General features: G+C 66.4%; 50 protein-coding genes and 1 pseudogene (1 of these 51 running past the window's edge). 31 read left to right on the top strand and 20 right to left on the bottom strand.

The window, feature by feature from the left end; translation table 11 throughout:
- The 8 genes from J8847_RS00255 to J8847_RS00220 form a co-directional block, all read left to right on the top strand.
- Positions 1-342, top strand: partial view of an ABC transporter transmembrane domain-containing protein gene (locus J8847_RS00255; RefSeq protein ID WP_211522685.1) — the final stretch only. 1491 nt of this gene lie to the left of the window's left edge; only the last 342 of its 1833 coding nucleotides appear in the window; its start codon lies off the left edge, out of view; the stop codon is at positions 340-342.
- A 198-nt stretch (positions 343-540) separates the two neighbouring features.
- A complete protein-coding gene (locus J8847_RS00250; protein ID WP_211522684.1) occupies positions 541-2568 on the top strand; it encodes a methyl-accepting chemotaxis protein in 2028 nt (675 codons plus the stop codon).
- Positions 2569-2613: 45 nt separating this feature from the next.
- Positions 2614-3705, top strand: a complete 1092-nt coding sequence (locus tag J8847_RS00245; RefSeq protein ID WP_211522683.1) for a low specificity L-threonine aldolase — start codon at positions 2614-2616, stop codon at positions 3703-3705.
- 24 nt (positions 3706-3729) lie between these two features.
- Entirely contained in the window at positions 3730-4524 is a 795-nt protein-coding gene (locus J8847_RS00240) for a thymidylate synthase (RefSeq protein WP_211522682.1), read from the top strand.
- A 126-nt stretch (positions 4525-4650) separates the two neighbouring features.
- A complete protein-coding gene (locus J8847_RS00235; protein WP_211522681.1) occupies positions 4651-5139 on the top strand; it encodes a dihydrofolate reductase in 489 nt (162 codons plus the stop codon).
- Complete coding sequence (locus J8847_RS00230; protein WP_211522680.1) at positions 5140-5778, top strand: DUF4337 domain-containing protein; 639 nt, start codon at positions 5140-5142, stop codon at positions 5776-5778. It abuts the gene before it with no gap.
- A 177-nt stretch (positions 5779-5955) separates the two neighbouring features.
- Positions 5956-8214, top strand: coding sequence for an arginine/lysine/ornithine decarboxylase (locus J8847_RS00225; RefSeq protein WP_211522679.1), 2259 nt, complete (start codon positions 5956-5958; stop codon positions 8212-8214).
- Positions 8215-8462: 248 nt separating this feature from the next.
- Positions 8463-9332: a sigma-70 family RNA polymerase sigma factor gene (locus tag J8847_RS00220; RefSeq protein ID WP_211522678.1), complete on the top strand. Its 870-nt coding sequence runs from the start codon at positions 8463-8465 to the stop codon at positions 9330-9332.
- Here the strand turns inward: J8847_RS00220 and J8847_RS00215 are convergent.
- Together J8847_RS00215 and dcd are read right to left on the bottom strand one after the other, a co-directional pair.
- Positions 9319-9963 carry a cation transporter gene (locus J8847_RS00215; RefSeq protein ID WP_211522677.1) on the bottom strand — a complete coding sequence of 215 codons (645 nt, stop codon included), beginning with the start codon at positions 9961-9963 and terminating at the stop codon, positions 9319-9321. The two genes, J8847_RS00220 and J8847_RS00215, sit on opposite strands and share 14 nt — an antisense overlap.
- Before the next feature lie 51 nt (positions 9964-10014).
- Positions 10015-10581, bottom strand: a complete 567-nt coding sequence (gene dcd / locus J8847_RS00210) for a dCTP deaminase (RefSeq protein ID WP_211522676.1) — start codon at positions 10579-10581, stop codon at positions 10015-10017.
- A 136-nt stretch (positions 10582-10717) separates the two neighbouring features.
- Between dcd and J8847_RS00205 the strand changes: the two genes are divergently transcribed.
- Positions 10718-10966, top strand: a complete 249-nt coding sequence (locus J8847_RS00205) for a hypothetical protein (protein ID WP_211522675.1) — start codon at positions 10718-10720, stop codon at positions 10964-10966.
- Positions 10967-10997: 31 nt separating this feature from the next.
- Here J8847_RS00205 and J8847_RS00200 read toward each other — a convergent pair whose 3' ends face one another.
- From J8847_RS00200 to J8847_RS00190, 3 genes are all read right to left on the bottom strand, one after another.
- Entirely contained in the window at positions 10998-11834 is an 837-nt protein-coding gene (locus J8847_RS00200; protein WP_211522674.1) for an alpha/beta fold hydrolase, read from the bottom strand.
- A 76-nt stretch (positions 11835-11910) separates the two neighbouring features.
- Positions 11911-12762: an intradiol ring-cleavage dioxygenase gene (locus J8847_RS00195; RefSeq protein WP_211522673.1), complete on the bottom strand. Its 852-nt coding sequence runs from the start codon at positions 12760-12762 to the stop codon at positions 11911-11913.
- A 150-nt stretch (positions 12763-12912) separates the two neighbouring features.
- The gene (locus J8847_RS00190) at positions 12913-13065 is read right to left on the bottom strand and encodes a hypothetical protein (RefSeq protein WP_211522672.1); all 153 of its coding nucleotides are present in this window, start codon (positions 13063-13065) and stop codon (positions 12913-12915) included.
- Between the two features lie 134 nt (positions 13066-13199).
- Here J8847_RS00190 and J8847_RS00185 point away from each other — a divergent pair, with 134 nt between their 5' ends.
- The 3 genes and pseudogenes from J8847_RS00185 to J8847_RS00175 all read left to right on the top strand — a co-directional run bounded on the left by J8847_RS00185 (position 13200) and on the right by J8847_RS00175 (position 15991).
- Positions 13200-13886 (top strand): response regulator transcription factor, encoded by a 687-nt coding sequence (locus J8847_RS00185; protein ID WP_211522671.1) that lies wholly within the window; start codon positions 13200-13202, stop codon positions 13884-13886.
- 1 nt (position 13887) lies between these two features.
- Positions 13888-15246: a cell wall metabolism sensor histidine kinase WalK gene (locus J8847_RS00180; protein WP_211522670.1), complete on the top strand. Its 1359-nt coding sequence runs from the start codon at positions 13888-13890 to the stop codon at positions 15244-15246.
- Positions 15247-15308: 62 nt separating this feature from the next.
- Positions 15309-15991: pseudogene (locus J8847_RS00175) on the top strand (response regulator transcription factor).
- Between the two features lie 4 nt (positions 15992-15995).
- On the opposite strand, the gene J8847_RS00170 reads toward J8847_RS00175, so the two are convergent.
- The 9 genes from J8847_RS00170 to J8847_RS00130 all read right to left on the bottom strand — a co-directional run bounded on the left by J8847_RS00170 (position 15996) and on the right by J8847_RS00130 (position 29342).
- Positions 15996-18344 (bottom strand): DNA internalization-related competence protein ComEC/Rec2, encoded by a 2349-nt coding sequence (locus tag J8847_RS00170; protein WP_211522669.1) that lies wholly within the window; start codon positions 18342-18344, stop codon positions 15996-15998.
- 64 nt (positions 18345-18408) lie between these two features.
- Complete coding sequence (locus J8847_RS00165; protein ID WP_211522668.1) at positions 18409-18744, bottom strand: hypothetical protein; 336 nt, start codon at positions 18742-18744, stop codon at positions 18409-18411.
- A gap of 39 nt (positions 18745-18783) precedes the next feature.
- A complete protein-coding gene (locus J8847_RS00160; protein ID WP_211522667.1) occupies positions 18784-20451 on the bottom strand; it encodes a T6SS immunity protein Tli4 family protein in 1668 nt (555 codons plus the stop codon).
- A 53-nt stretch (positions 20452-20504) separates the two neighbouring features.
- Positions 20505-22214 (bottom strand): triacylglycerol lipase, encoded by a 1710-nt coding sequence (locus J8847_RS00155; RefSeq protein WP_211522666.1) that lies wholly within the window; start codon positions 22212-22214, stop codon positions 20505-20507.
- On the bottom strand, positions 22211-25087 hold the full coding sequence (locus tag J8847_RS00150) for a type VI secretion system Vgr family protein (protein WP_211522665.1): 2877 nt from the start codon (positions 25085-25087) through the stop codon (positions 22211-22213). The genes J8847_RS00155 and J8847_RS00150 overlap by 4 nt, the downstream gene beginning before the upstream one ends.
- A 171-nt stretch (positions 25088-25258) precedes the next feature.
- Positions 25259-26062 (bottom strand): TatD family hydrolase, encoded by an 804-nt coding sequence (locus J8847_RS00145; RefSeq protein WP_211522664.1) that lies wholly within the window; start codon positions 26060-26062, stop codon positions 25259-25261.
- A 2-nt stretch (positions 26063-26064) separates the two neighbouring features.
- On the bottom strand, positions 26065-26760 hold the full coding sequence (gene lolD, locus J8847_RS00140) for a lipoprotein-releasing ABC transporter ATP-binding protein LolD (protein ID WP_211522663.1): 696 nt from the start codon (positions 26758-26760) through the stop codon (positions 26065-26067).
- Positions 26753-28018: a lipoprotein-releasing ABC transporter permease subunit gene (locus tag J8847_RS00135; RefSeq protein ID WP_211522662.1), complete on the bottom strand. Its 1266-nt coding sequence runs from the start codon at positions 28016-28018 to the stop codon at positions 26753-26755. The genes lolD and J8847_RS00135 overlap by 8 nt, the downstream gene beginning before the upstream one ends.
- A gap of 43 nt (positions 28019-28061) precedes the next feature.
- Positions 28062-29342, bottom strand: coding sequence for a lipoprotein-releasing ABC transporter permease subunit (locus tag J8847_RS00130; protein WP_211522661.1), 1281 nt, complete (start codon positions 29340-29342; stop codon positions 28062-28064).
- 156 nt (positions 29343-29498) lie between these two features.
- Here J8847_RS00130 and J8847_RS00125 point away from each other — a divergent pair, with 156 nt between their 5' ends.
- From J8847_RS00125 to J8847_RS00115, 3 genes are read left to right on the top strand one after another with little or no spacing between them, the layout of a single operon-like run.
- Complete coding sequence (locus J8847_RS00125; RefSeq protein WP_211522660.1) at positions 29499-30518, top strand: hypothetical protein; 1020 nt, start codon at positions 29499-29501, stop codon at positions 30516-30518.
- On the top strand, positions 30515-32218 hold the full coding sequence (gene recJ, locus J8847_RS00120) for a single-stranded-DNA-specific exonuclease RecJ (protein ID WP_211522659.1): 1704 nt from the start codon (positions 30515-30517) through the stop codon (positions 32216-32218). Before J8847_RS00125 ends, recJ begins: the two co-directional genes overlap by 4 nt.
- Before the next feature lie 4 nt (positions 32219-32222).
- Positions 32223-33332, top strand: coding sequence for a metallophosphoesterase (locus tag J8847_RS00115; protein WP_211522658.1), 1110 nt, complete (start codon positions 32223-32225; stop codon positions 33330-33332).
- Here the strand turns inward: J8847_RS00115 and J8847_RS00110 are convergent.
- Complete coding sequence (locus J8847_RS00110) at positions 33329-34411, bottom strand: MBL fold metallo-hydrolase (protein WP_211522657.1); 1083 nt, start codon at positions 34409-34411, stop codon at positions 33329-33331. The two genes, J8847_RS00115 and J8847_RS00110, sit on opposite strands and share 4 nt — an antisense overlap.
- A 273-nt stretch (positions 34412-34684) precedes the next feature.
- Between J8847_RS00110 and J8847_RS00105 the strand changes: the two genes are divergently transcribed.
- Genes J8847_RS00105 through J8847_RS00090 form a run of 4 tightly spaced genes read left to right on the top strand, consistent with a single transcriptional unit; the run spans position 34685 to position 39425 of the window.
- The gene (locus J8847_RS00105; RefSeq protein WP_211522656.1) at positions 34685-35848 is read left to right on the top strand and encodes an exo-alpha-sialidase; all 1164 of its coding nucleotides are present in this window, start codon (positions 34685-34687) and stop codon (positions 35846-35848) included.
- Complete coding sequence (locus J8847_RS00100; protein WP_211522655.1) at positions 35848-36585, top strand: hypothetical protein; 738 nt, start codon at positions 35848-35850, stop codon at positions 36583-36585. Before J8847_RS00105 ends, J8847_RS00100 begins: the two co-directional genes overlap by 1 nt.
- Positions 36563-37384, top strand: coding sequence for a hypothetical protein (locus tag J8847_RS00095; protein WP_373999798.1), 822 nt, complete (start codon positions 36563-36565; stop codon positions 37382-37384). The genes J8847_RS00100 and J8847_RS00095 overlap by 23 nt, the downstream gene beginning before the upstream one ends.
- Positions 37385-37406: 22 nt before the next feature.
- A complete protein-coding gene (locus J8847_RS00090; protein ID WP_229512426.1) occupies positions 37407-39425 on the top strand; it encodes an LTA synthase family protein in 2019 nt (672 codons plus the stop codon).
- 69 nt (positions 39426-39494) lie between these two features.
- Here the strand turns inward: J8847_RS00090 and J8847_RS00085 are convergent, their stop codons facing one another.
- Positions 39495-39947: a DUF4440 domain-containing protein gene (locus J8847_RS00085; protein ID WP_211522654.1), complete on the bottom strand. Its 453-nt coding sequence runs from the start codon at positions 39945-39947 to the stop codon at positions 39495-39497.
- A 118-nt stretch (positions 39948-40065) separates the two neighbouring features.
- On the opposite strand from J8847_RS00085, the gene J8847_RS00080 reads away from it, so the two are divergent.
- Genes J8847_RS00080 through J8847_RS00070 form a run of 3 tightly spaced genes read left to right on the top strand, consistent with a single transcriptional unit; the run spans position 40066 to position 41514 of the window.
- Positions 40066-40503, top strand: a complete 438-nt coding sequence (locus J8847_RS00080; RefSeq protein WP_211522653.1) for an MbcA/ParS/Xre antitoxin family protein — start codon at positions 40066-40068, stop codon at positions 40501-40503.
- A complete protein-coding gene (locus J8847_RS00075) occupies positions 40504-41190 on the top strand; it encodes an RES family NAD+ phosphorylase (RefSeq protein WP_211522652.1) in 687 nt (228 codons plus the stop codon).
- A 3-nt stretch (positions 41191-41193) separates the two neighbouring features.
- Positions 41194-41514: a DUF2288 domain-containing protein gene (locus tag J8847_RS00070; protein WP_211522651.1), complete on the top strand. Its 321-nt coding sequence runs from the start codon at positions 41194-41196 to the stop codon at positions 41512-41514.
- 154 nt (positions 41515-41668) lie between these two features.
- Here the strand turns inward: J8847_RS00070 and J8847_RS00065 are convergent, their stop codons facing one another.
- Positions 41669-42058, bottom strand: a complete 390-nt coding sequence (locus J8847_RS00065; protein WP_211522650.1) for a sel1 repeat family protein — start codon at positions 42056-42058, stop codon at positions 41669-41671.
- Positions 42055-44067, bottom strand: coding sequence for a bifunctional 2',3'-cyclic-nucleotide 2'-phosphodiesterase/3'-nucleotidase (locus J8847_RS00060; protein ID WP_211522649.1), 2013 nt, complete (start codon positions 44065-44067; stop codon positions 42055-42057). Before J8847_RS00060 ends, J8847_RS00065 begins: the two co-directional genes overlap by 4 nt.
- 343 nt (positions 44068-44410) lie before the next feature.
- On the opposite strand from J8847_RS00060, the gene J8847_RS00055 reads away from it, so the two are divergent.
- From J8847_RS00055 to lysS, 7 genes are all read left to right on the top strand, one after another.
- Complete coding sequence (locus tag J8847_RS00055) at positions 44411-45352, top strand: cohesin domain-containing protein (protein WP_211522648.1); 942 nt, start codon at positions 44411-44413, stop codon at positions 45350-45352.
- A 17-nt stretch (positions 45353-45369) separates the two neighbouring features.
- Complete coding sequence (locus J8847_RS00050) at positions 45370-46827, top strand: triacylglycerol lipase (protein WP_211522647.1); 1458 nt, start codon at positions 45370-45372, stop codon at positions 46825-46827.
- Positions 46828-46838: 11 nt separating this feature from the next.
- Positions 46839-48506, top strand: a complete 1668-nt coding sequence (locus J8847_RS00045; protein ID WP_211522646.1) for a choice-of-anchor X domain-containing protein — start codon at positions 46839-46841, stop codon at positions 48504-48506.
- Positions 48507-48538: 32 nt separating this feature from the next.
- Positions 48539-48844, top strand: a complete 306-nt coding sequence (locus J8847_RS00040) for a hypothetical protein (RefSeq protein WP_211522645.1) — start codon at positions 48539-48541, stop codon at positions 48842-48844.
- Positions 48845-48914: 70 nt separating this feature from the next.
- Positions 48915-50019 (top strand): peptide chain release factor 2 gene (prfB, locus tag J8847_RS00035; protein WP_211522644.1). Its coding sequence is split into 2 segments (ribosomal slippage): positions 48915-48995 and positions 48997-50019, totalling 1104 coding nucleotides; the frame shifts between segments, so codons are not numbered across the junction.
- Position 50020: 1 nt separating this feature from the next.
- A complete protein-coding gene (locus J8847_RS00030; RefSeq protein WP_211522643.1) occupies positions 50021-50692 on the top strand; it encodes an HAD family phosphatase in 672 nt (223 codons plus the stop codon).
- A 16-nt stretch (positions 50693-50708) separates the two neighbouring features.
- A complete protein-coding gene (gene lysS, locus J8847_RS00025; protein WP_211522642.1) occupies positions 50709-52244 on the top strand; it encodes a lysine--tRNA ligase in 1536 nt (511 codons plus the stop codon).
- A 177-nt stretch (positions 52245-52421) separates the two neighbouring features.
- On the opposite strand, the gene ppnN is transcribed toward lysS, so the two are convergent.
- Positions 52422-53792: a nucleotide 5'-monophosphate nucleosidase PpnN gene (gene ppnN / locus J8847_RS00020; RefSeq protein WP_211522641.1), complete on the bottom strand. Its 1371-nt coding sequence runs from the start codon at positions 53790-53792 to the stop codon at positions 52422-52424.
- A gap of 257 nt (positions 53793-54049) precedes the next feature.
- Here ppnN and J8847_RS00015 point away from each other — a divergent pair, with 257 nt between their 5' ends.
- On the top strand, positions 54050-55558 hold the full coding sequence (locus J8847_RS00015) for a peptide MFS transporter (protein WP_211522640.1): 1509 nt from the start codon (positions 54050-54052) through the stop codon (positions 55556-55558).
- A 142-nt stretch (positions 55559-55700) separates the two neighbouring features.
- Here the strand turns inward: J8847_RS00015 and J8847_RS00010 are convergent, their stop codons facing one another.
- A complete protein-coding gene (locus J8847_RS00010; RefSeq protein ID WP_211522639.1) occupies positions 55701-56600 on the bottom strand; it encodes a LysR substrate-binding domain-containing protein in 900 nt (299 codons plus the stop codon).
- Between the two features lie 106 nt (positions 56601-56706).
- Between J8847_RS00010 and J8847_RS00005 the strand changes: the two genes are divergently transcribed.
- A complete protein-coding gene (locus J8847_RS00005; RefSeq protein WP_211522638.1) occupies positions 56707-57630 on the top strand; it encodes an NAD-dependent epimerase/dehydratase family protein in 924 nt (307 codons plus the stop codon).
- The last annotated feature ends 41 nt before the right edge of the window (positions 57631-57671 follow it).

Here is a 57671-nt window from a genome sequence, read left to right as displayed (position 1 = left end):
GAGCGCGGCGTGCGCCTGTCGGGCGGCCAGCGGCAGCGCATCGCGATCGCGCGCGCCCTGCTCAAGAACCCGCCGCTGCTGCTGCTCGACGAAGCCACCAGCGCCCTCGACGCGGAATCCGAACGCCTGGTGCAGCGCGCGCTGGAGGCGGCCATGGTGGGCCGCACCACCATCATCATCGCCCACCGCCTGGCGACGGTGCAGCGCGCCGACCGCATCGTGGTGCTGGACGAGGGCCGGATCGTCGAATCCGGCAGCCATGCCGAACTGGTGGCGCTGGGCGGGGTCTACGCCAACCTGGCGGCGCTGCAGTTCCAGCTGCACGCGCCCGTAGCTGCCTAGTACGCGAAGTCCACAATTGTAAATTCCGGCGCACCGCGGTGCGCCGTTTTTCGTTCTCGTTCAATATCTTATCGAAGCCATATGTGTGTTGTTGCGTGACACAATCCGGCTGCCGGAACGCTGTTTTTAGTTGCCCAGTGACAACTTAGCGCGCTAAGATGAATGGTCACCTTTCTCCCTTGACCAACGCGCCCGCCTATGAAAAACAGCAAATATCATCCTGCCAACTGGAGCGTCGGCACCCGCATCAGCGCCATCAACTTCACCCTCGTCAGTGTCATCATCGCTGTCCTGGTCGGCGCCATCACGGTGTCCACCTCGCGCATGCTGGAAGAGCGCGCGGCGCAGAGCGTCGCCAACGAGCTCAAGGGCGTGACCAGCACCGTCGAACTGTTCAACAAGACCGTCAGCGGCCAGGCGGTGGGCCTCGGCCACATCTTCCGCGCCTCGCTGCCGGGCAGCCTGGAGCTCGACACCGAGAGCACCGGCACCATCGACGGCAAGACCGTGCCGCGCCTCAAGCTCGACGGCAACCCGCTCAACCTCGACTTCAGCGCCCCCGACTCCTTCACCGAGCAGACCGGCGGCAACGCCACCATCTTCGTGCTCGACGGCGAGGATTTCGTGCGCGTCAGCACCTCGGTCAAGAAGGAAAACGGCGCGCGGGCCGTGGGCACCAGCCTGGACCGCGCCAGCCCCGCCTACGCGGCCCTGCGCGAAGGCAAGACCTACATCGGCATGGTCAGCCTGTTCGGCAAGCCGACCATCACCCAGTACGAGCCGGCGCGCGACGCCAGCGGCAAGATCGTCGGCGCGCTCTACGTGGGCGTCGACATCAGCAAGGACATGGCGCTGCTCAAGGAGCGCATCCGCTCGATCAAGATCGGCGACACCGGCTACTTCTACGTGCTGAACGCGGCGCCGGGCAAGCAGTACGGCGAACTGGTGGTGCACCCGGCCAAGGAAGGCCAGAACATCCTCGACAGCCGCGCCGCCGACGGCCGCCCCTTCATCAAGCAGATCCTCGAATCGAAGAACGGCACCATCAACTACGACTGGCAGAATCCGGGCGAAACCAGCCCGCGCGAGAAGTTCGTGGCCTACGCCCATGTGAAGGACTGGAACTGGGTGATCGCCGGCGGCACCTACCGCGACGAGATCGTTGCCGCCGCTTCCGACCTGCGCAAGCGCTTCATCCTGCTGGGACTGGTGTCCCTCGCCATCCTGTCCGGCGTGCTGCACTACGTGATTCGCCGCAGCGTCTCGCGCCCGCTCGCCCAGGCCCGGGAAGTCGCTAGGCGCATCGCCGAGGGCGACCTGACCGCCCAGGCCACCGTCAAGCACCGCGACGAGATCGGCGCCCTCACCCAGGCCATGAACGCCATCGGCGGCCGCCTGTCCAGCGTGGTGGGCCAGGTGCGCGAAGGCGCTGAGCAGATCGCCAACGCCTCGCAGGAAATCTCGGCCGGCAACCTCGACCTGTGCCAGCGCACCGAGGAGCAGGCCGCCAGCCTGGCGACCACGGCCTCGTCGATGGACGACCTGACCGGCACCGTGCGCCAGAACGCCGAGCATGCGAACCAGGCCAACGAGCTGGCGCGCAAGGCCTCCAGCATCGCCCAGAAAGGCGGCGACACCGTGGCCCAGGTGGTCGAGCGCATGGAATCGATCACCCAGGCCTCGCGCAAGATCTCGGACATCACCGGGGTCATCGACGGCATCGCCTTCCAGACCAACATCCTGGCGCTGAATGCCGCGGTGGAAGCCGCGCGCGCCGGAGAGCAAGGACGCGGCTTCGCGGTCGTGGCCAACGAAGTGCGCGGCCTGGCCCAGCGCTGCGCGGCCGCCGCCAAGGAGATCAAGGGCCTGATCGAGGCCTCCAACGGCGAAGTCGACGCCGGCAGCCGCCTGGTGGCCGAAGCCGGCCAGACCATGCAGGAAGTGCTGGCCAGCGTGGGCCGCGTGACCGACATCATGGCCGACATCAGCGCTGCCGGCCACGAGCAGACGCGCGGCATCGAGGACGTCAACCGCGCGATCGGCGAAATGGACGCCGTGACCCAGCAGAACGCGGCCCTGGTCGAAGAAGCCAGCGCCGCCGCCACGGCGATGCACGAGCAGGCCGATGCGCTGGCGCGTTCGGTGCGCCAGTTCCGCCTGGCGGACGACGGCGAGACGGGCAAACCCGCCCTGGCGCCGACGCGCCGGCCCGCACTGGCCCGCTGACCGGGCAAGGTGTAGAGTAGCGGGCTCTTGTCCCAGGAGCCCGCCTTGAACGAATCCGAACTGCTGCGCCGCTGCCACACCATCTTCCCGGGGCACCGCGCGCGCCGTCCCGCCGAACTCTACGCCGACATGGCGGCCTGGTGCGAGCGGCACGATATCGACCACGACGTGTACGGCAGCGGGGCGCTGATCCAGTCCTTCGAGGACAAGATCGCGCGCCTGCTGGGCTTCGAGGCCGCCGTGTTCTGCGTCACCGGCACCATGGCCCAGGTGACCGCCCTGCGCCTCGGCGCGGAAGACCGCGGCAGCCGCCTGGTCGCCCTGCATCCGACTTCCCACATCTTCGTGCACGAGCGCTCGAACTACCAGCTGCTCGGCCACTTCCACGCCCTGCAGGCGGGCGACCGCCATCGTCCCTGGCTTGCCGCCGACCTGGAAGCCATCCCCGACCGCCTGGGCGCCGTGGGCCTGGAGATCCCGATGCGCGAGATCGGCGGCCAGCTCTCGAGTTGGGACGAACTGCAGGCGATCAAGGCGCATTGCCGCGTGCGCGGCGTCCACCTGCACATGGACGGCGCCCGTGTGTGGGAAGCCCAGGCAGGCTACGGCCGCAGCGCCGCCGAGATCGCGGCCGGCTTCGATTCTGTCTACGTGTCCCTGTACAAGGGCATCGGCGGGCTGGGCGGCGCGATGCTGGCCGGCAGCCGCGAATTCGTCGGCCGCGCCGCGGAATGGTTCCGGCGCGAAGGCGGCAATGTCATCCACCGCTCGCCCTATATCGTCGCGGCGGCGATGCAGTTCGACCAGCGCCTGGCGGCCATGCCGGACTACTTCCGCCGCACGCAGTTCCTGGTTGAAGCGCTGCGCGCGCATCCGGAAATCCGCGTCAACCCGGCCGCGCCGCAGGCCAACATGCTGCATCTTCACCTGCCCGTGGGCCGCGGGCGCGCCCTCGCGATCCGCAACGAGTTGGCCGCTGAACACGGCATCTGGATGTACAACCGCGTGGCCCACAACGCGCTGCCCGATACGAGCCTGGTCGAGATCTACGTCGGCGACAACCTCGCGGCCATGGACGACGACAGCCTGCGCGGCGCCCTGGCCCTCTTCGCGGCCAAGCTGTCTGAGTTACAATAGCCGGCTACTGTAGAAAGACCCGCAATGCGCCAATACCTCGAATTCATGCGCCATGTGAAAGAGCATGGCGCCGTCAAGACGGACCGCACCGGCACCGGCACCCTGTCCGTCTTCGGCTACCAGATGCGCTTCGACCTGCAGGAGGGTTTTCCCCTCCTGACGACCAAGAAGGTCCACCTGAAGTCCATCATCCACGAGCTGCTCTGGTTCCTCCAGGGCTCGACCAATATCGCCTACCTGAAGGAACACGGCGTCACGATCTGGGACGAGTGGGCCGACGCCAACGGCAATCTGGGTCCGATCTACGGCTACCAGTGGCGCAGCTGGCCGGCGCCCAACGGCGAGCACATCGACCAGATTGCGCAGGTGATGGACCAGATCAGGCACAATCCGGACTCGCGCCGCATGATTGTCTCGGCCTGGAACGTGGCCGACGTGCCGAACATGAAGCTGCCGCCCTGCCATGCCCTGTTCCAGTTCTACGTTGCCGACGGCAAGCTGTCCTGCCAGCTCTACCAGCGCAGCGCCGACATCTTCCTGGGCGTACCCTTCAACATCGCCTCCTACGCGATCCTGACCCACATGATGGCCCAGCAGGCCGGCCTGGAAGTCGGCGACTTTGTCTGGACCGGCGGCGACTGCCACCTGTATGCGAACCACCTGGAGCAGGTGGAGCTGCAGCTGTCGCGCGAGACCCGCGCTTTGGCGCGCCTGGAGATCAAGCGCAAGCCGGATTCGTTGTTCGACTACCGCTTCGAGGATTTCGAGGTGGTGGGCTACGACCCGCATCCCGGGATCAAGGCGCCCGTTGCGGTCTGACGTGTCTTTACAGCTTGACAGATCGCTTGCAAACAGACAACATTTGCAACTCGGAATTACAATCAACGCGAGGACGGTTACAAGGATGCCTGCCCTTTCACTCGAATCACCTTTGGGAGCAGGCCAATGGCGCAGCTGACTCTCGTGGTTGCGGTCGACGCCCAGAACGGCATCGGCGTCGACAACCAGCTCCCCTGGCACCTGCCCGAAGACCTGGCCCACTTCAAGCGCGTCACCCTGGGCAAGCCCATCATCATGGGCCGCAAGACCTTCGACTCGATCGGCCGTCCGCTGCCCAAGCGGCGCAACATCGTCGTCACCCGCAACCTTGAATGGCACCACGAAGGCGTCGAGACCGCGCCCTCCCTCGAGGCGGCCGTGGCCCTGCTGGCGGGCGAGCCGGCCAGCATCATCGGCGGCGCCCAGATCTTCCGCGAGTCGATGGACATCGCGGACGCGATGATCGTCACCCACATCGACCGCGTCTACCGCTGCGACACCTTCTTCCCGGCCATCGACCCGGAGGTCTGGGTCGAGACCGAGCGCGAGACGCATCACTCCGACGCCGACGGCGTCGACTACGCCTTCGTCACCTACGTCCGCAAGGAGCGCTGAATGGCCGACCAACACATCCTCCCGCCGGGCTCGCGCGGCGGCGACCGTTTCGCCGGCAAGATCGCGGTCCTGATCGCCGTACTGGCGACCATCGGCACCCTGTTCGCCTTCCTCGGCAGCAGCTCGCACAACGACGCCGCCATGTACAAGAGCAACGCGGCGATCGACAAGACCAGCGCGGCCAACGCCTGGAGCCATTACCAGGCCAAGTCGAACAAGCAGAACCTGGCCGAGCTGGCTTCCAACCTGCCGGGCGTGAACCAGCTGCGCTACCGCGACGAGATGGAACGTTACCAGAGCGAGAAGGAAACCATCCGCAAGGAAGCCGAGCGCTGGGAAGCCTCGTCGAGCGAATGGAACCGCCGTGCCGAGGAAGAGCTGCACCGCCAGCGCCAGTGGGCCGCGGCCTCGGTGGCCCAGCAGATCGCGATCACCCTGGCCGCCATCACCTTGCTGGCGCGCCGCACCTGGCTGCTGACCCTCACATGCGCCGTCGCCGCCTTCGGGATCACCCTCGCGGTCTTCGCCGCCCTGCACACCACGCCGACCGCCCTGTCGCCGGTTCCCCTGATGAGCGCGCTCGCTGCGGCGGCCCTGACGGAGGGCTTGCGGCGCGCGGGGCGGCGGCTGGACGGCTAAAGTGCGCCAGTGATCGGGGACTCTGGATAATCTAGCAAAAATAATTGCACCGGAGTCCGCGATTTCTGCGAAAATCCGCTTCTTCTTTTTTTCGGTGCCGTGCGCGGCGGCCGGGCCTGTCCGGGATGACCCGGTGAGGGACCGCCGCCCCCACGGCGCTTCGCATTGGAGCTGTCGATGAAATTTCGTTTCCCCATCGTCATCATTGACGAGGACTTCCGCTCGGAGAACACCTCCGGTCTCGGCATTCGCGCCCTGGCGGCCGCGATGGAACAGGAAGGCATGGAGGTCGTGGGCGTAACCAGCTACGGCGACCTGTCGTCCTTCGCCCAGCAGCAGTCGCGCGCATCCGCTTTCGTGCTGTCGATCGACGACGAGGAATTCGGCGGCGGCTCGCTGGAAGAGACGGATTTCGCCCTGGCCGGCCTGCGCGCCTTCGTCCAGGAGATCCGCCACAAGAACGCGGACATCCCGATCTACATCTACGGCGAGACCCGCACCAGCCGCCATATCCCGAACGACATCCTGAAGGAGCTGCACGGCTTCATCCACATGTTCGAGGACACCCCGGAATTCGTGGCGCGCCACATCATCCGCGAAGCCAAGTCCTACCTCGACAGCCTGGCGCCGCCCTTCTTCCGCGCGCTGGTGAACTATGCCTACGACGGCTCCTACTCGTGGCACTGCCCGGGCCACTCGGGCGGCGTGGCCTTCCTGAAGTCGCCGATCGGCCAGATGTTCCACCAGTTCTTCGGCGAGAACATGCTGCGCGCCGACGTCTGCAACGCGGTCGAGGAACTCGGCCAGCTGCTCGACCACACCGGCCCGGTGGCCAAGTCCGAACGCAACGCAGCGCGCATCTACAACGCCGACCACTGCTACTTCGTGACCAACGGCACCTCGACCTCGAACAAGATGGTCTGGCACTCGACCGTGGCTCCGGGCGACATCGTGGTCGTGGACCGCAACTGCCACAAGTCGATCCTGCACTCGATCATCATGTGCGGCGCGGTGCCGGTGTTCCTGATGCCGACCCGTAACAACCTGGGCATCATCGGCCCGATCCCGCTGGAAGAGTTCACGCCCGAGTCGATCGCCCGCAAGATCGAGGCGAATCCGTTCGCGCGCGAAGCCGTCAACAAGAAGCCGCGCATCCTGACCATCACCCAGTCGACCTACGACGGCGTGGTCTACAACGTCGAGACCCTGCGCGAAATGCTGGACGGGAAGATCGACACCCTGCACTTCGACGAAGCCTGGCTGCCGCACGCCGCCTTCCACGACTTCTACAAGAACATGCACGCGATCGGCAAGGACCGCCCGCGCGCCAAGGAGTCGATGATCTTCTCGACCCAGTCGACCCACAAGCTGCTGGCCGGCCTGTCGCAGGCCTCGCAGGTGCTGGTGCGCGAGTCGGAATCGGTCAAGCTGGACCAGGACGCCTTCAACGAGGCCTACCTGATGCACACCTCGACCTCTCCGCAGTACTCGATCATCGCGTCCTGCGACGTGGCCGCGGCCATGATGGAAGCGCCGGGCGGCACCGCCCTGGTGGAGGAATCGATCCTGGAAGCGCTGGACTTCCGCCGCGCCATGAAGAAGGTGGACGAGGACTTCGGCCAGGACTGGTGGTTCAAGGTCTGGGGCCCGGACGTGCTGTCGGAAGAAGGCATCGGCGAGCAGAAGGACTGGATGATCCACGCCGACGACGACTGGCACGGCTTCGGCAAGCTGGCCGAAGGCTTCAACATGCTGGACCCGATCAAGTCCACCATCGTGACCCCAGGCCTGGGCCTGGACGGCAAGTTTGGCGAGACCGGCATCCCTGCCTCGATCGTGACCAAGTACCTGGCCGAGCATGGCGTGATCATCGAGAAGTGCGGCCTGTACTCGTTCTTCATCATGTTCACCATCGGCATCACCAAGGGCCGCTGGAACACCCTGGTGACGGCGCTGCAGCAGTTCAAGGACGACTACGACAAGAACCAGCCGATGTGGCGCGTGATGCCGCAGTTCGCGAGCGCCAACCCGCGCTACGAAAACCGCGGCCTGCGCGACCTGTGCACCGAGATCCACCAGTTCTACGCGCAGTACGACGTAGCGCGCCTGACCACCGAGATGTACCTGTCGGACATGGTGCCGGCCATGAAGCCGTCGGACGCCTTCGCCAAGATGGCGCACCGCCAGATCGAGCGCGTGGCGATCGACCAGCTGGAGGGCCGGATCACGGCGATCCTGCTAACGCCGTATCCGCCGGGCATTCCGCTCCTGATTCCGGGCGAGCGCTTCAACAAGACCATCGTCGACTATCTGCGCTTCGCGCGTGATTTCAACGAGCGCTTCCCGGGCTTCGAGACGGACGTGCACGGGCTCGTCAAGCGCGTGGTGGACGGCAAGCTGGACTACTTCGTGGATTGCGTCAGACAGGATGCCTGAGCGCATGCTGTAGAGGAGCCCGGCAAAAGCCGGGCTTTTTGCTTGTCGGGCCGCGGTGCGAACTTGGGCTCCCTTGGCGGGGACCCAAGTTCGATGCGCGGCCGCAAAATATGTGCAGCCCATGTCACACGCCGCCTCCCTGAATCGTCCTTGCTGCATCCCCAGCATCCACCAAGGACGACATGCCCGCCACTCCTCTCCAATCCTGTACTAGCGTCCCCGCCACGCCAGGAGTAAGCTCCCAGCGCATGGACCCCATCAACCTTGATCACGCGAGCTTCTTCGCCTCCCGCCGCCGACGGCTGCAGCGCATCGCCTACCGCATGCTCGGTTCCGTTGCCGAAGCCGAGGACGTGGTGCAGGACGCCTACCTGCGCTGGCACAACGCCGACCGCGAAGCCGTGATCGAACCCGAGGCCTACCTGGTCCGCACCGTCACCCGCCTCTGCCTCGACGTGCTGAAATCCGCCCGCGTCCAGCGCGAGCAGTACATCGGCGCCTGGCTGCCCGAACCTTTCATCGACCCCGGCGACGAGACCGACGACATCACCCTGCCCCTGATGCTGGCCATGGAACGCCTGTCGCCACTGGAGCGCGCCGCTTTCCTGCTGCACGATGTGTTCGAGATGGAGTTCAACGAGGTGGCCGACGCCATCGGCCGCGACCCGGCGGCCGCGCGCCAGCTGGCCAGCCGCGCGCGCACCCATGTCGCTGCGGCGCGTCCGCGCTTCCCGGTGCCCGATGAGCAGCGCCGGAAGATCGCCAGCGCCTTCTTCGCCGCGTCGCGCAGCGGGAACCTGGGCCAGCTCAAGCAGTTGCTGGCGGACGATGTGGTGTTCTATGCGGATGGCGGCGGCAAGCGCAACTCGTCGATCAACCCGATCTATGGCCTGGACAAGGTGAGCCGCTTCCTGGCCGCGCTGGCCGGCAAGGGATGGAGCGCAGCCGAAGTGCTGCGCGACGCCTCGATCGACGGCCTGCCGGGCCAGATCACGCTCGAAAACGATGCGCTGCCCCAGACCATCGCGGTGGACATCGACGACGGCAAGATCAAGGCCATCTATGTGACGCGCAATCCGGACAAGCTTGCACGCCTGGGCCCGCTCAGCGGCGCCTGAGCGCGACCACCGAGGCCCCGGCGCGCAGCTCGCCCAGGGCCTGGCCGATCACCGTGCGCGCCGCCGACAAACCGAGCAGCCCCATGACGGTCGCCACCAGCAGGTCGGGCACGCCGCTGCCGGCCTTCCAGACGCCGACGGCTGCCAGCAGCACCGCCAGGTTGCCGATGGCGTCATTGCGGGTGCAGAGCCAGACCGAGCGCATGTTGGCGTCGCCGTTGCGGTAGGCGAACAGCAAGGCGCCGACCAGGCAGTTGGCGGCCAGCGCGGCCACGCCGATGGCGCCCATGGTCTGGGCTTGCGGTACGGTGCCGGAACGGAGGTGCCAGAAGGTCGTCGCCAGGACGAACAGGCCATACAGGCCCATGGTCGCCCCCTTGAGCAGAGCGGTGCGCGAGCGCCACACGGGCGCCAGCGCGAGGACGAACAGGGAAATGCCGTAATTGGCCGCATCGCCCAGGAAGTCGACGGCGTCGGCCAGCAGCGAGACCGAGCCCGCCCGCCAGCCGCCCGCCAGCTCGACAACGAACATCAGGGCGTTCACCCAGAGGGCAATCCAGAGGATGCGGCGGTAGCGCGGATCGACTGGCGGCTTGCCCGTTGAGCAGCCGCCGCTGCAGCAGGCGGACATGTGGACCCCAAAATATGATTCAAATTCGGCAAATACCTGTCGAAAAATGAATCAGGTTTTCGGCAGGGTCACGCCGTGCTGGCCCTGGTACTTGCCGCCGCGGTCCTTGTACGAGGTTTCGCAGACTTCGTCGCTCTCGAAGAACAGCACTTGGGCGCAGCCTTCGCCGGCGTAGATCTTGGCGGGCAGCGGCGTGGTGTTCGAGAACTCCAGGGTCACGTAGCCTTCCCACTCGGGTTCGAACGGGGTGACGTTGACGATGATACCGCAGCGCGCGTAGGTCGACTTGCCCAGGCAGACGGTCAGCACGTTGCGCGGGATGCGGAAGTACTCGATGGTGCGGGCCAGCGCGAAGGAATTCGGCGGGATGATGCAGACATCGCTCTTGACGTCGACAAAGGAGTTGGAATCGAAGTTCTTCGGGTCCACGATGGTGCTGTTGATGTTCGTGAACACCTTGAACTCGTCCGCGCAGCGGATATCGTAGCCGTACGAAGACGTGCCCCACGAAATGATCTTGCGGCCGTCCGACTCGCGCACCTGGCCTGGCGAGAAGGGTTCGATCATGCCGTGTTCTTCCGCCATGCGGCGGATCCATTTGTCGCTCTTGATAGTCATCGTGGTGTTTCCAAAGCAGGAAGAAAATCCTGCAATTTTACGCGAAATAATCCGCCCGGTGCCCTGTTGGCTTGGACAGGATTGTCGAATTGATCATTTGTGCGTAGCATGGGAGTCCCCGACCACGGAGCTTGAGATGCGTCACGCAACGAACGCCCTGCTGTCTGCAGCCCTGCTGGCGCTGGCCGGCTGCGCCGCCCCACCCGTCCCCGAAGAGGTGCCGCCCGCGATGGCGGGACCGGAGATCGCCGGATCCGGCGAACACCAGCGAACCGGCTCGCGCATCCGCAATGCGAAGTCCAACGACCGCCTGGTGCGGGCGGTCGGACAGCAAGGCTACCGCGACGCCATGGATTCCCAGCCCAGGCCGCTCAACGCCGAATAAGGCGCTCCAATCAGCCGCCTGGACAGGCCGCTTAGCCGGCTTGCGCGACCCTTCTGGCCACGGGATCGCGTGCGACCTGGCCCAGCAGGCGCCCGATCATCTCGTGCGTCAGGCGGGCCGTCGCCTCCGGCTTTTCCATCGGGTACAAATGCGTTCCCTGGATCTTGACCAGGTTCTCGCCCACCAGCTTGCGCGTGGGCGCCAGGCTGGCCTGGCGCAGCTCTTCGGAATCGGTGCCCGCGATGAAGCCGACCGGCACCGGGAATGCTTCGCAGAGTATCCCGCCCAGGTGATGCGGCAGGCCGTTGTAGATCGCCGTCTCGACCTCGCGCCGGAAGCGCAGGGTCAGTCCTTCGGGATGCGGCTCCAGGCCATGGTCCAGGTAATCGTCCAGCGCGCCGGGCGCCCAGGCCTGGAACATCGGCTTCGAGGCGAAGTGTTCGTAGGCGGATTGCCGGTCCGGCCACAGGTGGCGGCGCTTTTCCGAGAACTGGGCAGGCGAAAAGCGCGAGCCCAGGCCCAAGCCCTTGACCGCGCGCCACAGCATGGCGCGCCAGCCCGCCACCACAGGCGAATCCAGCATCACCACGCAACGCGCCAGGTCGGGGCGGCGCTTGGCAGCCATCGCGCACAGCATGCCTCCCAGCGAATGGCCGACCAGGATGGCCGGACGGCCGTAGGTTTCCAGGTGGACGATCAGTTCGTCCACCAGGTTGTGCCAGCCGTCGTCCACCGGATAGCGCGGATCGTGCCCATGCATGTCGAGCGTCCGTACGTCGTAGTGCTGGCGCAGGGCCTCCAGCAGGCGGTTGTACGATCCCGCCGGGTAGCTGTTGCCGTGGGCGAAGTGAAGAAGCGGTTTGGACATGGACGCGGGACGATGGTGGAATATGGCGAACCATTCTAATGGCTCGCCGCCTGCACGACCGTCCCGCGGCGCTTGTTTAGAGGGAAACGCCTACTGCCAGGGTCGCCACATACCCTTGCGCCGCGTTGCCGGTGACGCTGGCCATCCGCAGCGCCGTGCCGGCGGCGAACACCATGTCGTTCGCGTAGCTCAGCTGCGCCAGGTTGCGCACGCTGGCGCTGTAGCCGGAGGACGCGTAAGCCTCGTTCAGGACCGCCATCGGGAAAGTGAACTGCGAGGTCTTGATCTTGTTCGCCGCGCTGCCGGCCTTGGCCAGGCTCGGATAGACCTCGCCATGCCCATGCGGCTTGCGTCCGTCATAACACCCGGGGAAGATGGTGGTGAAGCTGACGCCACCCTGGCTGTCGGCCTCCTGCACGCCGCGCAGGTAGTTCTCGCCGGCGATGCCGCTGGAGTACATCGAATAGCCGCCCTCGCGGGTGCAATGCCACAGGTAGACCGCCACGCCGGCCGCCGGCGTGCAGCCGGCGGCCACGTTCACCATCTTCAGGCGGATGGTCAGCGGGATTCCCTCGGCCACGCCGGTCGCGCCGCCGACGCTGGCGCGGATGTCGCTGCGGACGATGCCCGCCAGGGCCAATGCGTTGTCGACGCCGTTGACGTTGCGCTTGCTGCCGTCGTCCGGGTACGGGCCGGCGGTCTCCTCGGGAATTACCGTGCAGGCCACGGTTCCCGTGTCCGTAGCCGCGCCGCTGGTCGTGGTGGAAGTCGTGATGCCGTAGTCGCCGCCGGCACCTCTGCCGCCGTAGCCGGCCAGCGGCAGCGATGCCGCGCCGGCCAGCAGCCAGCGTAGCGACCGGCGCCGGCTGGCCGGCTGGGCGAGCATGTTCTCGAGATCGACGGCGAGGCCCCGGTCGTGGTCGTGCATGACGGGCTCCTTATCGGCGCTCGCGGCGCGGTTGCGGGCGGCGCTCCATTTGCGCACGCTGCTCCGGCGTCAGCGCCGCCATGATCCGGACGTCGACGCGCAGGCGCAGCAGCGGCTCACGCGGTCCTGCTGCGCCTCGCTGAGATCCAGTCACGCCAGGCGCGGATGGCCGCCGGGGCCGTGGCCCTCCATGCGGCCGGGATGGTCCATGCCCTCGAGCGGCATGGATTGCGCCAGGACGGCCGGCGCCGACAGGATGCAGGCGGCGATGGCGGCCGCGAGGCGGAGGGAGTGCTTGTTCATGGTGGTTTCCTCTGGTGGTACGGAGCCGCCATTCTGTTGCGCAGCCATGTAAAACGCCGCCAAGCGGCGTAAAAGAAGGTAAATCTTCCCCGCGCGACAAGTGGGCGGCTGGCGTGGTTTGTTATCCTTGCACCATGAACCACGTACTCCTCATCGACGACGACGTCGAGCTGGTCAGCATGTTCGCGGAATACCTCGAACAGGAGGGCTTCCAGGTCTCCTGCGTCCATAACGGCGAGGACGGCGTGCGCGAAGCGCTGGCGGGCCAGCATGCCATCGTCATCCTCGACGTCATGATGCCCGGCATGAGCGGCATCGACGCCCTGCGCCAGATCCGCGCCGCCAGCCGCATCCCGATCCTGATGCTGACCGCGCGCGGCGACGACGCCGACCGCATCCTGGGCCTGGAACTGGGCGCCGACGACTACGTCGCCAAGCCCTGCACGCCGCGCGAACTTACCGCGCGGGTGCGCGCCATCCTGCGCCGCACCCAGGCGCAAGCCGGCGGTGCACCCGGCGCGGCGCTCACGGTCGGCAAGCTGACCATGCTGCCCGAGCAGCGCCGCGCCACCTGGGACGGCGCCCCGCTCGACCTGACCAGCACCGAATTCAACCTGCTCGAAGTCCTGGCCCGCAACGCCGGCCGCCCCGTCAGCAAGAACGAGCTGTCGGAACAGGGCCTGGGCCGTCCGCTGGCGCGCTTCGACCGCAACATCGACGTCCACCTGAGCAGCCTGCGCCACAAGCTCGGTCCCCTGTCGGACGGCCGCTCCTGCCTGCAGACGATCTACCGCCAGGGCTACCAGCTGATCCGGGAATAGCATGGGCCGCTTGTTCTGGAAGTTCTTTTTCTCGATCCTGCTCGCGCAAGTGGCGGCCACCATCGGCATCGGCGGCGCCTTCTGGCTGCGCGACCAGGCGCGCCAGCACCAGGCGCCCGTGCTCGACACCGGCCCGCCGGCCACCATCGTCCTCGACGCCGCCACCGCCACGCTCAGGCACGGCGGCATTGGCGCCCTGCGCGGCATGCTGGGCGAGCTGAAACGCCCGCAGGTTTTCGTCCTGGACGCCCAGCGCCGGGACCTGCTGGGGCGCGCCGTGCCGGCAGAGCTGATCCAGGAGGCCGAACGCAGCCTGCGCGAAGGCATTCCGGTGCGCGGCGTGCGCCAGCTGCTCGCCCCGGACGGCAGCCGCTACCTGGCCCTGGTCTCGCGCCGCTTCGGCCCGCCGCCCGGCGGCCTGCGCGGCCCGGGCATGGATCCGGGATGGGGCCGGCGCGTCGGCCAGGCGGCCGGCATCATCGCCGCGGTGCTGGCCAGCCTGCTGTTCGCCGCCCTCCTCGCCTGGTACTTCGCCCGCCCGATCCGGGCGCTGCGCAGCGCCTTCGACGCGGCCGCGGCCGGCGACCTGGCGCCGCGCTTCGTGGACAAGCCCACCGGCGGCGACGAACTGAGCGACCTGGGACGCGACTTCGACCGCATGAGCGGCCAGCTGCGCATGCTGATGGATGGCCAGCGCCGCCTGCTGCACGACGTCTCGCACGAACTGCGCTCGCCGCTGGCGCGCCTGCAGGCGGCGGTCGGCCTTGCGCACCAGCGGCCCGAGCGCATCGCCTCCTCGCTGGAACGCATCGAGCGCGAGAGCGTCCGCATGGACAAGCTGGTCGGCGAGCTGCTGACCCTGTCGCGCCTGGAGGCGTCGAACGGAGTCGCCAGGCGCGAATCGGTCGACCTGGCCGAACTGGTCGACGCCATCGTCGAGGATGCCCGCTTCGAAGCGGGCGAGGCCAACCCCGACGACACGCCGCGCATCGCGGTCGAGGCGGAAGGCAGCGTCAGCGTCGACGGCGACCCGGACCTGTTGTGGAGCGCGCTGGAGAACGTGGTCCGCAATGCCGTCAAGCATGGCGCGGCCGGCGGGCTGGTGAAGGTGGTAGTGGGCGCGACGGACGGCATGGCGCGTGTCGAGGTCCTGGACCGCGGTCCCGGCATCGCGCCGGCCGAGCTGGCGCACATCTTCGAGCCCTTCTACCGCGCCAACCCTTCCGGCACGAGCGTGGATGGCCACGGCCTGGGCCTCGCCATCGCCCAGCGCGTGGTGCGGGCGCACGGCGGCGACATCGCGGCGGCCAATCGCGAGGGCGGCGGCTTGCAGCTCAGGATTTCGCTGCCGCGCGTCTGAACGCGCAGGCGAACGCGCCAGCCGTGCATCGCGCGGATGGCGTTTTCGCTATGATTTTTGGAATGAGTCCCGTACTGCTGATCGACGACGACGTCGAGCTCGTTGGCCTGTTCGCCGATTACCTCCGGCGCGAAGGGTTTCCTGTCGGCTACGCCCACGATGGCGAAGCCGGCGCCCGCGCCGCCCTGTCCGGCGATTACGCGATCGCCGTGCTCGATGTCCTCATGCCGGGCATGAACGGCATCGCCCCTTGCGCCGGATTCGCAGCCACAGCAGCATCCCCGTGCTCATGCTCACCGGCTGCGCCGACGATGCCGACCGCATCCTGGGCCTGGAGCTGGGGGCCGACGATTACGTGAGCAAGCCCTGTACGCCCCGCGAACTGACGGCGCGCGTGCGCGCCATCCTGCGCCGCAGCCAGGGGCCGGACGACAGTCCCGGCATCGCGCTCACGCTCGGCAAGCTGGCCGTGTATCCGGAGCAGCGCGGCGCGTACTGGGACGGCCAGCCGCTCGCCCTGACCAGCAGCGAATTCAACCTCCTCGACGTATTGGTCCGCAATCCGGGGCGGCCGGTCAGCAAGCATGAACTCTCGGAACTTGGGCTCGGGCGGCCGCTGGCGCGGAATGACCGCAATGTCGACGTGCACTTGAGCAGCCTGCGCCACAAGCTGGGGCGGATGAATGACGGGCGTTCCTGCCTGCAGACCATGTACCGGCTTGGTTACCAGCTGCTCGCGGAATAGCTGTCTATCGCCCGTGCCAATAGCGCGCGTGTTCGCGCCGGTGCTCGGTCACGGACAGCGCCTGGCCGAAGTGGAGCGTCACCGTGCCGGTTTCGTCGGTACGCAGGCGGCGGATGCCCAGGTCGGCGTAGCGCGCGTAGACCTCGGCTTTTGGATGGCGATAACGATTGCGATAGCCGACCTGGAACACCCCAAGCGTGGGCTTGACCGTCTGCAGGAAGGCCATGGTGGACGAGGTGCCGCTTCCGTGGTGCGGGGCGAGCAGCACGTCGGCGCGCAGGGCCTGCGGCGAGCGGCGTACGAGATCGGCTTCCTGCACGGCTTCAATGTCGGCCGCGAGCAGGATCGCCTTGCCGCCGGCGCTGATGCGCAGTACGCAGCTGCGCGCGTTGGGCTTGAGCGTATGGTCGGCGTAGCTGGCCGTTTCCGGGCCGATCATTTCGAACAGGACGCCATCCCAGCGCCATTGCTGGCCGGCGCCGCAGCGTGTGTGCCGCCGCGCCGCTTCCACCGCCGGATGCGACTGCGGCAGCGAGGAAAGCAGATCGGTCACCGGCAAGGTCGCCAGCATGTCGGCCGCCCCGCCGGAATGGTCGATGTCGCTGTGCGAGACCACCATCGTATCCAGGCTTCCGATGCCTCGGCCACGCAGAAAGGGAAGGATGACGCGGGTTGCGCCGTTGGCGCCCGGCGCGTACTGGGGGCCGGTGTCGTAGAGCAGGCGGTGGCGATGGGTTTCGACCAGCAGCGCCATGCCCTGGCCGACGTCGAAGGCGGTGACGTTGAATTCCCCCGCCGGCGGACTCGATGGCAGCTGGGTCAGCAGCGGCGTCCACGCCGCCAGCCCCGCCCAGCGGTGCGGCCATCCGCGCGGCGCCAGCAACCAAGCGGCGCCGACCAGGGCCAGGACCAGGATCCACGGCGCCGGCGCAGGGGCGCTCCACACGGCGAGACGCGGCGCGGCCAGCCATCCCAGGCATCCCGCCAGCAGCTCCACGGCGCCATGCGCCGCGCCCAGGGCCCATCCAGCCAGGGGGCTGGGCAGCACGCTGCCCAGGAGGGCGAGCGGTGTCACGAACAGGCTGATGACGGGGATCGCGACCGCATTCGCGAGTGGACTTACCAGCGATACCTGCCCGAACAGCAGCAAGGTGAGCGGCACCAGGCCCACGGTCACGGCCCACTGCGTGCGTGCCGCCAGCAGCAGCCCGCCGCGCCATCCGGGCTGTTTCCGCTCCAGGCGGCCGACGCTGGCGTAGAGGATGGCGGCCACGGCGCCATACGAGAGCCAGAAGCCGGGCCACAGCATTGCCCACGGATCGAGCAGCACCACGACGCCCAGCGCCAGGCAAAGGACATGGGAGGCCGCCGTGACGCGCCCCACCCAGAGCGCGACGGCGACGACAGCGAGCATGTAGAAGGTGCGCTGGGCTGGGACGCCGAAGCCGGCCAGCAGCACGTAGAGCAAGGCCGTCGTTGCACCGGCAAGGGCCGCGGCCTTCTGGGCCGGCAAATACAGCGGCAGCTGCGCCGAGGTGAAGAAGGAGCGCCGCCACAGGAAGGACGTCAGCCATGCGGCCAGGCCTGCGAGCATCGTGATGTGCAGGCCGGAGATAGAGACCAGGTGGCTGATGCCGGTGCGGTTGAAAACATCCCAGTCGGATTGCGCGATGCCGCGCTGGTCGCCGATCACCAGGGCGACGATCACGCCGGCGTAGGGTTTGCCGGCCAGCGTTGCGGCGATCCGGTCGCGCAGCAGCGCGCGGGTTCGCTCCACCATGTTGCGCGGACCCGGGACCCAGGCGTCGAGACGACGGTTGCCGCGGCCTGCAGGACGTACATAGCCGGTCGCGCGGATGCCCTGCTCCAGCAGCCAGGCCTCGTAGTCGAAGCCATGGGGATTGGCATTGCCGTGCGGGCGCTGGAGACGCACGGCCAGGCGCCAGCGCTCGCCCGGCCGGACCAGTTGCGGATCGCTCGCCGCCTGGCCGTACCAGGAAAGCGCGACCCGCCCAGGCACGCGCACGCCTGGTGTTTCCACGTGTTCGATAAGGAACTGGAAGCGCGCGCCGCCTTCGAAGCGGTGCGGGAGGCTGTCGACCATGCCGACGATAGCGACGTCGCGGCCTTCGTCGGAACGCGCCAGGCTGCTATCCAGTGTGTGCAACGCAATCGCGCAGGCCCATGTGTAACCTAGCAGGAAACCAATCAGACTACTCCGGGCTTGACCGCGAAGAAGTAGAGCCAAAACTGCTACCAACAAGCAACTTACGAGGACTGTCAGCTCAGGCAGCGTCGGTCTGGTTTGCAGAAACCAGGCGCCGCCCAGGAATGCGAGGATAGCGACGCGCATCTGGTCGCATCAGATCAGCGATCCCGATCCACGGAGATCAGGGGAGTGCAGCTGGAGGTCGCGTTCATGCAAGACTCAGGCCACCGTGCCCATTACGCGCGCTGGAAAGCTCAGCTTCAAATTGACGCACACGCGTTGCAAACTCATCGTCCGTTTCGAGGAAAGAAGTCGGTATGGCATATCCACCCACAAACCCTCGACCCAAACTGAAGCTTGCCTGGGCCGGAATATAGATCAAGTAGCGCCCCACGCATACGACCTTCATCGAACCGGTCATTTGCTCTGCCTGACGGTTGTCCTCGGCGGCCCTCAGCGAACTAAGGAGTCCGAAGCCAAGCATGACGAACGCCACCGAGATTACTTCGATCCAGCGTCGTTGCCGCTTACTAAGCAAGGCCATCCCCCGCTCCATACGCTTCCGCATTCGTTGCAGGCCGCGCTATGAGGCCCGTGGCTTATGTCGACCAGATAGGCCTACCTCTGAACTTGGCGCGCCGCCGTCCGCCGGGGCCTCAGCATGGCGGACCAACTGCCAGGCGCTTCGACGATGAATCAACCCAGGCTGGCCGGCACCATGGCCGTGCACTTGAGTACGGAACGTTGCGGCAGGGAGCAGGCTACCTGCTGCAAACCAGCGTGTCCCGTCGAGTGCATGACCGTCCTCGCAGCACCACCATCCGCTCGCCGGGCAAGCGGCCCCGGTCTTCGCGACGCTACCAATTGGCGCCTCAATGCTGGCGGCAGGGCTGGCACCAGCGGGAACGGCACCTGCTTCCGGCCCTGGCAGAGCTTGCTCAAGTCCGCAAGGTGACGGGACCCGTTTGTTGCTTCGCTTGTCAGCCAATGTCCACGTCGTGCGGTTTGCGCTCTCGTAGCTCGGCTGCATTCCACGCAAGCGCTGCCACAGGGTCGCCGGAGGCAGCAATAGCGCCTGGGGCACGCGCTGCCCTTTTTTGAGGAACTGCCGCTCGCCGCCAAAAACTCCTGTGCCATGCCCACCTTCAGCACATCTCCACCACCCTGTCTCAGGACATACGTCTCCAGCCAGCACGCTGGTCCCGAGTGCGGCCGAAGCTTCGGCCGCGACGGTGGTCCTGCGCGGTTCGGTCGGGCGAATCCGTATGCTGCTCACGACGCGCTCCCAAAGCGCAGTCATCGCGTCTTCCGATAAGGTCGACTGGACTGGCTTACCGCCATTGACGGGGTTAGCGCCGGATACCAGTTCCAGCGCTAACACGGGGGCGTAAATGTCGTCCTGTTTACCGCGCATTTCCCATCTAAAGGAGTAGCCTGTCGTGAAGTTGGGCTCCCGTATGCGAATGCCGACTTCATCACCGTTCAAGCCGTTAACGATTCGCTTTCCTGCACGCAGATCCGTGGATGCCATGCGCACGAACAAAGGTAGCCGTTCGGCGGATCTTGCGTGGCGCTCCAGGAGGCCGGGTGCCGGGTCGGTGCCGGCCATCGATGAGAGCACGATATTTACATCGGGATGGCCGGGCAAACCCGCGAACATGACCACTTTTTCGGTATCCGCGTCGTCGATGGGATCGGACACGATCGCGTGGTCTATACAGAAACCCCTCTCGCGTGGCAGTTCATTTCCATCGAGCGGCCGAATTTGACGCAGTAGCCGGTCCAGTCTTTCTCCGACATCCAAGGCCATGTAATCGGCACTTGCAATAACACTTAGCCCTTCAAAACGTATCAGACCCTGGACACTGACATCTTCAAGCTCCACCACCTTATCGTTGACGAGCGTCTCTCCCCGGCGGCGGTTGTAGACGAATACCTTGCCTTGTGCGCTTCCATTCCTGAAAAATTTCGCCGATTGCAAGTATGGCCTGCCATCTTCACTTCGGGCCGCCGCAAACTCATCTTCAAGATTCTGGATTCTGGCGGCAAAGTCGCCGTCCGACTCTTCACTAACGCTGGACAGGTGAAAACCTCCCGTGTAGCCATGACTGATGTTGACCTGGGCCTCCACTGGGAGATCGACGAGGAAGCGGCCTACACAAATGGTTTTCATCTTTGTACTCATCGTTGCTACCTTCTGCTGATCTTGGAGGATCTGAACCGAATTGGCGAAGCAGGAGACCAGGCCCATCGCAAGGGCTGCCAGACCGCCAATCCATCGAATCCTTCGGCTGCCAAGCCACTTCATTGCATGCCCTGAACAATCTTGACGATCAGGTGCCGTGTCAACAGCAGCATGTCACTATGCGAGTAGCTCTCCTGATGGCGAAATCCCGCTGCCGAGAACACCTGGCGCACATGTGGTTTCGGTCCCGCACCGGACTCCACCGGGACAGTTTCATCCCCGTGACTGTCCTGCGGCCACACCGCGAACCGCAGGCGAAGATCGGTTTCGATAGCGACTTCTCGCATTCCCTCCCGGCTGGCCGCCAGCAACTTAGCCTTCCGGACGTTCGCAGGTGTAATCACCCCGCGGGTGCTGGCCGGAAGGCGCGCCACCCATCGAATGCGAGCATACGTTTTGAGCCCGGCGTCAGCGCCATAGAAAGCGTAGGTATTTGGATGGTAATACGGCGTTCCCGGCTTTGCCGCGTCACGCTCTACGGCAAGGAATCTTGTGTGAAATCTCTCCGCCTGGTCGATCCGCTCCCGAACCAGACGTACGATCCCGCCGGGGCTCTTGGTGTACAGCTTCGCCGGATCGACCAGTCCTGGGTCAATCATGCGAAACCACGATGTCATGTCCCGGTAGAAGTCGTAGGGATTTTCATCCGGGAGGGCAAGCAGATCATGTACTTCATCCTTCTGGTTAACTGCCCGTATTGTTTTAATGTGTAACCAGGGCCTGGGGTACAGATGGTTCGGGAGAAGTTGGAGTATGCCGGGGGCAAGAGCCATCACCGGCGTTGTCTCTGCGGCTGTTTCACCAGCAATCTCAGCAAATGCTGCAGCATTGATGTTGTCCATCAATTGATTGGTGAAGCTTCCGCCTTCAGTGCCGCAGGCGATCCGTCGATACGCAACGGGCGCTCCCAGCGCAGGCATCACCCCGTGAATCACGCCAGCGATGTCCGGGTCTTCGCCGTCGGTCGACTCATGCATTCGCGCGCAGGCGCGTGCTACCAGTCCCCCCATCGAATGGGTTACAAGAATTACCTTTCGACAGTCATGCTTACGCTCGCTCCAAAATTTCTTGATCTGCTCGATCCGCTTCCGGAGCCGCTGGCCGGAGACCTCGCATGATTCGAGCCAGTTATACCCAAAGGCATAAACCGGATACTGGTAAGCCGCGTATTTTTCCAGCTCGGCCTCTGTAATCTTGTCGATGCTGCGGACACCCCAACGATCAGGAGAAACTTGCATGACGCGCTTCCAATACGATCTCACTTCGCGTTTACCGGTCGTGGTGGAGCGTTCATATGTCTTATCGAGGCGCCGCTGGAGCTCGACCAACACAGTCCCATAAGACGCTGCATGTACTTCACCCCAGCCGCGTTCGCGCATCACGTGTTCGTCAAGCAAGGATCCGTGATAGTCAAGGTCACCCTCCGGATCAACTTCCAGAAGACCTGCATTGAGTATGCGCTGTCGCTGAGCGGGATCGCGCTCGGACCAGAGCGTCATTGCGCGATACCCGTCGATCAATCCATTGGGAGGACGCCATGCCGCCTCGCCAGGCTTCACCGTTGACCCTGTCTGCGGTTCCAGGTTTCTGCGAAACCGCAAATTCGACCCCATGATCCCCGGCACAAAGATCACCGGTATCACCTTGCGCGAGCCCACGGTCACCCGCGCCCTTACCTTGAAGGAGGTGGGCGTGGCAACACTGTGCGCCACCAGGCTACCGTCGGATTCGACTCTCGGCTGGTGGAGTGGGCGGGTCGGCTCGCTCATGCCTGACCCGCATCGGGGGGACTGGGGTCGTTCTCCGGGTTGTCGTCCGGTAGAAGGCGGATTTCGACATCGCCCATGGCATAGGTCTGGAGGATGCTGGTGCGTCCTTCGTCGTCCGTCACCCCTTCGATGGTGGTGCCGTTCTCGTGGCGGACGACGTAGCGCCGCCCCTTGGCGGGCATGCCGGTCTGGCGGTCGATCACGATCACCCGCTCGTCGGTCTCGAGTGAGGTCGCCGGCAGCTTCAGCCCGACCGGCGAACCGGCGCCGCCGGTCAGGTAGTCGACCGCTCCCGATTTGATCACGTGTTTGCCACTGCTCTGGTGGGTGATGGTGCCGCCGTCCCAGTCCGTCTGGGTACCTTGCGAGACCACCTTCACCGACGGCGCCTCCAGGTCGATGCCCTTCGCCGCGATCAGGCTGATGCGGCCGGATGACTTGATCTCGATATCGCCCTTGTCGGTCTGCACCACGATGTTGCCGCGCCCCGCGATCAGCCTGAGCCCGAGTTCGTAGGCGAACAGGTTTAATGCCCTGGCGGCGCGCAGGAACAGGCCGCGCCCGGCCGCCACCTCGGTGTCGCCGGCCGAGACCAGGTCGATCTTGTTCCGGGCGCCCAGTGCGATATTGTCTTCACTTGCCAGCATCACGCCGGCCGGCGCCGTCATCGCCGCTATCGGCTGGCCGCCCTTGCCGGTCGTCGCCGGGGCCAGGTTCGAGCCTTCATCCCAGCGCCGCAGCTTGTCGACCAGCTCCGCCAGGCGCGGCCTGGCCTGCTCGTATTCGCCGTGGTCGGCCGCCAGCTTGCCTAGTTCTTCCAGTACGCCCTGCATCACTTCGCCGATACCCACCAGGCCGCTGCGCTCGAGCTGGCCGCCTCCATCCTCGGCCTTGCCGCCGGCGCTGATCAGGACGCCCTCCCCGCCGCGTACCGCCACCGACTTGTCGCTGCGCAGCTCCGCGCCCTCGCCGCGCGGGGCCGCCTGGCCGTTGGCGCGCGGTTCGCCCAGCCAGCCCAGATTCAGCTCGGAGGCCGCATGCTCGCTCGCCAGCTGGACGCCGATCTGGCCGGGCGTGTCGTCGAACATCAGCTGGCCGCCGCGCGTGCCGCGCACTTCCTGGCTGCGCATCCCGGACAGATAGCGGTTGCCGGGCAATTCGCCCAGGCGGCTCAGGGCCGGCGGCTGGGAACGCTGGTTGTAGAGCTGGGACAGGATCACGGGCCGGTCAGGGTCGCCGCCGAGGAAGGCGACCAGCACCTCGCTGCCCACCCGCGGCAGGGCGAGCGTCCCGGATTGCTGCTTGCTGCCCGGACCGCTCCCGGCCCAGTTTGAGGCCACCCGCACCCAGGCCGAGTCGGCCGGCGTGTCGGACGCTCCGGCGCCATGCGCTTGCCGATGGTCTTGCGCACGCATGCCGGGAAAGCGGATTTTCACCCTCCCCAACCCATCGCAATGCACTTCCTCGCCCGGCGGACCGGTGACGATGGCGCTTTGGAGCTGCGGATGCGGCAGGTCGAAGCGCGGGTCGAAGGCGGGGACCAGCGGAATGCCGCGCCGGACGGCGTCGAAACTGACGCGCGCCCGCGAGCTCGCCAAGGGGTCGCCCCGCCCGTCGAGCAGCATCTGCGCCCCAGTGTCGCGATAAGGCCCCATCAGGCGGCGCACGCGCGTGGCCACGTCCCCCGGCAGATTGCTCTCGGCTTCGATGCGCAGCGAGGTCACGACGAAATCGCGCTCGGCCGGCGGATGGGCGTCGATTTCCGGGTGGCCGCTCAGGCTGAAGTATTCGCCCGCGCGCAGGTCGCGTACCGTGCCCTCGCCATGGAAGCACTTGGTCTCGAATTCGTGCCGGTTCATGCGCACCTGGCCCAGCCGCCAGTGGTCTTCGACGTCGTTGCCGGCGTGCGGCATCTCGACCACGTAGTCGTCCAGGCTGGCCGCGAGCTCGTTGCCGCTGCGGCCCTGGTCGGCCATGCTGCGCGCGGAGGAGGTCATGAACTGGGTGCCGAGCGGGTTGCGGTAGTCCCAGCTGTGGCGCGTGGTGCTGCCCGGCTGCAGGCGGCGCGCCGCGCACCAGGAAACGATGGTGTCGCGTTCTTCGGTAGCGTCGTCGCGGTGATAGCGCACGCTGCCGGCGCCGCTGCGGGGCAGCGAGTTGGCGTCGGCAAACAGCACCAGCGTATGCGCCGGCACCGCCGCGCGCTCGGGGTCGATCCCATCTTCCTGCTCGCGGCCGGAACGCCCGCGCCCGGAGCGGGCCAGGCCGGGACGGAAATACCAGGCCACCCCGCGCCGCTTGAGCAGGCGGCGCACGAAGGCGGCGTCGGATTCGTTGTGCTGCATGGTCTGCTCGCGCGCCGGGAACTGCCGCATGTCGAACAACGGGTCGAGTTCGTAGTCGAAGGCGCTGGCCATCACGCCGTTGGAGCGGCTCCATTCCTCGAACAGGACCTGGACGATATCGAGCTCGCTCTGGTAGCGGAACACCCGGCTGTTGATGCGCTTTTCCATGATCGCCAGCGCATCGCGGATCACCAGCTGGTAGACGGCCAGGCCGCCGTCGTAGTCGCCGGCCCTCGCCTCGGCCACGATGCCGCACACGCCGCGCAGCTGGCCGCGGTCGGTCACCAGCTGGACTTCGGCGGGAAGCGCGATCAGTTCCTTGAGCGGGAGGCGCGGCGTCGAGGCGACGCAGGTGACCACGTATTCCAGGCCCCCGCACACCGATTCGCAGCCACTGACTCGCTGCGGCAGCAGGACTTCATCGGCGAGGTGGTCGGCATGCCCGAGCCGCAGGCGGATGGGCCGGTGGGCGGTCGTCAGCGACTTCTCGTGCTGTAGCATGCGCAGGAATTCGCTCGCGCTGTCCAAGTGTCTCTCCTGTTGGGGAAAATGGCCCCGCTGTCGCAGCGGAGTAAACATCTTGGCAGAGCAGCAGGATTTACAACTTGCTTCGGATCATGGCGATCCGGCTGAAATTTTGTGAACTTCCCTGTATTGACGTGGTCGGCGCGCGCCGTTTGAGCCCGTTCCGAATCCGCCTCAGAGGCCGGTCAGCCCCTGGAGCCGGGGGATGGCCGCCAGGGCGTTGCGGTGGGTCGCGCGCCTCACCTCGTCGTCGGACAGGCCGCGCAACCCGCCCAGGGTAGCGCCGATGGCGGGCAGCTGCTCCGGGCTGTTGCGGCCCGGATGCACCCAGGCCGGAGGAATGTCCGGGGCGTCGGTTTCCAGGACGATCGCGTCCAGGGGCAGCTCGGCGGCCAGCCGGCGGATCTGCAGCGCCCGGCTAAAGGTCATGGCGCCGCCGAAGCCCAGGTGGAAGCCCAGGTCGATGAAGTTCTGCGCCTGCTGGAAGCTGCCGTTGAAGGCGTGCGCGATGCCGCCCGGCGGCGTGATCTGGCGCAGGTGCTTGAGCACCTGGTCTTGCGAACGCCGCACATGCATCAGGGCCGGCAGGCCGAAGTCGCGCGCGATGCGCAGCTGCTCGCGAAAATAACGTTCCTGCTTCTCGCGCATCGCCGGTTCGCACAGCATCGGGATGAAGAAATCCAGTCCGATCTCGCCCACGCCCACGAATTTGGGATCACCCATGGCTGCTTCGACCGCCGCGCGCAGCGCGGCCAGGTCCTCGTCCTGCGCCTGCGGCACGAAGATCGGATGAATGCCCAGCGCATAGCAGGCGTTCGGAATGCGCGCCGCCAGGCCGGCCACGGTGGCGAAGTTCCCGCGGTCGACCGCCACCAGCACGATCATCGACACCCCTGCTTCCCCGGCCTGGCGCGCGACCCCGACGGCATCGCCGCCGAATTCATGCGCGTCCAGGTGGCAGTGGGTGTCGATCCACATGTTCAGGCCTCCAGCGGCTGCAGGCCGTGCTCGGTCAGGCGCAGCACGCGGTCGCAGCGGCGCGCCAGCTCCATGTCGTGGGTCACGATCACGAAGGCGGTGCCCAGGGTGCGCGACAACTCAAGCATCAGGTCGAAGATGTTCTGGGCCGTGCTGTGGTCCAGGTTGCCGGTCGGTTCGTCGGCCAGCACGCAGGCCGGCTGGGTCACCAGCGCGCGCGCCAGGGCCACGCGCTGGCGCTCGCCGCCCGACAGCTCGCCGGGACGGTGGATGACGCGCTTGCCCAGTCCCACGCGCTCGAGGATGGCCTGGGCCTTCTGCATGGCGCTGTCGCGCTGCTCGCGCCGGATCAGCAGCGGCATCATGACGTTGTCCAGCGCCGAGAATTCCGGCAGCAGGTGGTGGAACTGGTAGACGAAGCCGAGCGAGGTGTTGCGCAGCTCGCCGCGGCGCGCTTCCGACAGGGTTGCGAAATCCTCGCCATGCAGGGTGACGCTGCCGGTGCTCGGGGTATCGAGGCCGCCCAGCAGGTGCAGCAGGGTCGACTTGCCCGAGCCGGACGCGCCGACGATGGCCACGCGCTCGCCGCGGTGCACGGCGAAGTCGATGCGGTCGAGCACCTGCACGGTGTAGTCGCCCTGTTTGAAGGTCTTGCTTAAGGCCCGGCAGGCCAGGACCGGTGCGGACGTGTTACTCATAGCGCAGCGCCTCCGCAGGTTTCACGCGCGCCGCCGAGCGGCTCGGATAGAGCGTGGCGGCGAAGGCCAGCAGCACCGACACGACGCCGATGCGGGCCACGTCCGGCCAGCGCAGCTCGGACGGAACGGTACTGATCAGGTAGATATCTTTCGACAAGAACTGCACTCCCAGCAGGTTTTCAATAAAGGGGACGATGACGTCGATGTTCAGGGCCACCAGCACGCCCAGCAGCACGCCGGCCACGGTGCCGAGCAGCCCGATCACGGCGCCCTGGATCATGAAGATCTTCTGGATCGATGCGGGCGAGGCGCCGAGCGTGCGCAGGATAGCGATATCGGCCTGCTTGTCGGTCACCGTCATCACCAGGCTCGACACCAGGTTGAAGGCGGCCACCGCGATGATCAGGGTCAGCACGATGAACATCATCTTCTTTTCGGTCTGCACGGCCGCGAACCAGTTGGCGTTGAGCTTGGACCAGTCGCGGATCACCACGCCGGCCGGCAAGGTGGTTTTGAGTTCCTCGGCCACCTGGGGCGCGTCGCGCACCTGGGCTATGCGCAGGCGCAGCCCGGCCGGGGCGCGCAGGCGCTCCATGCGCTGCGCATCCTCGATATGCACGAAGGAGAACGAGGCGTCGAAGTCCGGATGGCCGGACTTGAAGATGCCGACCACGGTGAAGGAACGGGTGCGCGGCAGCATGCCCGCCGGCGTGGTCTGGGCATGCGCCATCAGCATGGTGATCTTGTCGCCCACGCCCACGTTCAGCGCGCGCGCCAGCAGGTCGCCCAGCACGATGTTGAACTGCCCCGGCTGCAGCGCCGCGAAGCTGCCCTGGACCACCTGGCGCGCCACGTCCGACACCTTCTCCTCTTCGCCCGGCAGCACGCCGCGGATGGCTGAAGGCCGCATGGCGCCGTCGCGCAGCAGCATGCCCTGGGTCTCGACGAAGGGCGCGGCGCCGCGTACGGCCGGGTGCTGCCCCGCCTTCTGCGCGGCGGCGCGCCAGTCCGGCATGCCGCCTTCCTCGTTGAAGACCTCGACGTGGGCGAGCACCGACAGCATGCGGTCGGTGACGTCCTTCTGGAAGCCGTTCATCACCGACAGCACGATGATCAGGGCCGCGACGCCGAGCGCGATGCCGGTGACCGAAATCAGCGAAATGAAGGAGATGAAGCTGTTGCGCCCGCTGCGCTTGCCGGCGCGCGTATAGCGCAGGCCGACCAGCCATTCGTAGGGCAGTGTCTGGATAAAGCTCATGGTTTCCTGAATATTTGTTGCAGAGCGCAGTTTGCCATAGGCCTCACTCGTAGCGCAGCGCTTCGGCCGGCTTCACGCGCGAGGCCGACCAGCTCGGATAGATCGTCGCCAGGAAGGACAGCAGCACCGCCACCCCGCCGATCCAGCTCACGTCTCCCCAGCGCAGCTCGGACGGAATCGAGTCGATCAGGTAGACCTCCTGCGACAGGAAGCGTACGTTGAAGAGCTGTTCGATGCTTGAAACGATCGCGCCAACGTTGAGCGCCAGCAGGATGCCGGACACCACGCCCAGCGCCGCGCCCAGCAGGCCCACCAGGGTGCCCTGCACCATGAAGATTTTCATGATCGAACCCGGCGAGGCGCCCAGGGTGCGCAGGATGGCGATGTCGGCCTGCTTGTCGCGCACCGTCATGACCAGGGTCGACACCAGGTTGAAGGCGGCCACGGCCACGATCATGGTCAGGATGATGAACATCATGCGCTTTTGCGACTCGACCGCCGCGAACCAGATGTAGTTGACCTTGGTCCAGTCTCGCAGCACCAGGTCGCCCGACATGCTGCGGTGCAGTTCCTCGGCCACCTGCGGGGCCTGGTGCAGGTCCTTCAGGCGCAGGCGGATGCCGGTCGGGGCCGGCGCATCCAGCGCGCCCTCGGCGTCGTTCAGGTGCATGAAGCCGAGCGAGGAATCGAATTCGAAGTGTCCGGCCTCGAAGATCCCGGCCACCACCAGCGCGCGGGTGCGCGGCAGCGCATCGGATGCGGCGCCCGGCATCCCCGGCACACCGTTCGAGGCCAGCAGCAGGGTCACGCGATCGCCCACGCCCACATCCAGCGCCTTCGCCAGCGCGCTGCCCAGCACCACCTTGTAGCTGCCCGGCTGCAGGGCATCGAAGCTGCCCTGGCGCATATGGCGGCTCACGTCCGACACCCTGGCCTCGTCCTGCGGCAGCACGCCGCGCAGCAGCACCGGCTTCATGACTTCGCCGCTCAGCAGCATGGCCTGGGCGTCGAGGAAAGGCGCGGCGGCCGCGACCGCCGGGTTGCGCAGCGCTTCCCGGGTGGAGCTACGCCAGCCGCTCATGGCGCCGTGGACGTCGTAGACCTCGACATGGGACACCACCGACAGCATGCGGTTGGTGACTTCCTTGGTGAAGCCGTTCATCACCGACAGCACCACGATCAGGGCGGCGACGCCGAGCGCAATGCCGGTCACCGAGGCCATCGAGATGAACGAAATGAAGCGGTTGCGCCCGCTTTGCTTGCCGGCGCGGGTGTAGCGCAGGCCGATCTGCCATTCGTAGGGAAACTTGTGGGTGGTGCTCATGAAATCCGGTTCAGGGTCGTCAACCCCGCAGTTTGCCAGACAAACCCCTTACCTGGCATGAATTGTTAAAAGTACCAGATTATACGAGTAACAAGCAGGTGCCGGAAAACCTCCCCGCAGTTCTCGTCCGGGCCCCGTTTGGCCTAAAATAGAGGGATGTCCAAGATCACGCTCGTCCTGCCCTACGCACTGCCCCTCCCCGAATTCGCTCCCGACTTGGTGCGCGCCTTGAACGCCCCCGGGCTGGCCGCCCTGCTCACGCGCACCTCGCAGCACGCGCGCGTGCCGGTGAGCGAGGACGTGCGCGCCCTGCCGCACGAGCAGTGGCTGGCGCGCGCCCTGGGCGCCGGGCAGGACGGCAAGCCTGCCTTCGCCGGCGCGGCCATGCGCGGCTTCGGCCTGGACCCGGCGGACGGCACCTGGTTCATCGTCAACCCGGCCCACATCCAGATTGCGCGCAGCCACCTGATGATGGCCGACCTGCGCCACCTGGCCCTGAGCGAGGACGAGAGCCGCGCCCTGTTCGAGGCCGCCCGCCCCCTGTGCGAGGAAGCCGGCCATCCGCTGGTCTACGGCGACGCCCAGACCTGGTTCCTGCGCGCCGACGACTGGGCGGCGCTGGATACCGCCACGCCGGACACGGCGGTCGGCATGGACCTGATCGATTTCATGCCCAAGGGCGAGCGCGCCATCGCCTACCGCCGCCTGCAGAACGAGGTCCAGATGCTGTGGCATACCCACCCGGTCAACGCCGCGCGCGAGGCGCGCCGCCTGCCGGCCGTGAACGCCTTCTGGCTGTGGGGCGCGGCACAGCCAGCGGCAGCGGACCGGGCCGCGCACCTGACGACCTACGCCGCGCCCGGCTGGCTGGCCGCGCTCGGCGCGCGCCGGCTCGCCGGCCTGCACGAACTCGACGGCGCGCTGCGGGACGACACCATGCTGGTGGCCGGCAACCTGGCCGAGGCGGCCATCGCGGCCGACTGGGGCAGCTGGGTGATGGCCATGCAGCAGCTGGAAGAACAGCTGTTCGCGCCCCTGCTCGCGGCCGTGAAGCAGGGCCGGGTGCGCGAACTGCGCCTGGTCCTGAGCAGCCGCGAAGGCCTCCTTGAATCGACGACTACCGGCATGGCCCAGCGCAGCTTCTGGCGCCGTCCCACATTGGAACGACTGACTTGAGCATCAAGACCCGCATCGCCACCCGTCCCTGCCCCTTCCGTACCTCGGAACTGCTGCGCCAGGGCGGCATCCATCCCGTGCTGGCCCGCATCTACGCGGCGCGCGGGCTGGAAGACCCGCGCGAGCTGGCCAGCGAGCTGGCCGCGCTCTCGCCCCCGAGCGGCCTGAAACACATCGACGCCGCCGCCGTCTTCCTCGCCGACGCGATCGGCGCGGGCAAGAAGATGACCATCGTCGCCGACTACGACTGCGACGGCGCCACCGCCTGCGCCACCGCGCTGCGCGGCCTGCGCGCGATGGGCGCCCGGGTCGACTACATCGTGCCCAACCGCTTCGAGTACGGCTACGGCCTGACGCCCGAGATCGTGGCGCTGACCGCGCGCGAAAAGGCGCCGGACATCATCATCACGGTCGACAACGGCATCGCCAGCATCGACGGCGTCCTGGAGGCAAAAGAGCGCGGCATCGACGTGGTCGTCACCGACCACCACCTGCCGGGCGAGGTGCTGCCGCCGGCTCGCGTGATCGTCAACCCCAACCAGCCCGAGTGCGGCTTCCCCAGCAAGCACCTGGCCGGTGTCGGCGTAGTGTTCTACGTGCTGCTGGCCCTGCGCGCGGAACTGCGCCGGCGCGGCGTGTTCGACGCCCAGACCCAGCCCAAGCTCGACAGCCTGCTCGACCTGGTGGCGCTGGGCACGGTGGCCGACGTGGTCAGGCTGGACGCCAACAACCGCATCCTGGTGGCCCAGGGCATCCGCCGCATGCGCGCGGGCCGCATGCATGCGGGCGTGGCCGCCCTGTTCCGTGTGGCCGGGCGCGAAGCGCGCTGCGCCTCGCCCTTCGACCTGGGCTTCGCGCTGGGTCCGCGCCTGAACGCCGCCGGCCGGCTGGAAGACATGTCGCTGGGGATCGAATGCCTGGTCACCGACGACGAAGGGCGGGCCTGGGCCATCGCCCAGCAGCTCAACGAGATCAACCTCAAGCGCCGCGAGATCGAAGCCGAGATGCAGGATACCGCCCTGCTCCACCTGGACAGCTTCGAGCCCTCCGGCGCAAGCACCATCGCCGTGTTCGACGAAGGCTGGCACCAGGGCGTGATCGGCATCGTCGCCTCGCGCCTGAAGGAAAAATTCTATCGCCCGACCATCACCTTCGCCCCGGCCGGCGAGGGCTGGATCAAGGGCTCCGGACGCTCGATTCCGGGTTTCCACCTGCGCGACGCGCTCGACCTGGTGTCCAAGCGCGTGCCCGGCCTGATCGACAAGTTCGGCGGCCACGCGATGGCGGCCGGCCTGTCGATCCGCGCCGACGCCTTCCCGCACTTTTCGGAAGCCTTCGAGGCCGTAGGGCGCGCCTGGCTCACGGAAGCCCAGCTGGAACGCATCATCGAGACCGACGGCCCGCTGGAAGACGAGTACTACTCGACCCAGTTCATCGAGCTGTGCGACGGCCAGGTCTGGGGCCAGGGCTTCGCGCCGCCGGTGTTCTGCGACGAATTCCGCGTGGTCAGCCAGCGCGTGCTCAAGGAACGCCACCTCAAGCTGCTGCTGGAGAAGAACGGCCGCCGCTACGACGCCATCTGGTTCGGCCACAACGAGAGCCTGCCGGAGCGCGCGCGCGTGGCTTTCCGCCTGGACGCCAACGAATACAACGGCGTGACCAAGGTCCAGCTGCTGGTCGAACACGCGGAACCGGCCTAACCGGATGTTTAATATCGTCCTGAACGTCGCCGGCTCGCTGATGCACCTGTACGTGCTCGCGCGCCTGTACCGCATCGACGCCATTCGCTCCCGCTTCAAGCCGGGCGCCTGGGCCCTGGCCGGGCTGCTGGTCTGGCTCGTCTACCTGGGCGGCGTCCATCTGGGCGACGAGGCCATGGACTGGCGCTGGTGGCCCGGCCAGTTCGCCATGACCTGGCTCGGCATCGTGTTCGTCATGTCGGTGTGCCTGCTCATCGCCGACATCGCCACCGGCTTCGGCACCTGGTGGCGGCCCCATAACCGCAAGCTCACCGCCGGCGCCGCCGTCCTTGGCGCCCTGGTGAGCGGCTTCGCCATCTACCAGGCGGTGCGCACGCCGGTGGTGGTCGAGCACGAGGTGGTCTTGCCGGGCCTGCCGCAACAGCTGGACGGCACCGTGCTGGTGGCGCTCAGCGACATCCACCTGGGCGCCCAGCGCCGCGCCGCGTGGATGGAACAGGTGGTCGAACGCATCAACGCCCAGAACCCGGCCGCCGTGCTGCTGCTGGGCGACCAGGTCGAGGACGAACCGGCCGCCGACCCGCGCCTGGCCGGCGTGCTGCGCGCCATCCGCGCCCCGCGCGGCGTGTGGGCGGTCACGGGCAACCACGAATACTATGGCGACGCCGCCGGCACCATCGCCGAGTTCGAGGCGGGCGGCGTGCACTGGCTGCGCGACCAGCGGGTCGAGCTGCTGCCCGGCCTGCACCTGGCCGGCCTCGACGACATCGGCAGCCGCATGCGCCGCGGCGGCGACATCCTGTCGGGGCTGGACCGGCTCTATCCGGCGCGGGCCGAGGGCGCGGCCATCCTGATGGCCCACATCCCGGCCGCGCCCGTGATCGAGCGCGCGGCAGCGCACGGCATCGGCCTGATGCTGTCCGGGCATACCCACGGCGGCCAGATCTGGCCCTTCAACTATGCGGTGCAGCGCCGCTTTCCGCAGGTGGTGGGCGCCCACCGCATCCAGGACCTGCAGCTGATCATCAGCCGCGGCGCCGGCAGCTGGGGCCCGCGCATGCGCCTCTGGAAACCGGGCGAGATGCTCAAGATCACCCTGCGCGCCCCACGCTAGCGCTGCGGCCTGTAGGTCTCGCCGATCTTCATGACGAAAAAGGCGTCGTCGGCCACGCCCTGCTCGCGGCGCGCGTCGGCGAGGTCGCGCGGCGCCTGGTCGAGTCGCTCCTGGCCCATCGGGAAGGTCCCCCAGTGCATGCCGACGCTGCGCCGCACCCGCAGCTCGCGGTGAATGCGCACCGCCTCGCCGGGGCTGACGTGGGAGTTGCGGTACCACACCGGCTGGTAGGCGCCGATCCCGATCGCCGCCAGGTCGAAACCCTCGAAACGGGCGGCGATGTCCTGGATATCGCGCGAATAGCCCAGGTCGCCCGAAAAGAAGAAGGAAAAGCCCGGCCGCGTGACGGCGTAGGCGCCCCAGAGCGTGGCGTTGCGGTCCCAGGGCGTGCGCGCCGACCAGTGCATCACCGGCAGCAGCTGGATCTCGTGCCCGCGCAGGCTGGTCTTGTCCCACCAGTCCAGGCGCACGATGCGCGAGCGGTCGCCGTCGGTCACGTTCTGTTCCAGCCAGACGTCCACGCCCAGCGGCGCCACCAGCAGCGGCGCTCCGCCCTTCTGCCGGTAGAGGGCGCGCAGCGAGGCCTGCGACAGGTGGTCGTAGTGCGAGTGGCTGATCAGGATCGCGTCGATGCGCGGCAGTTGGCTGAGCGCCAGGCCCGGTGGCTGGTGCCGCTTCGGCCCCGCGAAGGACAGCGGCGAGGCGCGTTCCTCGAACACCGGATCGGTCAGGATGTTGAGTCCGTTCCCGGTCTGGAACAGGAAGCTGGCGTGCCCGATCCAGGTCAGCGCCGGCTCCGCGGCATTGGCGTGGATGAAGTCCAGGTCAGGGGCGACCGTCGGGATGGGCGCCAGCGGCAGGCGCTCCGAACCGTCCGAGGTCCAGTTCCTGATGCGCGCCGCCCAGCCCTCCACGAAGCCGGCCTGCGGGCGCCGGTACGCCGGGTTGGACGGATAGTTGTTCACGAAACCGTCGCGCCGGTGATGAGGCTTGGCGTCGTCATAATAGGGATTGACGTTCGCGCAACCGCTGGCGAGGAGTCCGGCGACGAGCGCCGGCACGATCATGGTGGTGCGCATGGGCGGCAAGGATTGGTAAAAAAGCGCGAGTATACGTCAGCTCGCGAACCGGGCTTGCCAGCATGTCATATTCCTCCGCACATTTCCTTATTCTGCGTTGTTCAGCGCTATCAATTTCCTGTAGGATAGCGATTTTTTCGCGGGAATATTGAGCTCGGCGACCCCGGCTCGATCGCCTGCGAAGCGGCCCGCACAGCTTGCCGTCAAGCGGCGCCGGTCATGTGAACGTTAGGAATCCTGCTCTACCGGGAAGGTTTCCGCTACTGGAAGAGTATGGAGCGTCACCAGAACCTGCAGTCACGCCGTTACCGCTGGACCGTATTCGCTTGCGCCCTCGCCGTCCTGGTCGTCGCCGGCGCCGAAGCGCTCCGCTGGGCCCACGTGGCCCGCTCCAAGGCCGTCCCGACCCTCCCCAAGGCCGTGTCATCCGGCCGGGTGGCGCTGTCCGAACTCTCGCGCTCCCACATCCCGATGCCGCAGGGCGTCCCCTCGGCCCACGCCAGCGCCCTGACCGCCCTCGCGGGCGACCGCATGCTCGCCTTCTGGTGGGCCGGCAGCCGCGAGAGCGGCCCGGACGTCAAGGTGTATGCGTCGCGCTGGCACAACGGCGGCTGGAGCCCGCCCTGGGAAGTCGCCAGCCGCGCCTCTCTCGGCAAAGCCCTCGGCTTCGGCGTGCGCCGCATCGGCAATCCGGTCGCCTGGACCGACCGCGACGGCCGCATCCACCTCTATGTCGTGGCCACCGGCCTGGGCGGCTGGGCCGCCTCGCGCGTGGCGCACATGATCTCGGCCGACCATGGCGCCAGCTTCGACGTCAAGCGCGTACTGCCGATGTCGCCTCTGTTCAATACCAGCGTGCTGGTGCGCACCAATCCGGTCGGCACCGGCGACGGCGGCTGGTGGCTGCCGGTCTACTTCGAGATCGGCATCAAGTACCCCATGCTGATGGCCTTCGACGCCGAAGGCGACCCGACCTGGCTGGGCCGCATCGGCGAGCGCACCACGACCCTGCAGCCGGCCATCGTGCCGGTATCGAATACCGAGGTGCGCGCCTGGATGCGCGACGCCAGCGACGAACAGCGCGTCCAGCACGTGACCAGCCGCGACGGCGGCCATAGCTGGGAAGACCAGCCGCCGCTGAACATGGCGAACCACGATACCTCGCTGGCGGTCATCCGCCTGAGCAGCGGGCAGTTCCTGATGCTGCACAACCCGGTCGAAGCGGGGGGCTCCTCGCGCAGCACCTTGCGCCTGTCGATCTCGAACGACAGCCATTCCTGGCGCACCGTCGCCGATGTCGCGCGCGGCCCGGCCGGCGACGAGTTCTCCTACCCGACCATGCAGCAGGTCGGCGACGAGCTGCACGTCACCTATACCCACCAGCGCCAGTCGATCGCCCACCACCGCTACCGCATCTCGCTTGGAGACACAATCTGATGAGCTTGCCCGACCTGACCTGGCAGATGATCTACGGACGGCTGGCCTGGGCCATCGTGCTCGCCACCGTGCTGGTCGTCCTGGCGCCCGGCCCCTGGCGCCGCAGCCGCCGCCTGCCGCTGGCGGCGCTCGGCCTGATGGTGCTGCTGGCCGTCCTGCCGGGCCAGGCCTCGCCGGCGTGGACGCTGGGCCTGGCCTTCCAGTATCCGAGCGGATTGCTTACCGCCTGCTGCCTGCTCAAGCTGCTGGACCGGCGGCGCGGCATGCGCGCCGTGTGCGTCCTCCCGACCGGCCTGGCCGCGCCGCTGGCCATCGCCGGGACCGCGCTCTACCTGGATGCCTTCGGCCTGATTTCGCAGGGTTATTACTACGCGGGCTTCTCCGCCGCCAGCGTGCCGGTCCTGGCGGTGCTGGCGACCATCGCCTGCGCCGCCGCCATCGTGCGCGGCCGCAACCAGCGCCAGGCGCTGCCCCTGCTGGGCGCCTTCCTGCTGTTTTCCCTGCTGCGCCTGCCGACCGGGAACATCTGGGATGCGGTCATCGACCCGCTGCTGTGGGGCTGGGCCGTGATCGCCGTCGCCGCCGCCGGCCTGCGCCGCCTGCGCCGCCGCCCGCTGAACACACAACGCCAGCCGGTCCCTGGCCTGGCCGCCGACCTGCCGGCCCTGCGCGCGGCCGGCATCGACACCTATTCACCGATCAAGGAGCACAGAAGTGGTAACGTCAGCAGCAACTAAGAGGAATTGGTTCACCCATCCGGCCATCGCCACGGGCATCGCCGTCAATGTATTCGTCCTGGGCCTGGCGGTCGCCTGGTCCGGCCCGGACCCGAAGCAGCTGTGGCGCCTGCTGGGCGAGGACGGCATCGTCGAATGGATGCAGTTCCTCTGCTTCACCGTGATCGCCGGCCTGCTCGCCTTCGCGACCGTCGAACGCGCCCGCCAGCCTGGCGCCGGCCGCCTCGAACTCCTGGCCCTGGGCGGCCTGAGCGTGGTGGTGGCGCTCGCGGCGATCGAGGAAATCAGCTGGTTCCAGCGCGTGCTGCAGGTACAGTCGCCGGACTTCTTCCTGCAGAATAACCGCCAGGCCGAAACCAACCTGCACAACCTGGCCGTGGGCAGCGGCAGCCTGCACAAGAACGTCATCCTCAAGCTGATCGTGATCGTGGGCCTGACTCATAACCTGGTCCTCCCGCTGCTGGCGCGCTCGCGCCCGGCCGTGCGCGACTTCGTCGAGCGTTTCGGCCTTTACCTGCCGCCGCTGGCCGCGTCGATCCCCTACCTGGTGCTGGTGATCCTGTCGCACCTGCTGATCGACCACCCGCGCAAGGGCGAGCTGGGCGAAATGTTCGGCGCCGTGCACTACCTGGCGACCGTGTTCGGCGCCTATTTCGTGGGCGTGGCCACCAGGCGCGCACCGCTGTTCGAGAACGCGAACGACGGCCGCCGCTTGAGCACCCTGTTCGCGATGATGCTGGTATTCCTGCTGTTCGTGGCCTGGCTGCTGAGCGCGGGCGTCGGCGCCACCGGCGCATAAACCTTACCTTCCAGGGGCTGCCATGCGCGTCGATCCCAACACCATCTTCCACCAGCCTTCCTTCGGCAGGCAACCCTTGAGCACCAGCGCCGCATGGCTGGCCCGGATCACGCGCTGGGCCGGGCCCTACGTCAGCCTGGTGCAGATGCTTGTGATCGGGCTGGCGCTGCTGTCGCTCTCGCGCCTCGGGCTGATGGCCTGGCAATGGGATCGCGTATCCGCCACCGGCATCGCCGGCACCATGCTGGTCCAGGGCGTGCGCGCCGACCTGATCCTGATGGGCTACCTGTTCGTGCTCCCCCTGGTCCTGGCGCCCTTCCTGGCTTACCGCAAGACGCAGCGCGCCTGGCGCATCCTGACGGTGGCCTGGGCCGCCTGTGGACTGATCTTCGTGGTGTTCATGGAGGTCTCGACGCCGCAATTCATCATGCAGTACGACGTGCGGCCGAACCGGCTGTTCGTCGAATACCTGTCGCACCCGCGCGAAGTGGGCGCCACCCTGTGGAACGGCTTTCGCATCGCCCTGCTGCTGGGCGTGGGCGCGACCATCGTGCTGGGCGTGAGCCTGCTCCGCCTCCTGAAGGCCGCTTCCACCGGCGCCGGCCTGTGGTCCGCGAAGAAGCTGCTCCTGACCTGGCCGCTGATCGTGCTGGTGGTGTTCTTCCAGATCCGGTCGACCACCGCCCACCGCCCGGCCAACCCGGCGCTGTTCGCCCTGACCAAGGATGCGATGGTCAATTCGCTGATCGTGAACTCCCCCTGGTCGGTGCTGGACGCGATCAATTCGATGGGCAAGGAAGCCAAGTCGTCCGAGATCTATGGCAAGCTGCCGCGCGAGACGGTTTTCGCTCAGGTGAAGGCGGCGCCGTGGCTGAAGGACCACCAGTTCCCGAACGCCGAACTGCCGACCTTGCACCGCCAGCTGGCGGCCGTCCAGCGCGCCAAGCCGCTCAACCTGGTGATCGTGCTCGAGGAAAGCCTGGGCGCGACCTTCGTGCAGTCGCTGGGCGGCCTGCCGGTCACTCCGGAATTGGAAAAGCTGAAGGGTGAAGGCTGGTGGTTCGAGCAGCTCTACGCGACCGGCACCCGCTCGGTGCGCGGCATCGAGGCCGTGATCGCCGGCTTCCCGCCGACGCCGGCGCGCAGCGTGGTCAAGCTCTCGCTGGCGCAGCAGAACTTCTACACCCTGGCCGCTGGCCTGGGCCAGCAGGGCTACCACACCGAGTTCGTGTACGGCGGCGAAGCGCACTTCGACAACATGCGCAGCTTCTTCACCGGGAACGGCTTCCAGAGCGTGGTCGACCAGGCACAGATGAAGCCGAAGTTCGTGGGCAGCTGGGGCGCTTCGGACGAAGACCTGTTCGATAAATCGCTGGAGCGCCTGAAGCACCTGCATGGACAGGGCAAGCCTTTCTTCAGCCTGATCTTCAGCTCCTCGAACCACGAGCCTTTCGAATTCCCGGATGGGAAGATCAGCCTGCACGATCCGGCCAAGCAGACCGTCAATAACGCGGTCAAGTACGCCGACTTCGCGCTCGGCCAATTCATCCGCGAAGCCAAGAAGCAGGAGTACTGGAAGGATACGGTATTCCTGATCGTGGCCGACCACGACAACCGTGTGTACGGCAACAGCCTGGTGCCGATCAAGAAGTTCCACATTCCCGGGCTGATCCTGGGAGCGGACATCCAGCCGAAGCGCATCGCGACCATCGCCAGCCAGGTGGACCTGGGACCGACCCTGCTGTCGCTGCTGGGCGTGTCGAGCGAGCACCCGATGATCGGACGCGACTTCGCGCGCGACGACGCGACGCCGGGACGGGCGCTGATCCAGTTCAACGATTACTTCGCGTGGCTCGAGGGCGAGTCCGCGACCATCCTGCGGCCGGGGCAGGCGCCGCTGCTGGCGAAGTACGAGGCGGCCAGCGGCAAGGTCGACTTCAATGCAGGGACGCCAAGCAAGGCGCAGGTGGAGCAGGCGATGGCGCACGTGATGCTGCCGTCGCTGTTGTATCGCGAACAGCGTTACCGGTTGGGAAAATAGTTACACTGTGCTTCGTCATCCCCGCGAAGGCGGGGATGACGTTTTTCGACTAATGGTGAGTGCAGAAAGTTACTTCTTGCACTCACAAAAATCCGACCCCCGATCGAACACCACCCTCCACTTCCCCGGCGCTTCCAGCCGCCAGATCGAATTGAAGCGCCCGATCTTCTTCCCGCTGCGGTCGTAGATCGGCCCGCCGCTATACGCCAGCGTCCCCGAGTCCACCACCTCCACCTCTTCCGGCTCCCACGAGAACGGCGCTGCAGGCTTGTCGAAATACTTGCGCCAGCCCTGCGCCACGGCCTGCTTGCCGCGCAACGCGCCCTCGCCGGACATGAAAATGGCCTCATCCGCCACGAAGCGGGTAAAACCCTCGAAATCGCGTGCCTTCATGGTCGCGGCAAAAGCCCGTTCGCTATCCGCCACCTGTTTCCTGAGGTCCTCGTGGGGCCCCCGTGCACTGCTGCCCGTCGCCGCCAGCATGAGACAGGCGGTCAGCAGAGAAATCGTACGTAGACGCATGGACAAATCCTTTTCGATTTGGCAAGTTTGCGATTCTGTCACGGTACCACACACTTGACAACCACCGGTTGCAAATCCTCCAAAAACGGAGTATAAAGACTCCATATTCGGAGGAACCATGAGCCTAGCCTATTCATACCCCAAGAGCCGATTCGAGCCGGCCGTGCTGGTCGACCTGAATTCGAAGGCCGAGCGCGAGCGTTTGTCGCGCTCGGCCTTGAAGGGCTTCTTCAAGCTGGCCGGGGCCTGGCAGCTGCGCGAGGACGATGCGCGCGAACTGCTCGGCGGCCTGTCCTCGTCCTCGTACTACGACTGGAAAAAGAACCCGGACCGGGTGCTCGAAGTCGACCGCATCACCCGCATTTCCTATTTGCTGGGCGTCTACAAGGCCCTGCACATCCTCTACGGCGACAAGCTTGCCGACGAATGGATCCACCTGCCCAACACCAATCCGGTCTTCGCCGGACGCACTCCGCTCGCCTACATGCTGGCCGGCGGCCTGATCGCGATGCAAACGGTACGCAAACTGCTGGACGCGCGCCGCGGAGGGTTGTGAGTGACCCTGATTCCCAAACTCACTCCGCTGCGCCAGTTCGATACCTGCCGCCTGATTCCATCCCGCTTCGCCGACCTGGAAGATTCCGTCCTCGCCCCGCTGGCCGAGGACGACGACATGCTGCGCGACCTGTTTGATCTCGACAACGCCACCAACGAGCGCCTGCGCGGGGAATCCGGCCTGCTGCCCGGGATCGGCATGGACGAGCTGGTGTTCGGCGTGCCGAACTTCCGCATCATCAACGCCGCCTTCACCTATGCGCGGCCCGAGGGCAGCCGCTTCAACGACGGCGAGCGCGGCGCCTGGTATTGCGCTTTCGCCGCCGAGACCTCGCTGGCCGAGGTTATCTTCCACAAGACGGTCGAGTACCACGAGATCAACCGCTTCGACGACAGCGTGACCTACCAGTGCCTGCTGGCCGACTTCGGCGCGCCCTTCCACGACCTGCGCGGCATCGCGGCCTACGAGGATTGCCTGGACCCGCGCAGCTACGTGGCGTCCCAGGCGCTGGCCGCCGAACTGCTCGACACGGGTTCGATGGGCGTGATCTACCCGAGCGTGCGCCATCCCGGCGGCACCTGCCTGGCCTGCTTCCGGCCCGCACTGGTGGGCAATGTTCGCAAGGCCCAGACCTATCGGTTAACATGGCGGGGTTCGCCGCAGCCCGCGGTGGAGATCCTGAGCTGAGCCATGAAGACCAATCCCGAAAAAGACACCGAACTGCACGACAAGATCAACCGCGAGACCGGCCGCGTCAAATGGAGCGAACTGGAGCGCCACTTCGCCAGCGGCTCGGTGGTGTATGTGAGCGAGGAGCTGGACCTGATCGACGTGGCGCTGCGCATCGCGCACGACGACAAGGAGAGCATCACGCAGTGGATGCAGTCGGGGAAAGTGGCCAAGGTGAGCGACCAGCAGGCGCAGACCTGGACGGCGGCGGATGCGACGCTCTGGGCGTCGGTGGTGAGTCCGTTTGTGCTGGTGCAGCCGGAGAAGAGGCAGCTTCACTGAGCAGGGCAACTTGGGCGGAACAATGCCAGTGGCATTGTTCCGGCCTCCGCCGGGATGACGTGCACAGGTCGCGTACTGTCGCTAATTCCGTCAGTCCGCAGTTCTACAACGTCATCCCGGCGAAGGCCGGGACCCAAGTTTTCCAAGCAAACCGCTAACGCGAAACCTCACCCCGGTGCGTCAACGCATGCGCCGCCCTCCGCATCAGCTGCGCCGCCTTGACCGGATCCGGCTCCATCAAGGCCAGCTGCTGCCACGCCTCCGCGCAATCCAGCTGCGCCGCAGCCTCCAGCAGCCGCCGTGCCTCCGCCTCGTCGCGCGCCACCCCATCAGCCGCCAACAACATGTTCGCCAGGATGAACATCGCCTCCGGCACCTCGCGCCGCGCCGCCACGCCCAGCCAGTGCGCCGCCAGCGCCGGCTCGCCATTGCTGCGGTAAGCCAGCCCGCGCCTTAGCGCCGCGTCGCCCTCGTCGCCATGCTGGGCCGCCGCCGGCTGCGCCAGCACCAGCGCCGCCATGGCCATCACGATAAAACGATTCATTTCGACAGATCGATCACGTACAGCGCCGTGCCCTTGCCGCGCCCGTCGTCCGGCAGGACCTGGCTGACATTCTGCAGCCCCGCCTCGTGCGCCAGCCCGATCATGCCCGGCGCCGAATGGAACACCACCGGCCCCGCCGTCTTCACCGGCGCGAAACGCCAACTGCGCGCGGCGCCATGCGCGGCGCGGGTCAGCTGCCTGGTTTCCTTGATGTAGGCGATCAAGACGTCGCGGCTGTTGTCCGGCGAGGCGATCACGGTCTTGCTGCCGTCCAGGCCGGGGAAGTTGCCGCCGCCGCTGGCACGGTAGTTATTGGTCGCCACCAGGAATTCCTGCGCGGCGTCGATCCGCTTGCCGCGCCAGCTCAGGTTGCGGATGCGCTCGCCGGGCGCCCGGGTAACGTCGATCTCGTAGCTGACGTCGAGGCTGGTGATAGTGTCGAAGTTATAGCTCGGTACGGCCAGGTTCACCAGTTCCTGCGGCTCGGCCTTGCCCGGGTCGATGGTGTTGAAGCGCTGCGCCGCCTTTTCCAGCCAGGCCTTGAGCTGCGCGCCATCCACCTTTACCGCGTACAGGGCGTTCGGATACAGGTAGAGGTCGGCCGCGTTGTTGAGCGCCAGTGCGCCCGCCTTCACGTCCGTGTAGTCCGACGGTCCCGCCACCCCGCTCTTGAAAGGCGCCGATACCGACAGCACCGGCAGCCTGGCGTACTGCGGCAGGTTGGCCGCGACGTACTTCGCCACATACGCGGTCTGCGCCTGGTTCACCACCTGAATCGCCGACACATCGCCGACGTCGGCGAAATAGGTCGACATGCGGAAGGCGGTGCTGCCGACCGGCGTCTTGACGTAGTCGATGGTGGCCTCGTGCTCCGCCTTCACCAGCGCCAGCACTTCCGGATCGGCATCGACGAAGGACTTGGCGCCGGTCTGGGCGGCGCGCGCCTGCACGAAGGTCTTGTCCTTCTCGACCTGCCAGCGCTTGCCGTCGTGCTTCAGGTGCAGGCCGATCACGCCCAGGTGCTTGCCCCACAGGTTGGCCATCACGGTCGGCACGCCGTGCACGAAGCCGCGCGCCTTGTCCACGCCCGGCAGGTTGAACTGGGCGACGGTGCTCTCAGCGTTCGGGAACAGCTGGTGCGAGTGCCCCAGCAGCATGGCGTCCACGCCCGGCACTTGCGCCAGGTAGTAGTTGGCGTTCTCCATCGTGGGCGAATAGCGGCTTGCGTCCAGCCCGCCGTGCGAGATCGCCACCACCAGCTCGGCGCCTTTGGCGCGCATCTCGGGGATGTACTTCTCGGCCGCCTCGCGCACACCCTCGGTGTAGACGCGGCCTTCGAGCCAGCGCTTGTCCCAGGACATGATAGTCGGCGGCGCGAAGCCGATGATGCCGACCTTGACGGTCGCGCTCACCGGCTTGCCGGCGCCGTCCACACCGGTGATCTTCTTGTCGATGATGCGGTAAGGCGCGAACAAGGGCTTCCCGGTCTTGGCGCTGTAGACGTTGGCCAGCACCACCGGGAAGGCCGGCCCCGCGCACTTCTTCCCGGCCTTGACGCCCTTGACCTCGAAACGGCTGCCGGTCACCTGGCCCAGGTAGGCCAGGCCGTAGTTGAACTCGTGGTTGCCGACGCCCGCGCCGTCGTAGCCGAGCTTGTTCATGATCTTGTATATGCCGAGCGTCTCGCCGCAGCCGAGCGGCTTGACCAGGGCCTGGTAGTCGGCCAGCGCGTTGCCCTGGATCGTATCGCCGTTGTCGAGCAGGAGGGTGTTCGGGAATTCCTTGCGCGCCTGCGCGATCAGGCTGGCCGTGCGGTCCAGGCCGAACGAGGGCTCGGGCGCCAGTTTGTAGTAGTCGTAGCCCACCACGTTCGCGTGCAGGTCGGTAGTTTCCAGGACGGCCAGCATGGCGCTTGCGCCTGCCAGTTTCGCCGTCGCGGGCGTGGCCGACCAGGCGGCGCCGGAGGCGCCCAGTACGACGGGAATCAGGAACAAAGTGGGGAAACGCATGGCGGAGAGCAATCAATGGCAAACGCCGCATGATACGCAGGGCCTCACCATGCATCAAGGGCAAGCCTCGGCCAGGCCCTTCTCTGTCGGCTTTCTTTACATGCATACAAGAAGCGCCGAGCGCCTGGATTCGATGGGGAAACTACCCAAAAGGCCGACTCGCCACCCTTGCTGCATGAAAAGTTTATTAACTTTGTGTCGGTTGTCTTTACACGGATGACAACTTTACTCGTCCTTCCATGGTGATTTCCGGTAGGCACGATTAATGCTCTGTTTCCGCGCTGAACGACCAACATGGCGTTCTGTCCACGGGTATGTCCCTAACAATTCTAAAGAGGTTTCCATGCATATTTTTCGGTTGCTGTCCCGAAATATTAGTTGCGCGCTGCTCGCCGCGGCCGCCTGTGCCGCCCCTAGCGCAGGCGCGGCCACCATTTCCGTCGCCTCGTCCGCCTCGCAAGTCGCGCTCGGCCAGAGCTTCCGCGTCGACTTCCGCATCGCCGGCTTGAGCGCCGCGCAATACGACTCGCTGGGCGGCTTCGATCTCGACGTGCTGTTCGACACCAGCGTGCTCGAATTCGCCGGCTTCAGCTTCCTCGACGCCGCGGCCAGCAGCAACCAGCTCGACCTCCCGGAACCCGGCTCCTTCGGCTTCTTCGGCGACGCCAGCGCTGCCGGTGGCACCATCGACGCCTATGGCGTCTCGGGCAACAGCTCGGCGGTCCTCGACGGCGGCCAGGCCGGCGCCTTCCGCTTCCTGTCGCTGGACTTCAAGGCGCTGGCCGCCCATGCCGGCACCGCGATCCAGATCGATCTCGCCGACCCGAACCTGCTCTTCCTCGACAGCGGCGCCGGCCTGCTGGACACGAACTACAGCACTGCGCGCGTGCAGGTCGCCATCGGCCAGACCGCTCCGGTGCCGGAACCCGAGACCCTGGCCCTGCTCGGCCTCGGCGCCCTCGGCCTGGCCGCTGCCCGCCGCCGCAAGGCCGGCGGCGCCCTGCTTGCCGCCGCCATCCTGGCCGCCGGCCCCGCCACCGCCCAGACCTCCGCACCGGCGCCCAAGGCGGCCCCGGCGGCGCAAGCCTCAGCCGGCACGCCCGTGAGCGGCGAGGTGGTCGAAGTGCGCGGCAAGCGCGTCCTGCTGCGCCTGGCGAGCGGCGAATCGCGCTGGGTGTCGTCCACCCAGGAACTGAGCCCGGCGGACGTCGGCAAGAAACTCAGCGCCAGGCTCGCGCCGCGCGGCGACGCCGTCGTCATGAGCGACATCACGTTCACCAACTGACCGCCACGGAGCCCACCATGCACAACGCCATCAAAGCGCTTCTGCTGCCCATCGCGGCCGGCCTGCTGCTGCCGCTCTCCGCGCAGGCGCAGAACTCGTCGCCTTTCACCCCGCCCGAGGAAAAGCTCGGCACCTATGTCGTCAATTCCGGTTCCGGCCTGGACACCGGCTGCAGCTACCGCAGCGAGGGCCCGCTGCGCATCAGCATCACGATTCCGAAGCTGGTCAACGACACCCAGCTGAACGCGGACGGCACCCTCAAGGACGCGGCCAAGCTGGTCGCCAACGGCGTGCTCTCGGCCCAGTTCGCGCTGCGCTTCCCGGTCTACGACATCGACGACAAGGCCGCCACCGACGGCACCTACCAGCCCGAGGTCGACCGCGTCTCCTTCAACGGCAAGTTCAAGAAGACCCTGGGCGGCTTCGACGGCACCTGGACCGACGACACCATCATGATCCCGATCGAGGAACTCAAGTTCGGCCAGCCGAACGAGATCCGCATCGACATCGACACCGCCAACAGCGACGAATACTGGTGCATGGCGGTCGACTGGGTCTCGGTCGAATTCCACGCCGCGGCGCCCTACATCCTCCAGCACGGCATCTCGGCCGGCGCCGACACCTGGGACGAAGCCTCGGCCAACGGCGTCATCCGCGCCCTCGAGGACCGCGGCGTGCTGTTCGAGCGCTTCTCGCTCGGCGCAGGCCAGGGCGGCAACGGCTCGGTGGCCGCCAACGCGGCCGAACTGCGCACCCGCATCGACAACTTCCTCAAGCCGCTCAAGGCCAAGCAGGTGCACGTGATCGCCCACAGCAAGGGCGGCCTGGACACCCAGGGCCTGCAGGCAATCGGCCCCGAGTTCGAGATCCTGTCGCTGTCGACCCTGTCCACGCCCCACCTGGGCAGCGTCGCCGCGGACATGTCCATCATCCAGAAGACCAAGGCCGACGACAAGATCAACTCGGGCCAGGACCCGAACGGATTCGCCGACGCCTACATCAGCACCTGGACCTTCGGCCAGGGACCGCAGCTGCCTGGCCTGGCGGACCTGACCACGGGCGCCGCCACCACCGCGCTCTCGCTCGGCCTGCGCGGCAACATCCCCAACACCTATACCTACGGCGCCAACGCCGACCTGAACGGGGATAACGACCTGACCCAGCCGGAATCCGACCCGCTGTTCCCGTCGATCGCCCACTACGCCGCGCGCCGCGCCTGGCTCGTGCTGCGCGACTTCCAGTCGGCGCCGATGACCCTGACCACGGTCCCCGGCCGCCTGTGGGGCACGCGCACGGTCCTCACCTACGACACCATCCTGGCCCCGGCTCCCCAGGCCAACGACATCGTGGTGACCCTGCGCTCGGCCCACCCCGGCTACGGCACCCCGCTCGGGAACAATGCGGCGAACCACAGCACGGTCAAGAATGGCCTGAATGTGAACCGCATTCTCGACCTGACCATCCCCCTGAATTAAGCGAGGCCCAGATGAAGATCTTTAACATGACCCAGACCGGCGCCCAGCGTCCGGCCCTGATCCTCGGGTGGCTGCTCGCGCCGTTGTTCCTGCTGCTGATGCTGCTGAGCGGCCGCGCGCTGGCGCAGACCGTGCCGGTGGCGCTCAACCTGCCGGCGACGGTCACCGGCGACATCAACGCCGGCGCCACCCGCCTGGACATTCCCTTCGCCCTCAGCGGCGCCGACAGCCTGTCCTTCGACCTGATCGTGCCGGTCGACGGCGCCGTCTTGACCCTGGTCGACCCGAATGGCGACGTAGTGCTGGGCGCCGGCGACCCGCGCCTGAGTTTCCACCCGGGCTCGGAGCGCACGCCGGCCCTGCCGGGCGGCGTGTTCGTGGCCGAAGCCATCGCCGCGCCCGCGGACGGCACCTGGACCCTGCGCCTTACCTTCCCGGCCGCGCCCGGCCCGACCGTGGCCCTCGGGACCATCATGGCCCGTTCGCGCTACCAGGCCGGCATCGCGATCGAGCGCACCACCCTGCTGGCGGGCGAAGACGTCTCGGTCGGCATGGTGGTGCTGGACAACGGCGCGCCGATCATCGGCCTGAGCCCGTCGATCGCGATCGGCAGCGGCCAGCCTGGCGCCGCCCAGACCGGGTATGACGACGGCAAGACGCCGGACGGCCGCGCCGGCGACGGCGTCTACAGCGTCGACTACACCTTCGCCACCCCGGGCCTGTACGACATCCTGGGCACGGTCACGATCCCGACCCCGAAAGGTCCCGTGCTGCGCACCGCCGCCTCGCAGGTGAACGTCGTGGCGCCGCAGTTGAGCGCGCGCGGCATCCGGCTGGAGACCATCGGCGGCGTGAACGCCTGCGTCGCCACCCTGCGCGCGACGGTCGACGTCGATGTGCTCAAGGCCAGCCGCTACGCCAGCCTGATGCGCCTGGTGGCGCCGAACGGCAAGAGCATCGACGCCCGCAGCGCCAAGGACATGGGGGTCGGCCCCGGCACCCTGGTGGCGAATTTCAGCGCCGCCGACATCAAGGCCAAGCTGGGCGTCGACGGTCCTTACACGCTGGCCCAGGTCGATGCGCTCGACGTCGGCGGCAGCGAGATCGCGCTGGCCTACCGCAAGCGCGAAGCCGGCGCCTTCTCCACCACCCTGGCCAATCTGTGCGCGGATGCGATCGAACTCAAGCCGCAGCTGACCGTGACCCCGGTGCTGCAGGACGGCTACATCGCCTCGTTCAACGCTTCCTTCCCGGTCACGGTGCGCAATGCCGGCTTCTACCAGATCTCGTACAAGGTGATCGGGCGCAATGGCGACATCGGGCTGGTGAACGCCTCGCGCAGCCTGTCGGCGGGCGTAAACAACGTCTCGATGAACTGGGCCTACGATGGCTTCCAGGGCGTGGACGGTCCTTACCGCGCGATCTCGCTGCTGGTGGTCGGCGGCGGCAGCAGCGCGCGCCTGGGCGACATCGGCGCCAGCCAGGCCTACGAGCGCTGGCAGTTCGTGCCCAAGAAGGCGGGTGACCTCGACAACGACGGCGTGGTCGGCGCCGGCGACGTGGCGATCATCAACCAGTACCGCGGCCTGCGCGCCCTGGTGCCGGGCGACCGCCGCGACCTGAACCGCGACGGCCTGATCGATATCCGCGACGCACGGGCCGCCCAGACCATGCGTTAAGATGGGGGCATGAATAGTCGGGTGAGAATCGGATGAGATACAGGAACCGGCCCCTGCTGGCCGCGGCGCTGACCGCGGCCTATTTCGGCGCCGCCATCGGGGCGGTCGCCAGCTTCAACCTCGGCTTGCCGCCCTGGCTGGAGCAGGCGCTCTCCCTGCTGGCGGCGCCGGCCGTCCTCCTGTTGCTCGTTTGGAACCCCGTGCTGCGGCCTCTCGGGCTGCTGCACGGGGAAGCCGTCGCCCTGCCCAAGGGCTGGGTCTGCGTCTTGCTGGTCCTGCTCTACGCCGGGCTTGTCTATTTGATCACCCTTCTTCTCTCCCGCCGCAAGCGTCCATAGCACACTGGCTGACAGGCGTCCTAAGGTATAATCCTGGGTTCGATCCAACTCATACCCACACTTAGCCGCCATGGAAGCTGAACGCATCAACGCCCTCTCCGCCCTGCTGAACGACCTGACCAGCCGTGAAGCCGAACTTCGGAGGTATCTTTGACTTCGATAAGAAGTCGGAGAAACTAGAACAGGTCAACCAGGAACTGGAAGACCCGAGCATCTGGAACGACCAGAAACGCGCCCAGGAAATGGGCAAGGAAAAGAAGGCGCTCGAAGGCGTCGTCCTGACGCTGGAAAAAGCGCGCGCCGACTTGCTTGATGCCGCCGACCTGTTCGAGATGGCGCGCGAAGAAGGCGACGACGACACCCTGCAAGCGGTGGCCGGCGACGTCGATGGCATCCAGAAGATCATCGAGGCGATGGAATTCCGCCGGATGTTCAGCAACCCGATGGACCACGCCAACTGCTTCATCGACATCCAGGCCGGCGCCGGCGGCACCGAGGCCCAGGACTGGGCGTCGATGCTGCTGCGCCAGTACCTGCGTTACTGCGAGCGCAAGGGCTTCAAGGCCGAGGTCATGGAACTGTCCGAGGGCGAGGTCGCGGGCATCAAGACCGCCACCATCAAGGTCGAGGGCGAGTACGCCTACGGCCACCTGCGCACCGAGACCGGCGTGCACCGCCTGGTGCGCAAGTCGCCGTTCGACTCCGCCAACGGCCGCCACACCTCGTTCACCTCGCTGTTCGTCTATCCGGAAGTCGACGAATCCTTCGAGATCGAGATCAATCCGGCCGACGTGCGCATCGACACCTACCGCGCATCGGGCGCGGGCGGCCAGCACATCAACAAGACCGACTCCGCGGTGCGCCTGACGCACGCTCCGTCGGGCATCGTGGTCCAGTGCCAGAACGACCGCTCGCAGCACCGCAACAAGGCGGAAGCCTTCGACATGCTGCGCGCCAAGCTGTTCGAACTCGAGCTGCGCAAGCGCATGGCCGAGCAGCAGAAGCTGGAAGACTCCAAGACCGACGTCGGCTGGGGCCACCAGATCCGTTCCTACGTGCTCGACCAGTCGCGCATCAAGGACCTGCGCACGGGCTTCGAGACCGGCAACACCAAGAACGTGCTGGACGGCGACCTGGACGACTTCATCTCGGCCTCGCTCAAGCAGGGCATCTAAGATGAAGCACGCTGCACGCGCCTTCGTGTTCGACATGGACGGCACGATCGTCGACAACATGGCCTTCCACACGCGTTCGTGGATCGCCTTCTTCGAGCGCCGCGGCCGCGCCATCGATGCGGACGAATTCTTCCGCACCACGGCCGGCCGCCAGGGCAAGGAGATCATCCGCGCCCACATGGGCGAGCATCTCGAGGACGACGAAATCGCGACGCTCAACCACGAGAAGGAAGCGGTGTACCGCGAGCTCTACCTGCCGCACCTGCGGCCGGTCGACGGTTTCGAGGACCTGATCGCCACCGCCAGGGCCAGCGGCACGAAGCTTGCCGTGGCGACCGCGGCGCCGCCGGCCAACATCGAGTTCACGCTCGACGGCCTGGACCTGCGCCGCCATTTCGACGCCGTCGTGGGCGCCACCGACGTCGCGCGCGGCAAACCGCACCCGGACGTGTTCCTGGAAGCGGCCCGCCGCTGCGGCGTCGCGCCGGAACACTGCATCGTGTTCGAGGACGCGCCCCTGGGCGTGGAAGCGGCGCGCCGCGCCGGCATGCGCGCGGTGGTGCTGACCACCACCCTGCCCGCGGCGAGCTTCGCCGAATTCGACAATATCGTGGCCATCGTCAACGACTTCTCCGAGCTGGACGTTGACAGCCTGTTCGCCCGAACAATTTAAAAAGAATCCATCCATCATGACTACGGAAAACCAAGAACAGGCGCCGATCGTGGCCGCCGACGATAACAAGATCATGGCCGAGCGCCGCGCCAAGCTGGCCGCGCTGCGCCAGCAGGGCAATCCCTTCCCGAACGACTTCGTCCCCCAGGACAAGGCGGCCAACCTGACCGAGGAACACGGCGGCAAGAGCCGTGAGGAGCTGGAAGCGTCGCCGGTGGCCGTGGTCCTGGCCGGCCGCATGATGCTCAAGCGCGAAGCCGGCAAGAAGGCCGCGTTCGCGACCCTGCAGGATTCGTCGGGCCCGATGGCCGATGGCCGCATCCAGATCTACGTCACCCTGGACAACGCCGGCCTTGATGCGATGGAAGCCCTGCACCACTACGACCTGGGGGACATCCTGGGCGTGGAAGGCACCCTGTTCAAGACCAAGACCGACGAGCTGACCGTCAAGGTCACCAAGCTGCGCCTGATCGCCAAGTCGCTGCGCCCGCTGCCGGACAAGTTCCACGGCCTGGCCGACCAGGAGACCAAGTACCGCCAGCGCTACGTCGACCTGATCATGAACGAAGAGACGCGCCGCACCTTCAAGGCGCGTACCGCCGCGATGTCGTCGATGCGCCGCTTCATGGAAAAGCACGGCTTCATGGAAGTCGAGACCCCGATGCTGCACCCGATCCCGGGCGGCGCCGCGGCCAAGCCTTTCATCACCCACCACAACGCGCTGGACATGGAAATGTACCTGCGTATCGCGCCTGAACTCTACCTGAAGCGCCTGGTGGTGGGCGGTTTCGACCGCGTGTTCGAAATCAACCGCAACTTCCGCAACGAAGGCGTGTCGGTCCGTCACAACCCGGAATTCACGATGATGGAATTCTATGCGGCCTACACCGACTACAAGTGGATCATGGACTTCACCGAGCAGGTGATCCGCCAGGCCGCGGTCGACGCCCACGGCAGCGCTGTCCTGAGCTACGGCGGCCGCGAGCTGGACCTGTCCAAGCCTTTCCAGCGCCTGACCATCGTCGAAGCGATCGACAAGTACGCGCCGGGCTATACCCCGGAGCAGCTGAACTCGATGGACTTCCTCAAGGAAGAACTGCTGAAGTTCGGCGTCAAGCCTTTCGCCACTTCGGGCCTGGGCGCGCTGCAGCTGGCGCTGTTCGAAGAGACCGCGGAAGCCCTGCTGTGGGAACCGACCTTCATCATCGATTACCCGGTCGAAGTGTCGCCGCTGGCGCGCGCTTCGGACAGCCGCGAAGGCATCACCGAGCGTTTCGAACTGTTCATGGTGGGCCGCGAGATCGCCAACGGCTTCTCGGAGCTGAACGATCCGGAAGACCAGGCGGCGCGTTTCCTGTCGCAAGTGGCCGCCAAGGACGCGGGCGATGAAGAGGCGATGTATTTCGACGCGGATTACATCCGTGCGCTGGAATACGGCATGCCGCCGGCGGGTGGCTGCGGGATCGGCATCGACCGTCTCATGATGCTGATTACGGACTCGCCGAATATCCGTGATGTGCTGCTGTTCCCGCACCTGCGCAAGGAAGACTGAGAATCAGGTATGGCCGCCGTGGCGGCCAGGTGAACAGGCGGACGTGCAAAGCACGCCCGCCTTTTTTATTGTGTGAAAACCGACAGCACTTCCGTCCCCCACCACCCTAAAGACCGTCATACGCGCCACTGGCGCCTACGACGGTTTTGGGGACGGTGGTACTGAAAGCGTCGACGATTATTGGACGATGGTGTAGCACGGGATATACGCCTTCCCCGGCAACTTCATCCTGCTCTGCTCCACAAACGACGCCAGCAAGGCATCCATCGGCCCCATGATCGCGCTCTCGCCCTGGATCTCGTACTTCCCGTACTGCTCGATCGCGCGAATCCCCTCTTCCTTCACATTCCCCGCCACCACCCCGGAGAACGCGCGGCGCAGATTCGCCGCCAGCATGTGCGATTCCTGCGCCCGGTGCAGCTTCAGGTTGCGCATGTTCTCGTGCGTCGGCCGGAACGGACGCTGGAACTCGTGGTCGATCCTGAGTCGCCAGTTGAAGTAGTAGGCGTCGCTGTGCGCCTTGCGGTACTCGCGCACCTGCTTGATCCCCGCCTGCATCTCGCGCGCCACGGCGTCCGGGTCGTCGATGATGATCTTGTAGCGCCGCTGCGCCGCCTCGCCCAGGGTCAGGCCGATGAAGTGGTCGATCTGCGTGAAATACTCGCGCGCCGTGGCCGGGCCCGTGAAGACCAGCGGGAACGGAATCTCCGCATTTTCCGGATGGAGCAGGATGCCCAGGATGTACAGGATCTCTTCCGCCGTGCCGGCGCCGCCCGGAAACACCACGATGCCGTGGCCGGTGCGGACAAACGCCTCCAGGCGCTTCTCGATGTCCGGCATGATCACCAGGTCGTTGACGATCGGGTTCGGCGACTCGGCCGCGATGATGCCCGGCTCCGAGATGCCGAGGTAGCGGCCGCCGCCCAGGCGCTGCTTGGCGTGGCCGATGGTCGCGCCCTTCATCGGGCCCTTCATGGCGCCCGGTCCGCAGCCGGTGCAGATATCGAGCTCGCGCAGGCCGAGCGCGTAGCCGACCCGCTTGGTATATTCGTACTCCACCCGGCTTATCGAGTGGCCGCCCCAGCACACCACCAGGTTGGGATTGCGCTGCGCCTGGAAAACGTTGGCGTTGCGCAGGATGTGGAAGACCGCGTCCGTGATGCCTTCGGTACGGGTCATGTCGAATTTGGGGTTGTCGGTGACGTCGAAATGCACGTACACGATATCGCGCAGCACCGCGAACAGGTGCTCGTGGATACCCTTGATCATCTTGCCGTCGACGAAGGCGTGGGCGGGCGCGCCGCGGATGTCGAGCTTGATGCCGCGCTCGCGCTGCAGGATGCTGATGTCGAAGCTGGCGTAGCGCTCCATCAGCTCCTTGCCGTCATCGATGTCGCTGCCGCTGTTCAGGACCGCCAGCGCGCACTTGCGAAAAATGTCATACAGGCCGGCCTTGCTGGTGTCGAGCAGCTTGGCCACCTCCGCCTTGGACAGCACTTCCAGGCGGCCTTCCGGGGAAATAAGCGTATCGACTACATCATGGGTCATGGTGTTCTTTTCCTTTTCTCTTCTGTGAAACGAGCCACTAAGGGACAGGCCTGATAGGCAATATACGCCAAAGTGCAACATTTTGCCTCCCTCGCGCCTCGGCTCCGTGCGCCTGCCTGCGCGCGTATTAACACAACTGGAAAAAAATCGCTTGAGCTGACAGATATGCACTAGAATGCGTGCCTATTGGAATTATCGGCAAGCCGGTTCTCCATACAACCAATCATCGAGACAAACATTATTTCGGGAGGAACCGCATGAGCGGTGCAGCTACTTCACCTGCCAAGGGACCTATCCCAGAATTCAAGCAGTTCATGGGCCATCCAGCTCCGCTGTGGATGCTGTTCATGACTGAATTCTGGGAACGGTTCGCTTTCTACGGCATCCGTTGGGCCCTGGTGCTTTACATCGTCGCTCAGTTCTACGGCGGCGACGCCGTCGGCCAGGCCGACGCGAACCTGACCTACGGTTCCTACCTCGCGCTGGTCTACGCCGGCGCCGTCTTCGGCGGCTATGTGGCCGACCGCGTCATCGGCTACCAGCGCTCAATTCTCGTCGGCGCCGTCTTCATGGCGGCCGGCCTGTTCATGATCACCATCCCGAGCCAGGACGTCTTCAAGCTCGGACTGGCGACCATCATCGTCGGCAACGGCATGTTCAAGCCGAACATCTCGGCCATGGTCGGCCAGCTGTACGCCATCCATGACACCCGCCGCGACTCGGGCTTCACCATCTTCTACATGGGCATCAACGCCGGCGCCTTCATCTCGCCGATCCTGACCCAGCAGCTGGCGCAGAACGTGTTCAACACCGGCGATACTCCGGCCTACAAGATCGTGTTCTTCGCTTCGGGCGTGGGCATGCTGTTGTCGCTGGTGTGGTTCTACTTCGGCCGCAAGCAGCTCAAGGGCATCGGCGCACCGGTCGGCGAACTGGCCAGCCCGAAGCGCCTGATCGGCGTGGTCGTCGGCTCGCTGGTGGTGATCCCGGTCGTCTACCTGCTGCTGCAGGCCGGCGCCGCCAACCTGCAGATCGTGCTGACCGTGCTGTTCATCATCCTGGCCCTGATGCTGATCGTCGAAGGCGTGCGCGAAGGCGCCGTCTCGCGCGACAAGACCATCGCCATGATGATCATCTTCTTCTTCAACATCCTGTTCTGGTGCTTCTTCGAGCAGGCCGGCAGCTCGTTCACCTTCCTGGCCGAGCAGATCGTGAACCGCGACTTCGGCGACGGCAAGATCTTCCCGGTGGCCTGGTTCCAGTCCGTAAACTCGATCGCCATCATCGTCTGCGCACCGATCATCGCCGCCATCTGGGTGGCCCTGGGCAAGCGCAACACGAACCCGTCGATCCCGCGCAAGTTCGGCCTGGGCATCATCTTCAACGGCCTGGCCTTCGGCCTGCTGATGTATGCGCTGACCCAGCTGATCAACGACCAGGGCAAGATCCCGTTCTGGACCCTGTTCATGGTCTACGTGATCCAGTCGATCGGTGAGCTGTGCCTGTCGCCGATCGGCCTGTCGATGGTCACCAAGCTGGCTCCGACCCGCCTGGTGGGCCTGGGCATGGGCGGCTGGTTCCTGTCGACCGGTATCGGCAACAACCTGTCGGGCATCTTCGCCTCGCACGTGTCGGGCGAGTCCGGCATGTCGGTGGCCTCGGCGCTGGACGGCTATACCTTCGGCTTCTGGATCCTGCTGGGCGGCGGCGTGCTGCTGTTCCTGATCGCTCCGCTGATTCAGAAACTGATGCACGGCGTGAAGTAAAAGATCGTCGCTTCAAATGAGAACGGCAGCCATTCGTGGCTGCCGTTGTTGTTTGTGGTTGCGGTGCGAACTTGGGCCCCGGCCGAGGGGAACGCCGAGTCCCCCTCGGCCGGAACCCAAGTTTGCACACACGGCCCGCAGCTCATCCCTTCTCCAGCGACGCCCGCATCTCCTCCATCTCGCCGACCATCCACGCCCTGAACCGCTGCACCTTGAGCATATGTTCCTTGTGCGGATTCACCAGGAACTTGTACCCATTCGCAAACGGCGCACTGCGCGCCGGAATCTGCCTGAGCGCCCCCTTCACGATATCCTGGAAGGCGATCCCGTAGGGCACGAGCGCCACGCCCTGCCCGGCGACCGCCGCCTGCACCAGCACACCCCAGTGGCTGTACCCGCGCGAGAAGTCGTACTTGCCCTTCAGCGCCTTGTTCTCGTTGAGCAGCTGCAGCCAGGCCTCGGGCGACTGCTCCACCAGCAGGCGGCAATGCGGCAGATCGGCCAGGGTCAGGCCGGCCTGGCCGGGCGCCAGCAGCTCGGGGCTGTACACCGGCACCAGGCGCTCGCGGAACAGCACTGAGGGGTCGCCCTCGCGCACCGGCCCGTAGCGGATCGCCACGTCGGTGCTGTCGGCGTGCAGGTCCACCGGCGCGTCGTTCGAGTCGATGCGGATGTCGAGCTCCGGATACAGCTTGGTGAAGCGGTGCATGCGCGGCACCAGCCACTTGATCGCGAACGAATGCGTAGTCGAGATCCGCAGCACCGATTCCTCGTCGCCGCGCTGCAGCGCCGCCACCTTGGCGCGCAGATCGCCCAGCATGCGCCCGGTGGCGATCGCCAGTTCCTGGCCTTTTTCGGTCAGCGAAATGTGGCGCGGATGGCGCACGAACAAAGGAAAGCCGACGTTTTCCTCGAGCTGCTTGACTTGCTGGCTGACCGCCGCCGGGGTCTTGTGCAGCTCGCGCGCGGCCAGCTTGAAACTGCCCCAGCGCGCCGCGCATTCGAAGTCGATCAGGCCCGACAGGCTGCGCAAAGGCTTCATACCGCCTCCATGCATAAGAATTTCTTATTCAATACCTGTACTTTTTCTAGGTTGAAGGGATTAACTACCAGAAAATACAATATAGCCCATCACACAAGGAAAAGTCATGCCCAAGAATATATTGGTGATTGGTGGCACCCGCTTTTTCGGCAAACTGCTGGTGCAGCGCCTTCTTCTGGCCGGTCACCGTGTGACAATCGCAACACGGGGCTATGCGCCCGATCCTTTCGGCGGCCGCATTACCCGCGTGCGCGTCGACCGCCGCAATGAATCCGCCATGCGCGCCGCCTTCGGCGCCAGCCGTTTCGACATCGTCTACGACCAGATGTGCTATTCGCCGCTCGACGCGGCGATCTCCGTGCGCGTCTTCGGCGGCCGCGTCGGGCGCTACGTGATGACCTCGACCATCGACGCCTACCGCGAACTGGAACCGCTCGGCCGCCCGTTCGCGGAACGCGACCTCAATGTCCACGCCCAGCCCATCGACGCCGGCTACCCCTGGCACGATCCGGCGCGCGCCGTCGAGAGTTATGTGGATGGCAAGATCCAGGCCGAGGCCTACCTGTACCGCGACGGCAGCCTGCCCGTGGTGACGGCGCGCCTGGCCCACGTGCTGGGCGGCCCGGACGACTTCACCGGCCGCCTGGCCCACTACGTCGACCTGGTGCGCCTGCGCGCCGCGCTGCCGTATTCGAACGCCCAGGCGGATGTCTCCTTCATGCAGGCCAAGGAGGCGGCCAATTTCCTGGTGTGGGCGGGCGAACAAAGCTTTACCGGGCCGGTGAACGCCGCCGCGGACGGCCCGCTGTCGGCGTTTGCCCTGCATGCGCGCGTGGCCAAGGCGCTCGACGAGGATGCCTTCCCGCGCCAGGCGGCGCAGGTGGCGGCGCCTGGGGTCCTGTCGCCCTTCGATTTTCCATCGGCGCTGGTGCTCGATACGAGCCGCGCAAAGGCGCTGGGCTACCGCTTCGGGCATACGAACGACTGGATTGATGTGGTCATTCGGCAGCACGATCTGGCTTACGTTTGAACTCGGGTCCACACAGCATATAAAAAAGCCGGCTTTCGCCG

This window comes from Massilia sp. AB1, from assembly GCF_018119385.1.
Taxonomy (GTDB): Bacteria; Pseudomonadota; Gammaproteobacteria; order Burkholderiales; family Burkholderiaceae_D; genus Telluria.
The sequence above is the reverse complement of the archived record's forward strand: the minus strand, read 5'-3'. Positions and strand labels throughout refer to the sequence as shown.

What these genes read in the sequence shown, in the direction of transcription:
- J8847_RS00220 (WP_211522678.1), top strand. Translation starts at nt 8,463, where the DNA reads ATGGACCCCATCAACCTTGATCACGCGAGCTTCTTCGCCTCCCGCCGC.
- J8847_RS00205 (WP_211522675.1), top strand. Translation starts at nt 10,718, where the DNA reads ATGCGTCACGCAACGAACGCCCTGCTGTCTGCAGCCCTGCTGGCGCTG.
- J8847_RS00195 (WP_211522673.1), bottom strand. Translation starts at nt 12,762, where the DNA reads ATGCACGACCACGACCGGGGCCTCGCCGTCGATCTCGAGAACATGCTC.
- J8847_RS00070 (WP_211522651.1), top strand. Translation starts at nt 41,194, where the DNA reads ATGAAGACCAATCCCGAAAAAGACACCGAACTGCACGACAAGATCAAC.
- J8847_RS00200 (WP_211522674.1), bottom strand. Translation starts at nt 11,834, where the DNA reads ATGTCCAAACCGCTTCTTCACTTCGCCCACGGCAACAGCTACCCGGCG.
- J8847_RS00235 (WP_211522681.1), top strand. Translation starts at nt 4,651, where the DNA reads ATGGCGCAGCTGACTCTCGTGGTTGCGGTCGACGCCCAGAACGGCATC.
- J8847_RS00190 (WP_211522672.1), bottom strand. Translation starts at nt 13,065, where the DNA reads ATGAACAAGCACTCCCTCCGCCTCGCGGCCGCCATCGCCGCCTGCATC.
- J8847_RS00030 (WP_211522643.1), top strand. Translation starts at nt 50,021, where the DNA reads ATGAAGCACGCTGCACGCGCCTTCGTGTTCGACATGGACGGCACGATC.
- J8847_RS00065 (WP_211522650.1), bottom strand. Translation starts at nt 42,058, where the DNA reads ATGAATCGTTTTATCGTGATGGCCATGGCGGCGCTGGTGCTGGCGCAG.
- dcd (WP_211522676.1), bottom strand. Translation starts at nt 10,581, where the DNA reads ATGACTATCAAGAGCGACAAATGGATCCGCCGCATGGCGGAAGAACAC.
- J8847_RS00080 (WP_211522653.1), top strand. Translation starts at nt 40,066, where the DNA reads ATGAGCCTAGCCTATTCATACCCCAAGAGCCGATTCGAGCCGGCCGTG.
- J8847_RS00185 (WP_211522671.1), top strand. Translation starts at nt 13,200, where the DNA reads ATGAACCACGTACTCCTCATCGACGACGACGTCGAGCTGGTCAGCATG.
- J8847_RS00005 (WP_211522638.1), top strand. Translation starts at nt 56,707, where the DNA reads ATGCCCAAGAATATATTGGTGATTGGTGGCACCCGCTTTTTCGGCAAA.
- J8847_RS00105 (WP_211522656.1), top strand. Translation starts at nt 34,685, where the DNA reads ATGGAGCGTCACCAGAACCTGCAGTCACGCCGTTACCGCTGGACCGTA.
- J8847_RS00085 (WP_211522654.1), bottom strand. Translation starts at nt 39,947, where the DNA reads ATGCGTCTACGTACGATTTCTCTGCTGACCGCCTGTCTCATGCTGGCG.
- lysS (WP_211522642.1), top strand. Translation starts at nt 50,709, where the DNA reads ATGACTACGGAAAACCAAGAACAGGCGCCGATCGTGGCCGCCGACGAT.
- J8847_RS00115 (WP_211522658.1), top strand. Translation starts at nt 32,223, where the DNA reads ATGTTTAATATCGTCCTGAACGTCGCCGGCTCGCTGATGCACCTGTAC.
- J8847_RS00170 (WP_211522669.1), bottom strand. Translation starts at nt 18,344, where the DNA reads ATGCGCGTCGCTATCCTCGCATTCCTGGGCGGCGCCTGGTTTCTGCAA.
- J8847_RS00230 (WP_211522680.1), top strand. Translation starts at nt 5,140, where the DNA reads ATGGCCGACCAACACATCCTCCCGCCGGGCTCGCGCGGCGGCGACCGT.
- J8847_RS00240 (WP_211522682.1), top strand. Translation starts at nt 3,730, where the DNA reads ATGCGCCAATACCTCGAATTCATGCGCCATGTGAAAGAGCATGGCGCC.
- J8847_RS00165 (WP_211522668.1), bottom strand. Translation starts at nt 18,744, where the DNA reads ATGGCCTTGCTTAGTAAGCGGCAACGACGCTGGATCGAAGTAATCTCG.
- J8847_RS00055 (WP_211522648.1), top strand. Translation starts at nt 44,411, where the DNA reads ATGCATATTTTTCGGTTGCTGTCCCGAAATATTAGTTGCGCGCTGCTC.
- ppnN (WP_211522641.1), bottom strand. Translation starts at nt 53,792, where the DNA reads ATGACCCATGATGTAGTCGATACGCTTATTTCCCCGGAAGGCCGCCTG.
- J8847_RS00215 (WP_211522677.1), bottom strand. Translation starts at nt 9,963, where the DNA reads ATGTCCGCCTGCTGCAGCGGCGGCTGCTCAACGGGCAAGCCGCCAGTC.
- J8847_RS00100 (WP_211522655.1), top strand. Translation starts at nt 35,848, where the DNA reads ATGAGCTTGCCCGACCTGACCTGGCAGATGATCTACGGACGGCTGGCC.
- J8847_RS00015 (WP_211522640.1), top strand. Translation starts at nt 54,050, where the DNA reads ATGAGCGGTGCAGCTACTTCACCTGCCAAGGGACCTATCCCAGAATTC.
- J8847_RS00145 (WP_211522664.1), bottom strand. Translation starts at nt 26,062, where the DNA reads ATGTGGATCGACACCCACTGCCACCTGGACGCGCATGAATTCGGCGGC.
- J8847_RS00040 (WP_211522645.1), top strand. Translation starts at nt 48,539, where the DNA reads ATGAGATACAGGAACCGGCCCCTGCTGGCCGCGGCGCTGACCGCGGCC.
- J8847_RS00010 (WP_211522639.1), bottom strand. Translation starts at nt 56,600, where the DNA reads ATGAAGCCTTTGCGCAGCCTGTCGGGCCTGATCGACTTCGAATGCGCG.
- J8847_RS00045 (WP_211522646.1), top strand. Translation starts at nt 46,839, where the DNA reads ATGAAGATCTTTAACATGACCCAGACCGGCGCCCAGCGTCCGGCCCTG.
- J8847_RS00060 (WP_211522649.1), bottom strand. Translation starts at nt 44,067, where the DNA reads ATGCGTTTCCCCACTTTGTTCCTGATTCCCGTCGTACTGGGCGCCTCC.
- J8847_RS00130 (WP_211522661.1), bottom strand. Translation starts at nt 29,342, where the DNA reads ATGAGCACCACCCACAAGTTTCCCTACGAATGGCAGATCGGCCTGCGC.
- J8847_RS00090 (WP_229512426.1), top strand. Translation starts at nt 37,407, where the DNA reads ATGCGCGTCGATCCCAACACCATCTTCCACCAGCCTTCCTTCGGCAGG.
- J8847_RS00160 (WP_211522667.1), bottom strand. Translation starts at nt 20,451, where the DNA reads ATGGGCCTGGTCTCCTGCTTCGCCAATTCGGTTCAGATCCTCCAAGAT.
- J8847_RS00050 (WP_211522647.1), top strand. Translation starts at nt 45,370, where the DNA reads ATGCACAACGCCATCAAAGCGCTTCTGCTGCCCATCGCGGCCGGCCTG.
- J8847_RS00155 (WP_211522666.1), bottom strand. Translation starts at nt 22,214, where the DNA reads ATGAGCGAGCCGACCCGCCCACTCCACCAGCCGAGAGTCGAATCCGAC.
- J8847_RS00250 (WP_211522684.1), top strand. Translation starts at nt 541, where the DNA reads ATGAAAAACAGCAAATATCATCCTGCCAACTGGAGCGTCGGCACCCGC.
- J8847_RS00135 (WP_211522662.1), bottom strand. Translation starts at nt 28,018, where the DNA reads ATGAGCTTTATCCAGACACTGCCCTACGAATGGCTGGTCGGCCTGCGC.
- J8847_RS00180 (WP_211522670.1), top strand. Translation starts at nt 13,888, where the DNA reads ATGGGCCGCTTGTTCTGGAAGTTCTTTTTCTCGATCCTGCTCGCGCAA.
- J8847_RS00225 (WP_211522679.1), top strand. Translation starts at nt 5,956, where the DNA reads ATGAAATTTCGTTTCCCCATCGTCATCATTGACGAGGACTTCCGCTCG.
- J8847_RS00125 (WP_211522660.1), top strand. Translation starts at nt 29,499, where the DNA reads ATGTCCAAGATCACGCTCGTCCTGCCCTACGCACTGCCCCTCCCCGAA.
- J8847_RS00110 (WP_211522657.1), bottom strand. Translation starts at nt 34,411, where the DNA reads ATGCGCACCACCATGATCGTGCCGGCGCTCGTCGCCGGACTCCTCGCC.
- lolD (WP_211522663.1), bottom strand. Translation starts at nt 26,760, where the DNA reads ATGAGTAACACGTCCGCACCGGTCCTGGCCTGCCGGGCCTTAAGCAAG.